The organism is Mesorhizobium sp. WSM4828, from assembly GCF_055811175.1.
This window is the reverse complement of record NZ_JBVVQK010000024.1, coordinates 57,672-104,180: the sequence shown is the minus strand read 5'-3', so window position 1 is coordinate 104,180 and position 46,509 is coordinate 57,672. Positions and strand designations below refer to the sequence as shown.

General features: G+C 62.7%; 37 protein-coding genes, 1 tRNA gene and 2 pseudogenes (1 of these 40 cut by a window edge). 24 read left to right on the top strand and 16 right to left on the bottom strand.

The genetic code is table 11. The annotated features are described in order from the left end of the window. Positions 1-720, top strand: a 720-nt coding sequence (locus AC0L2X_RS24180) for an NAD(P)(+) transhydrogenase (Re/Si-specific) subunit beta (RefSeq protein ID WP_473600414.1), incomplete at its 5' end; no start/stop codon positions are given. A gap of 92 nt (positions 721-812) precedes the next feature. Next, on the top strand, positions 813-2,327 hold the full coding sequence (locus AC0L2X_RS24175; RefSeq protein WP_473557715.1) for a hypothetical protein: 1,515 nt from the start codon (positions 813-815) through the stop codon (positions 2,325-2,327). A 106-nt stretch (positions 2,328-2,433) separates the two neighbouring features. Here AC0L2X_RS24175 and AC0L2X_RS24170 read toward each other — a convergent pair whose 3' ends face one another. From AC0L2X_RS24170 to AC0L2X_RS24155, 4 genes are all read right to left on the bottom strand, one after another. Next, entirely contained in the window at positions 2,434-3,351 is a 918-nt protein-coding gene (locus AC0L2X_RS24170) for a hypothetical protein (protein WP_352492659.1), read from the bottom strand. A 244-nt stretch (positions 3,352-3,595) separates the two neighbouring features. Further along, a complete protein-coding gene (gyrB, locus tag AC0L2X_RS24165; protein WP_473557712.1) occupies positions 3,596-6,067 on the bottom strand; it encodes a DNA topoisomerase (ATP-hydrolyzing) subunit B in 2,472 nt (823 codons plus the stop codon). 146 nt (positions 6,068-6,213) lie between these two features. Then, positions 6,214-8,880: a caspase family protein gene (locus AC0L2X_RS24160; protein ID WP_473557710.1), complete on the bottom strand. Its 2,667-nt coding sequence runs from the start codon at positions 8,878-8,880 to the stop codon at positions 6,214-6,216. A 58-nt stretch (positions 8,881-8,938) separates the two neighbouring features. Continuing rightward, complete coding sequence (locus tag AC0L2X_RS24155) at positions 8,939-9,508, bottom strand: NADPH-dependent FMN reductase (RefSeq protein WP_473557708.1); 570 nt, start codon at positions 9,506-9,508, stop codon at positions 8,939-8,941. 183 nt (positions 9,509-9,691) lie between these two features. Here AC0L2X_RS24155 and AC0L2X_RS24150 point away from each other — a divergent pair, with 183 nt between their 5' ends. Then, positions 9,692-11,065, top strand: a complete 1,374-nt coding sequence (locus tag AC0L2X_RS24150) for a cytochrome P450 (RefSeq protein ID WP_473557705.1) — start codon at positions 9,692-9,694, stop codon at positions 11,063-11,065. A gap of 27 nt (positions 11,066-11,092) precedes the next feature. On the opposite strand, the gene AC0L2X_RS24145 is transcribed toward AC0L2X_RS24150, so the two are convergent. Then, positions 11,093-12,067, bottom strand: coding sequence for a complex I NDUFA9 subunit family protein (locus AC0L2X_RS24145; protein WP_473557703.1), 975 nt, complete (start codon positions 12,065-12,067; stop codon positions 11,093-11,095). Between the two features lie 95 nt (positions 12,068-12,162). Between AC0L2X_RS24145 and AC0L2X_RS24140 the strand changes: the two genes are divergently transcribed. Then, entirely contained in the window at positions 12,163-12,582 is a 420-nt protein-coding gene (locus tag AC0L2X_RS24140) for a hypothetical protein (RefSeq protein WP_473557701.1), read from the top strand. A 57-nt stretch (positions 12,583-12,639) separates the two neighbouring features. On the opposite strand, the gene AC0L2X_RS24135 is transcribed toward AC0L2X_RS24140, so the two are convergent. From AC0L2X_RS24135 to AC0L2X_RS24115, 5 genes are all read right to left on the bottom strand, one after another. After that, the gene (locus tag AC0L2X_RS24135) at positions 12,640-13,641 is read right to left on the bottom strand and encodes an Ldh family oxidoreductase (RefSeq protein ID WP_473600413.1); all 1,002 of its coding nucleotides are present in this window, start codon (positions 13,639-13,641) and stop codon (positions 12,640-12,642) included. Positions 13,642-13,747: 106 nt separating this feature from the next. Next, positions 13,748-14,572, bottom strand: coding sequence for an ABC transporter permease (locus AC0L2X_RS24130; RefSeq protein WP_473557698.1), 825 nt, complete (start codon positions 14,570-14,572; stop codon positions 13,748-13,750). Continuing rightward, positions 14,572-15,237 carry an ABC transporter permease gene (locus tag AC0L2X_RS24125; protein WP_352453687.1) on the bottom strand — a complete coding sequence of 222 codons (666 nt, stop codon included), beginning with the start codon at positions 15,235-15,237 and terminating at the stop codon, positions 14,572-14,574. Before AC0L2X_RS24125 ends, AC0L2X_RS24130 begins: the two co-directional genes overlap by 1 nt. A 212-nt stretch (positions 15,238-15,449) precedes the next feature. Next, entirely contained in the window at positions 15,450-16,244 is a 795-nt protein-coding gene (locus AC0L2X_RS24120) for a transporter substrate-binding domain-containing protein (RefSeq protein WP_352492652.1), read from the bottom strand. A 51-nt stretch (positions 16,245-16,295) separates the two neighbouring features. Beyond that, positions 16,296-17,105, bottom strand: coding sequence for an ABC transporter ATP-binding protein (locus tag AC0L2X_RS24115; protein WP_473557696.1), 810 nt, complete (start codon positions 17,103-17,105; stop codon positions 16,296-16,298). A gap of 217 nt (positions 17,106-17,322) precedes the next feature. On the opposite strand from AC0L2X_RS24115, the gene AC0L2X_RS24110 reads away from it, so the two are divergent. Genes AC0L2X_RS24110 through AC0L2X_RS24100 form a run of 3 tightly spaced genes read left to right on the top strand, consistent with a single transcriptional unit; the run spans position 17,323 to position 20,513 of the window. Then, positions 17,323-18,171 (top strand): dimethylarginine dimethylaminohydrolase family protein, encoded by an 849-nt coding sequence (locus AC0L2X_RS24110; protein WP_473557846.1) that lies wholly within the window; start codon positions 17,323-17,325, stop codon positions 18,169-18,171. After that, entirely contained in the window at positions 18,168-19,748 is a 1,581-nt protein-coding gene (locus AC0L2X_RS24105; protein WP_473557693.1) for a 5-guanidino-2-oxopentanoate decarboxylase, read from the top strand. Before AC0L2X_RS24110 ends, AC0L2X_RS24105 begins: the two co-directional genes overlap by 4 nt. A gap of 57 nt (positions 19,749-19,805) precedes the next feature. Continuing rightward, positions 19,806-20,513 (top strand): SDR family NAD(P)-dependent oxidoreductase, encoded by a 708-nt coding sequence (locus AC0L2X_RS24100; RefSeq protein WP_352464463.1) that lies wholly within the window; start codon positions 19,806-19,808, stop codon positions 20,511-20,513. A 106-nt stretch (positions 20,514-20,619) separates the two neighbouring features. Here the strand turns inward: AC0L2X_RS24100 and rpsA are convergent, their stop codons facing one another. From rpsA to aroA, 4 genes are all read right to left on the bottom strand, one after another. Beyond that, a complete protein-coding gene (gene rpsA / locus AC0L2X_RS24095; protein ID WP_023676278.1) occupies positions 20,620-22,317 on the bottom strand; it encodes a 30S ribosomal protein S1 in 1,698 nt (565 codons plus the stop codon). A gap of 204 nt (positions 22,318-22,521) precedes the next feature. Next, positions 22,522-23,172 (bottom strand): (d)CMP kinase, encoded by a 651-nt coding sequence (gene cmk, locus AC0L2X_RS24090; protein WP_473557690.1) that lies wholly within the window; start codon positions 23,170-23,172, stop codon positions 22,522-22,524. Beyond that, positions 23,169-23,495, bottom strand: a complete 327-nt coding sequence (locus AC0L2X_RS24085; RefSeq protein WP_473557687.1) for a hypothetical protein — start codon at positions 23,493-23,495, stop codon at positions 23,169-23,171. Before AC0L2X_RS24085 ends, cmk begins: the two co-directional genes overlap by 4 nt. Next, positions 23,495-24,853: a 3-phosphoshikimate 1-carboxyvinyltransferase gene (gene aroA, locus AC0L2X_RS24080; RefSeq protein ID WP_473600412.1), complete on the bottom strand. Its 1,359-nt coding sequence runs from the start codon at positions 24,851-24,853 to the stop codon at positions 23,495-23,497. The genes AC0L2X_RS24085 and aroA overlap by 1 nt, the downstream gene beginning before the upstream one ends. A 195-nt stretch (positions 24,854-25,048) precedes the next feature. Here aroA and AC0L2X_RS24075 point away from each other — a divergent pair, with 195 nt between their 5' ends. Together AC0L2X_RS24075 and AC0L2X_RS24070 are read left to right on the top strand one after the other, a co-directional pair. Further along, positions 25,049-25,438 carry a TIGR02300 family protein gene (locus AC0L2X_RS24075; protein ID WP_023676282.1) on the top strand — a complete coding sequence of 130 codons (390 nt, stop codon included), beginning with the start codon at positions 25,049-25,051 and terminating at the stop codon, positions 25,436-25,438. A gap of 163 nt (positions 25,439-25,601) precedes the next feature. Continuing rightward, positions 25,602-25,677, top strand: a tRNA-Ala gene (locus AC0L2X_RS24070). Between the two features lie 235 nt (positions 25,678-25,912). Here AC0L2X_RS24070 and AC0L2X_RS24065 read toward each other — a convergent pair. Further along, positions 25,913-26,458: a hypothetical protein gene (locus AC0L2X_RS24065; RefSeq protein ID WP_473557683.1), complete on the bottom strand. Its 546-nt coding sequence runs from the start codon at positions 26,456-26,458 to the stop codon at positions 25,913-25,915. 44 nt (positions 26,459-26,502) lie between these two features. Between AC0L2X_RS24065 and AC0L2X_RS24060 the strand changes: the two genes are divergently transcribed. The 13 genes and pseudogenes from AC0L2X_RS24060 to AC0L2X_RS24000 all read left to right on the top strand — a co-directional run bounded on the left by AC0L2X_RS24060 (position 26,503) and on the right by AC0L2X_RS24000 (position 44,139). Then, a complete protein-coding gene (locus AC0L2X_RS24060) occupies positions 26,503-32,214 on the top strand; it encodes a HAMP domain-containing protein (RefSeq protein WP_473557844.1) in 5,712 nt (1,903 codons plus the stop codon). 52 nt (positions 32,215-32,266) lie between these two features. Next, positions 32,267-34,303 (top strand): response regulator, encoded by a 2,037-nt coding sequence (locus tag AC0L2X_RS24055; protein ID WP_473557681.1) that lies wholly within the window; start codon positions 32,267-32,269, stop codon positions 34,301-34,303. Between the two features lie 172 nt (positions 34,304-34,475). Continuing rightward, positions 34,476-35,270: an alpha/beta fold hydrolase gene (locus AC0L2X_RS24050; RefSeq protein ID WP_473557679.1), complete on the top strand. Its 795-nt coding sequence runs from the start codon at positions 34,476-34,478 to the stop codon at positions 35,268-35,270. Positions 35,271-35,469: 199 nt separating this feature from the next. Beyond that, positions 35,470-36,969, top strand: a complete 1,500-nt coding sequence (locus AC0L2X_RS24045) for a helicase HerA domain-containing protein (RefSeq protein WP_473557677.1) — start codon at positions 35,470-35,472, stop codon at positions 36,967-36,969. 319 nt (positions 36,970-37,288) lie between these two features. Next, positions 37,289-37,810 carry a hypothetical protein gene (locus AC0L2X_RS24040; protein ID WP_473557674.1) on the top strand — a complete coding sequence of 174 codons (522 nt, stop codon included), beginning with the start codon at positions 37,289-37,291 and terminating at the stop codon, positions 37,808-37,810. A gap of 48 nt (positions 37,811-37,858) precedes the next feature. Further along, positions 37,859-38,278 carry a hypothetical protein gene (locus AC0L2X_RS24035; protein ID WP_473557672.1) on the top strand — a complete coding sequence of 140 codons (420 nt, stop codon included), beginning with the start codon at positions 37,859-37,861 and terminating at the stop codon, positions 38,276-38,278. Between the two features lie 23 nt (positions 38,279-38,301). Further along, positions 38,302-38,973, top strand: a pseudogene (locus AC0L2X_RS24030) (ATP-binding protein); the annotation flags it as partial. Between the two features lie 353 nt (positions 38,974-39,326). Continuing rightward, positions 39,327-40,109, top strand: a complete 783-nt coding sequence (locus tag AC0L2X_RS24025; protein WP_473600411.1) for a hypothetical protein — start codon at positions 39,327-39,329, stop codon at positions 40,107-40,109. Positions 40,110-40,279: 170 nt separating this feature from the next. After that, complete coding sequence (locus AC0L2X_RS24020) at positions 40,280-40,951, top strand: hypothetical protein (protein ID WP_473600410.1); 672 nt, start codon at positions 40,280-40,282, stop codon at positions 40,949-40,951. A 113-nt stretch (positions 40,952-41,064) separates the two neighbouring features. After that, complete coding sequence (locus AC0L2X_RS24015) at positions 41,065-41,841, top strand: DUF5131 family protein (RefSeq protein ID WP_473557665.1); 777 nt, start codon at positions 41,065-41,067, stop codon at positions 41,839-41,841. Positions 41,842-41,868: 27 nt separating this feature from the next. Continuing rightward, positions 41,869-42,237: a three-Cys-motif partner protein TcmP gene (gene tcmP, locus AC0L2X_RS24010; protein ID WP_473557663.1), complete on the top strand. Its 369-nt coding sequence runs from the start codon at positions 41,869-41,871 to the stop codon at positions 42,235-42,237. Then, on the top strand, positions 42,156-43,109 hold the full coding sequence (tcmP, locus tag AC0L2X_RS24005; protein WP_473557661.1) for a three-Cys-motif partner protein TcmP: 954 nt from the start codon (positions 42,156-42,158) through the stop codon (positions 43,107-43,109). The genes tcmP (AC0L2X_RS24010) and tcmP (AC0L2X_RS24005) overlap by 82 nt, the downstream gene beginning before the upstream one ends. A gap of 79 nt (positions 43,110-43,188) precedes the next feature. Then, positions 43,189-44,139, top strand: coding sequence for a hypothetical protein (locus AC0L2X_RS24000; RefSeq protein WP_473557658.1), 951 nt, complete (start codon positions 43,189-43,191; stop codon positions 44,137-44,139). A 120-nt stretch (positions 44,140-44,259) separates the two neighbouring features. On the opposite strand, the pseudogene AC0L2X_RS23995 reads toward AC0L2X_RS24000, so the two are convergent. Next, positions 44,260-44,617, bottom strand: a pseudogene (locus AC0L2X_RS23995) (ABC transporter permease); the annotation flags it as partial. Positions 44,618-44,708: 91 nt separating this feature from the next. Here AC0L2X_RS23995 and AC0L2X_RS23990 point away from each other — a divergent pair. Both AC0L2X_RS23990 and AC0L2X_RS23985 read left to right on the top strand, forming a co-directional pair. Further along, positions 44,709-45,308, top strand: coding sequence for an ANTAR domain-containing response regulator (locus AC0L2X_RS23990; RefSeq protein WP_473557657.1), 600 nt, complete (start codon positions 44,709-44,711; stop codon positions 45,306-45,308). A 2-nt stretch (positions 45,309-45,310) separates the two neighbouring features. Then, a protein-coding gene (locus AC0L2X_RS23985; protein WP_473557654.1) for a CmpA/NrtA family ABC transporter substrate-binding protein crosses the window boundary here: on the top strand, positions 45,311-46,509 show its 5' portion. Its footprint extends 40 nt past the window's final position; 1,199 of the gene's 1,239 nt are visible here — the first part of the coding sequence; the start codon lies at positions 45,311-45,313; its stop codon lies off the right edge, out of view.

Here is a 46,509-nt window from a genome sequence, read left to right as displayed (position 1 = left end):
GGCTGGGCCGCCGCCGCACTCGGTTTCACGCTCGGCAATCTGGCGCTGATCATCACCGGCGCACTGGTCGGCTCGTCCGGTGCCATCCTGTCCTACATCATGTGCAAGGGCATGAACCGGTCGTTCATCTCGGTTATCCTCGGCGGCTTCGGCGGCGAGACATCAGCCATTGCCGACGACGGCATCGAGCGCACGGTCAAGCAGGGCTCCGCCGAGGATGCCGCCTATCTGATGATGAATGCGCAAAAAGTCATCATTGTGCCGGGCTACGGCATGGCCGTCGCCCAGGCGCAGCATGCGCTGCGCGAAATGGCCGATAAGCTCAAGGCCAACGGCGTCGACGTAAAATACGCCATCCATCCGGTGGCCGGCCGCATGCCCGGCCACATGAATGTGCTCCTGGCCGAAGCCAACGTGCCTTATGATGAAGTGTTCGAACTGGAGGACATCAACTCTGAGTTCGCGCAGGCCGACGTCGCCTATGTCATCGGCGCCAACGACGTCACCAATCCCTCGGCTCGTGACGACAAGTCCTCACCTATCTACGGCATGCCGATCCTCGACGTCGACAAGGCCCGCACCTGCCTGTTCGTCAAGCGCTCGCTCGGCTCCGGCTATGCCGGCATCGACAACACCCTGTTCTACAAGGACGGCACCATGATGCTGCTCGGAGACGCCAAGAAGATGACCGAGGAGATCGTCAAGGCGATGGATCACTGAAACGGCATCGTTGCCAAATCACTGCCGATCGTCGAATACAGCCCGGCCCCGCGCCGGGCTTTTTCTTGGCTGTTACCGGTTCTGAAGCTACGATGCCGACCCGTCGTCTTGCTAACGGCGTCATCGTGGAGGTGCTGGTGCCCGACCCTGGTTCTGCTGCATCGCCCGCCGCCGATCTGACCGCAGCAGAGAAGGCGCCACGCAAGCGCAGCCAGGCGGTGGTGGTCGTGCACGGAATGGGCGAACAGCGGCCCATGGACACGTTGAGGGGATTTGTCCAGGCCGTATGGAGCCACGATCCGGCCCGTGCTCCGTTCTATGCCCATGTCGCCGATCCGGCCGACCCGATGGGTGCGAAAATCAACCAGAGCTGGATCACGCCCGACAGCCGGACCAATTCGCACGAGCTTCGCCGGATCACCACGCCCTATGATGTCGATGGCCGCCGCACCGATTTCTACGAGCTTTACTGGGCCGACATCACCCAGGGCACGACCCGGAGCCGCCTTGCTGCCTGGGTGACGACCCTGCTCTGGCGCAAGCCCGCCGATATTCCGCACGATGTGCGCAAACTCTACGCCGTCACGCTTTTGGCAACCATCGTCGTCCTCGGCGCGGCGCTGGCGCTCGCAACGTCGGCCTGGCAAGGCTACATCTCCTGGACGACCGGCGTGCTTGTCACGGTTCTGGCGTCGTTCGTCATCTGGTTGGTGGACCAGTTTGGCTTGCCTTATTTCGGCGATGTCGCCGCTTATGTGCGGGCCGAAGCGGCAACGGTCGAGAAGCGGGCGCTGGTGCGCGAGCGTGGTCTCAAGCTGCTGAAGCGTCTTATGACGGACGACGCCTATGACCGCATCGTGCTGGTCTCGCACAGCCTTGGGTCGATCATCGCCTATGATCTGTTGCAGATATTGTGGGCCGATTTCAGGCCTCGAAAGCTGGAAGCCATTCGTGACAGAGCGCGGCTGAAGGCGATCCACGCCGTCGACAAGGCGACGCTGGCCGCCGATGCCGCCGCCTGGCCCGACAGCCTCGACGACCTCGCCGCATTCCGGCGCAGCCAATGGGAGCTCTACCGGCAGCTTCGCGTCGGCGACGCCGATCATCCGCTGTCGTGGAAGATCAGCGATTTCGTCACGCTCGGCAGTCCGCTGACCCACAGCGAGTTTCTGGTGACCTACAACCTCGCCGAATTCAGGCGCGGCATCGCCGAGCGGCTGTTCTCGGCATGCCCGCCGATCGCCGACAGGGCGGCGGGCGGGACCATGCTCTATCAGGAAGGGCGCAGCCATTCGGGAAAGCCGCAGCGGGCGGTGCATCATGGCGCGGTGTTTGCCGCGACGCGCTGGACCAATATTTTCGACAGGGGCAATGGCTGGCTGACCGGCGACCCGATTTCCGGGCCGATGACGGAAAATTTTGGTCCCGGCGTGGAAAACATCCAGGTCGAGCTGCGCGGCTTGCGCGGCCGCGTCTTCACGCACCGGCTCTACTGGTCGCTGACGGCGAGCGGCGTCGAGATCAACGCGCCGGCCGGTGCACAGCCGCGCTCGCACCTTGCCGTGCTGCGCGATGCGGTCGATCTTGGCCGCAAGCTGGAGGACTGAGCTATCGGCGGCGAGCAGCGCACGACAATGCTGCGCCGGCAGTTCAAAGCAAGGTCCCCTTCGGGCGTAATCTTCCCGAAGCGGACCGAGTTCGCTTAGTCACCGATCAACGATTGGTCAGGAAAATCGCTTCCTCTTCGTCGCGCTGCCTGCCGCCAAGTGCTGCAGCCGCGCTGGCAATGAAGGCCCCGACGACCAGCGACAGCGCGCCGATCAGCGAGAAGGTGGCGCCTGCCTTTCTGGCGGTGTCGGCCGCCTGCTGAGCCTTGACCTTGGCGTCCTGTGCTCTGGCGATTACCGCATCGACGCGAGCGGTGGCATCCGCTTCGGACAGACCTGTGCGGGCGGCCACTAGCCTTGACAGATAGGTCTTGTCCTCGGCCGATATTTCGCCTGCTGCGGCACTCGCGAGCAGAATGCGCGATGCCTGTGCCGTTGCCGCAGCGTCGCTCTCCGGATTGGCGGCAGCGAGCCTTGCCGGATCGGCCGGGCGGAACAGCGTATCGACGAAATACGATGTGGCGTCGTTAGTCGAGGCGCTACCAGCGTTTGCAGCAGCACCTGCCGAAGCGCCCATTGCCGCGCCGGATGCCACAGTCGAAGCGGCCTGGACACCGGTACCTATCGCGGCCGAAAGCGCCGTGCCGAGCACGCCGGCGACGAGCAGCGTCGCCAGCGCCCAGGCCAGGAAGCCGTGAGCGGTATCGCGGAAGAAGACTTCATCGGTGTGGATGCCGACCCATTTGGTGCGCAGGCGTCCGGCGAGGTAGCCGCCCAGGGCCGACGACAGCCACTGCACGACAATCAGCCAGACGGCGGTGGAAACGGCGAATGTGGTGACTGACGCACCCGAGCCGGACCATGGCGACACCATGCTCAGCCCAAGCCCGGAGCCGAGCAGCATCAAAGTGAAGGTAAGCGTCGACGCAGCAAAGGCGCCGGCGACGATTGGCCCCCAGCTGACGGCGGGGGAAGCGGATTCCGTCGGTGCGGAAACGTCGACAGTCGTTAGCGTGGACGGCATGGAAGCCCCCTACCTTGCAAACAGCATAATCAGAATAATGATCGGAATCGGGACTCCGAGAAGCCAGAGCAAAATGCCACGTCCCATGGATGCCTCCTGCGGCGATTGTGATCGACTACAATGCCTTGAAAGCCTTTCCGTTCCGGCGGTCCTGGTGATCTTTGTTGCGTTGCAGCAGTCGTATTGGTGCGCCAAGGCGCACCAATACACTTCATGCCTGCTGGCTGGGTATCTGGATGGCGGCTCAGATGTCCAGATTGGCAACCGACAGCGCGTTTTCCTGGATGAATTCGCGCCTTGGCTCGACCTCGTCGCCCATCAGCCGTGAAAACAATGAGTCCGCATCAGTCGCATCATTGACCTTGACCTGTAAGAGCGAGCGCACATTCGGGTCGAGCGTCGTTTCCCAGAGCTGCTCGGCGTTCATTTCGCCAAGGCCCTTGTAGCGCTGCATGGTCAGGCCCTTGCGGCCGGTGGCAAACACGGCATTAAGCAGTGCCAGCGGCCCCGAGATGGTTTCTGAGACATCCTTGCGGCGCAGCACCGGCGGCTCGCCGTAAACTTCTGCCAGGCGCGGCGCATAGCGGTCGAGCTGGCGTGCGTCGGCGGAATTGATCAGCGCCAGGTCGAGATGTGCGAACTCCTTGACACTGCGCACTGTTCGCTCGAAGACATAGCCGCCAATGCCCTCGTTCGAGGTCGACATGCGGCCGGTCCAGCCGCGCTCGGTATCCTCGGCAATAATATCCAGACGGCGCGCAACACGCTCGGCCGTCTCGTTGGCGCGGCCGAGGTCGGTGAAGATCTCCGGGTTGAGCGCGCCGGCGATTGCTGCCTGCTCGACCACGCCTCTGTTGTAGCGCGTGTGCAACCCGTTGATGAGCTGGCGGACAGCTAGGGCGTCGTCGATGGCGCTGCGCAGGTCCTGCCCGGCCCGCACCTCGCCTGTGCTGAGCGCAAGCGACGCTTCTTCCAGCCCGGAGCCGATCAGGAATTCCTCGAAGGCGGCTTCGTCCTTGATGTATTGCGAACTCTTCCCGCGCGTCACCTTATAGAGCGGCGGCTGCGCGATGTAGAGATGACCGCGTTCGATCAGTTCCGGCATCTGGCGGAAGAAGAAGGTCAGCAGCAAGGTGCGGATGTGGGCGCCGTCGACATCGGCGTCGGTCATCAGGATAATCTTGTGGTAGCGCAGCTTGTCGGCGTTGAACTCGTCCTTGCCGATCGAGGTGCCGAGCGCGGTGATCAGCGTGCCGATCATGTCGGAGCCGAGCATGCGGTCGAAGCGGGCGCGCTCGACATTGAGGATCTTGCCGCGCAGCGGAAGAATTGCCTGGTTCTGGCGCGAACGGCCGCCCTTGGCCGAGCCGCCGGCGCTGTCGCCCTCGACGATGAAGATCTCGGATTTCGCCGGGTCGCGCTCCTGGCAATCGGCCAGCTTGCCGGGCAACGAGGTGACGCCGAGCGAACTCTTGCGGGTGATGTCGCGTGCCTTGCGCGCGGCCTCGCGCGCGGCAGCTGCCTGGATGACCTTCTCGATGACCGCCTTGCCCTCGGTCGGGTGCTCCTCGAGCCAGGTGCCGAGCGCTTCGTTGACAAGCCCTTCGACCACCGGGCGGACCTCGGACGACACCAGCTTGTCCTTGGTCTGCGAGGAGAATTTCGGGTCGGGAACCTTGACCGATAGCACCGCGGTGAGCCCTTCGCGGCAATCGTCGCCGATCAGCGCCACTTTTTCCTTCTTGGTCAGGCCCGAGGAGTCGCCATAGCCGGTTATCTGGCGTGTCAGCGCGCCGCGAAAGCCTGCAAGGTGCGTGCCGCCGTCGCGCTGCGGGATGTTGTTGGTGAAGGCCAGCACGTTTTCATGGTAGCTGTCGTTCCACCACATGGCGACTTCGACGGTGATGCCGTCGCGCTCGGCGCGGATCGAGATCGGCTTATCGAGCAACGGCTTCTTCGTCCGGTCGAGATATCGGACGAATTCTTCGAGGCCGCCATCGTAGTGCAATTCATGGCGCACGATGTCGGCATGGCGGGCATCGGTCAAAACGATGCGCACGCCGGAGTTCAGGAAGGCGAGTTCGCGCAGCCGGTGCTCCAGCGTACCGTAGTCGAACTCGACCATGGTGAAGGTCTCGGACGACGGCAAAAACGTGATTTCGCTGCCGCTGCGGCCTTCATAGGTGCCGGGGACCTTGTCCTGTTCATAACTGCCGGTGATGCGCAGCGGCGCGTCGGCATTGCCATGCGTGAAGCTCATCTCGTAGATATGGCCGTTGCGGCGGATCTTCAGCTTCAGCCAGGCCGACAGGGCGTTGACGACCGACACGCCGACGCCGTGCAGGCCGCCCGACACCTTGTAGGAATTCTGGTCGAACTTGCCGCCGGCATGCAGCTGCGTCATGATCACTTCGGCCGCCGAAATGCCTTCGCCGGTGTGGATATCGGTCGGAATGCCGCGGCCATTGTCGATGACCGTCACCGATCCGTCCGGATTGAGCGTCACCGTCACCAGGTCGGCATGGCCGGCCAGTGCTTCGTCGATGGCGTTGTCGACGACTTCATAGACCATGTGGTGCAGGCCCGAGCCGTCGTCGGTGTCGCCGATATACATGCCCGGCCGCTTGCGGACGGCATCCAAGCCCTTCAAAACCTTGATGGAATCGGCGCCGTATTCGGCTTCAACGCCGTTGGCGATGTCGGTCTGGTCGCTCATGAAAACCTGTCTGATTGATGCCGTGTGCAGAGCGCGAAAAATCGGCTTCGAATCGCGCATTTCTAATGTCGTAGATATAGGCGCAAAAGGCGGTTTTTCCAAGGTTTGCAGGCATTTCCGAACGGAATGATCGTCGCGTCGGCCGGCTACTGGCGCTTGGCTTCGATCCTGGCCAGCCGCTCACGCAGGAACTTGACCATGAACTTGTATCGCGGCGCCAGCCGACCGGTCCGGTCGAGCTCGAGCGTCATGTCGAGCGCCTTGGAAAGCACGGCCTTCGGGTCCTTTGCGACTTGGGCGTAGTCGATATAGGCGACCACCAGGTCGCGCTGCCAGGTGGCGTTGTCCGGATCGGACCGGGCAAGTTTCTCACGAATGGCCAGGCTGTCCTGAAGGGCTTGCCGCGCCCCCCTGACGTCGCGCTGCCTGAGGCGCAGCGTGGCGATCTCGGACAGCGTTATCGACAAGTCCCGCTGCCAGTCGGAATTGGCGGGATCGAGCTTCGCCAGCCGCTGCGCGATCGCGTAGCTGTCCAGATAGGCTTTCAGCGAGCCTTTGTGGTCGCCCTGTATAGCCAGGACGCCGGCGACTTTCTCGATGCATACGGACAGGTCGCGCTGCCATTCGGTGTTGTTCGGGTCGCCGGCGGCGAGCGCGCTGGCCTGCGAAAGTGCCTCACGATAAGCCGAAAGTGCCGCCTGCCAATTCTGCCGGTCGCTCAGCGCGTTGCCGATCTTGGCATTGCCGACCGACAGGTCGCGTTTCAGCTCGGTGTCGTCCGGATCGCGTTTCGCCAGTTGCTTGACGATCGCCAGGCCCTCCTTGTAGGCAGCTAGCGCCCCGGCAGCGTCGCCGCGTTCGCGCAGCAGGTCGCCTATCGTATCGTGGCTGACCGAGACGTCACGCTGCCGGTCGGCGTCCCCCGGTTTGTCCGCGGCCAGCGCCAGCCGCACCTTCAGGCTCTCTTCATAGGCCGCCTGTGCGTTGTCCAGTTGACCTGCGATATGGGCAAGGTGACCGATCTCATCGTAGGTGATGGTCAGGTCGCGCTGCGGTTCGGCACGGTCGGGCTCTCCGGCGGCGAGCTGCTTCTTGATCGACAGGCTTTCCTGGTAGACCTCTGCGGCGCCGGCCAGATCGCCTTGCGTCGCCAATACGTTGCCGATCTTGTCGTCGGCCATGGCGAGGTCGCCGAACCAGTCCAGATTATCCGGTTCTGCCTCGGTCAGGCCCTGCAGAATGGTTTTGGCCGTCTCATAGTTTTGCAGCGCTGTCGGCAGATTGCCTTGGGCCATCCGCACATTGCCGAGCTTGATGTGGCTGACGGCGAAGTCGCGCTTCACGCTGGGATCGGTTTCATGATGCGACCGCCGCTCGAGATCGGCTTGCAGCGCCTCGAAGGCACGGCCAGCCGCATCGATATTGCCGACCGTGGTATAGAGCTTGCCGAGCTCGTCCAGCGTGCGGATCAAGCGGTCGGCGTCGTCGAGCGACAGCACCACCTGTCCGGCTTCGCCATAAAGCGCGAGCACGGACTCATAGTCCTTGATGGCTGTGGCGTAGTCGAGGTCGGCGCGCGCCGCCCCGCCGGACAAATAGCGCGTTGCGGCCTCGGAGAGCGTGCGGCTGACGAAATTGGCCCTCAAAGCGTTGCGAGAGACACTGTCGATCTCGGCTGCCTCGGCGAGCTTTTTGCGCGCCGCATCGAACGCTCCCAGCGAAAGCTGCTCTTCGGCTTGCCGGCGCAACGCCGACACTCTGAGATCGTCGGATCCAAGCGTCTGCATTTCGCTCCGCACCTTGACGAAGGCGTCGGCTGCCTCACGCAGCCTGGCGTTCAGACTGTCCGCAGAGAGGTGGCCGGCATCGGAACTGATCAACGCGCCATAGAGCGGTGCCAACGGCATGTCGGCGTCGCTGGCGATCTTCTCCACCTCGCCGCGCATCAGAGGCGTCACCTCGGCCATGGCCAGCAACAAGCGTTCGCGTTCCGGCAATTTCTCCTTGGCCGAGGCGGCAAAGAACAGCTGCGGCAGGCCGCTCTCGACATAGGGCAATTGCCTGCCGCGCGAGAGGTCGTAGACCTCCTGCTGCACGAGCGTCAGCACGGAGCGGATCTCGAGACCTTCGGTGCCGAGGTATTTCGTCAGCGCCGCGGTAAACGGCGAATTCTGGCCCGTCCCATCCGCGGCGGTCTCGCCGGGCGCCGCCGAGAAGGCAAACAGGATGTTTTCTGCCCGCCCGATGCGGCCAAGACCCGGCCGGACCTTGTCGCTGACCTCTTTTACCAGCGCCGTTGCGCCGCGGCCTTCGCCGCCCGTAGCCGCGAATGGATCGCTGCGGCAGGCATCGAGCACGATCAGTCCGACCTTGCTGGTGGCGGCGACGGCCGCGCGGATCTCCTCCAGCGGCAGGCTGGTCCTTTCCAGCGTAGCGAGCGACGACGCGTCTGCATCGACCGGCAGGAGCCGGTTCTCGCCGGCTATTTCGACGCCGTGGCCGGAGAAGAACACCAGTGCCACGTCGGCGCCTTTGGCATCCTCGCGGAAATCGTCGAGCGCCCGGCGCATGCGCCGCAGGTCGCGGTTGGTTTCGAGGAAGACCTCGAAACCGAGCTTCCTCAGCACCGTTTCCATGATCTCGCCGTCATTGACGGGATTGGCGAGCGGCCGGATCAGCCGGTAGTCGTTCTCGGCGATGACCAGCGCAGCGCGCCGCTCCGCCATTGCAGCGGAGGCCGTCGAGAGGATCAGCAGCAAGGCAAACAGAAAACGCAAATCGAACCGCCCCGGCCCGGTCATTTGCCGGAGCATTCCATCTCTTTATGGCATGAGCAAGTTATGGCATCGGCCAGCTCGGCCGTTCGCGTTGTTAGGTGGCGCGCATCGGCCTCAGCGCTTCGCTCCAGCGGAACAGCTCGTCCAGCATGGTCCTGGCCCCGCCGAGCACCTGCTCGCTGGGCAGGAAGGCGCCGGTCTCGTCGAGCAGCTTCTGGTACGTCGGCAGCGCCACGCCTTCCGGAATCGGCATGACACCGACGGCGGTCAGCAACGGTTTGACCGCCTGCGCCGCTCGCAGGCCGCCGGAGACACCGCCGTAGCTGAGGATGGCGGCCGGCTTGTATCGCCATTCCCTGAGCAGGTAGTCGACCGCGTTGACGATCGCGGGAGCGGTGAAATAATTGTACTCCGGCGCCACGAAGACGAATGCGTCGGCGGCGTCGATTGCTTTCGACCAGGCTTTCGTGTGGCTGTTTTCGTATTTGCCGAGTCTCGGATGATGCGGCTCGTCCAGCACCGGCAGGTTGAATGCGGCGATGTCAGTGAGCACCGGCTCGAATTTGCCATGCTCGCGCGCAAAGCTCTCCAGCCACTTTGCGAAAACTGGTCCGGCGCGGCCCGGCCGCGTGCTGCCGATGATGACGTTCAACTGGTGCTTCAAGACAGGCTCCCGCCGGTTCTGACATCTGTGGTGCTGCCACCTAAGACACGCAGCCGGACACAGCAAGCAGGCACTTTCCGGTGCCCGGGTCACATTCCAGAGAGCGGATGCATCACCTTGTCGTCCGCTCACATGGACGCCTGCCTTGCCCGCCACTACATTGAGGTGTCAGCGGAGCAAGTCATGGACAGTCAGCCCGTCCCCTTCGTCCCGCCGGCGCCGAAGCCGCGCACCGCGCCGCCCTCGACGCTGGAGATGATCCGCATCGTCTATCGCAATCCGCTCGAACTGTGGGGCGAGCCGACCTACAACGAGCCCTGGATTTCGGTGACCGGCATCGGCGGGCCGCTGGTCATCGCCAACGACCCCGGTCTCATCCGCCACGTGCTGGTCGATAACGCCAAGAACTACAAGATGGCGACGGTTCGCCAGCTGATCCTGCGGCCGATCCTGCGCGACGGCTTGCTGACCGCCGAGGGCGAGGTGTGGAGGCGTTCACGCAAGGCGATGGCGCCGGTGTTCACGCCGCGCCATATCTTCGGTTTTGCCGAGCCGATGCTGAGGCGCACGCGGGAGTTCGTCACGCGCTACGAGGGCGGCGGCACGTTCGATATCGCTCACGACATGACGCTGCTTACCTTTGACATCCTGGCCGAGACGCTGTTTTCCGGTGAGATTTCAGGCGAGCCGGGCAGCTTTGCCAAGGAGATCGACCGCCTGTTCGAGACCATGGGTCGGGTCGATCCACTAGACCTTTTGCGGGCACCCGATTGGCTGCCGCGTCTGACCCGCATCCGCGGCCGCAAGACCATGGCCTACTTCCGCAAGATCGTTACCGACACGGTGCAAATGCGCGAGGCGCGGTTGAAGCGTGATCCGGACACGGTGCCGCAGGATTTTCTCACGCTGCTGTTGAAAGCGGAGGGACCGGGCGGGCTGACCCGGGCCGAGGTCGAGGACAACATCATCACCTTTATCGGCGCCGGCCACGAGACTACGGCCAGGGCGCTCGGCTGGACGCTCTACTGCCTTGCCGAAGCGCCGTGGGAGCGCGAAAAGATCGAGCACGAGATCAATGCGGTGCTGGCGCGTGAGTCCGATCCGACGAAGTGGCTCGACGCCATGCCGCTCACCCGCGCCGCCTTCGAAGAGGCGCTCAGGCTCTATCCGCCGGCGCCGTCGATCAACCGCGAACCGATCGAGCCCGAAACCTGGAACGGCCTCTACATACCGCGACGTGCCGCAGTGCTGGTGATGCCGTGGGTCGTCCACCGCCATCGGAAATTGTGGGACCGGCCCGACGCTTTCATGCCGGAACGCTTTCATCCGGGGAATCGCGAAAAGATCGACCGTTTCCAGTATTTGCCGTTCGGCGCCGGGCCTCGTGTCTGCATCGGCGCCAGCTTCGCCATGCAGGAGGCAATCATAGCGTTGGCGATCATGCTGTCGCGCTATCGTTTCGATACCACCGCGCAAACCCGCCCCTGGCCGGTGCAGAAGCTGACGACGCAGCCGCAAGGCGGGCTGCCGATGCAGGTTACCAGGCGCGCGGCGTAGGCAACCGGACGTCCGTTCGCGCCGGTATTATGCGGCGGACTTGCGTTGGAACTGGCCGGCGGCGCGGTAGCGCCAGAGATAGCTGGGCAGGATGGTTCCGATCGACCGCGGCTGGATCCCGAGGCCGGCGAGCGTCCTGTTGTCTTTGACGGCGGCTTCCGACACGACATTGTGCTGGCGCAACAGCAGGACCTGGTCCTTGGTCAACAACGGATTGGGCAGCAGCCCGAGAATTGATGCCTGGAGGTTCGCCAGCCACCATGGCACGGGCAGCAAAAACCGCTTGCGTTCGATGATGACAAGCAGCTCTTGCATGCATTCCTTGAAGGTAAGCACTTGCGGCCCACCGAGTTCATAGATCCGGCCGCCCTGGACCTTGCCGTCGACCGAATGCGCCACCGCCTCGGCGACGTCGCCGACATAGACCGGCTGGAATTTCGTCTGCCCGCCGCCGATCAGCGGCAGCACTGGGGAAAAGCGGGCCATGTTGGCAAAGCGGTTGAAGAAACCGTCCTCCGGCCCGAAATTGATCGATGGCCGCAAGATCACGGCGTCTTGGACCGTCTCCAGAACGGCCTTTTCGCCGAGCGCCTTGGTACGCGCATAGTCCGATTGCGCGTGGAGATCCGCTCCCAGAGCCGAGATATGGGTAAGGCCGGCGCCGACGGCGCGCGCCGCTTCGGCGACAGCGCGCGCGCCGAACTCGTGGACAGCAGTAAATTTCTGCCGGCCGGCCTCATGCGCGATTGCCACCAGATTGACGACATGGTCGGCGCCTTGCACGGCGCGGTCGACCGACCAGCGCACCCGGACATTGGCCTGCACCGGCTGGATCTGCCCGACATTGCCAAGCGGTTGCAAATGACCGGCGAGATCGGGCCGGCGGCAGGCGACCCGGATGCGGTAGCCGCGCTTGGCCAGCGCCCGCACGACATGACGACCGACAAAGCCGGAGCCGCCGAACACGACGACGAGCTTTGGGGTCTGCAGGATTTCGGTCATGGCTGGCTCCGGCGGGCTATCCAGATGGCTTGGTTGAAGCCGTTTCATAGTCGGTTTCGCGCCAAAGGCAAAGGGTGAGCATAGGTCGCCCGGCATTGTTGAAGCATGATTTCCGGTATCCGTTCGAAACGGCAGAAAACCCGCCGACGCCCGGCTTTAGGGTAACGCCATTAGGAACAGGAACCTTTGTTCGGTCGGCGGTTTTAGATGTATGGTTTGATTCCGAATGGAGGATATTGCCGATGACGACAAAACGCGTTGCGCTCTTCGCTCTGGCTTTCGCAACAGGCTGCAGCATTGGTGCCTCGGCATTCGCGGCAAACCGGCATCACCACCAAGCTCAACCCGAGCGCTACGTTCCGGCCAACGGCGACATCATCGACATTCTGTTCGGTGGCCCGCGCTACTATGACAACCACCTGTTCACGACGGCCGCCGAACCCTGCTCCTACAACAGGGTAGGACCGGACGCGAATGCGGCGAATGTCATCAACGATCATTATTGCGGGAAGTAGGCTCGCGCTGCCGGATCGGCCGGCCTCGTCAGCCGCTCATCGGATAAACGAATTTCTTCAGGACGAATAGCGGGCGGCGAATTCGGAAATGCGCTGCACGACGGCTTTCGGCGCGCTTATGCCGCGCGCCGCCGCCTTCTCCGCGGCCTCGGCCCGGGCACGCCCCGGCACATGCACGCCATAGCGCCGCCGCAGCCGGTCGAGCTGATCCTTCATCCGCTTTTCGAAGTCCGGATCGAGCAGCTTGGGCTCGACGGCAAGCACGAACAGGCCGGTCCCCGGACTGTCCGGCCCGCCGCTGAACCACGGCGCATCGAGCGACCAGTTGGCGCCCGACAGGCCCGCAGCCAGCACCTCGACCATCAGCGCGATGTTGGCGCCGCGCTGGCCGCCGAAGGCAAGCATGGCGCCCTTCATTGCAGCTGCCGGGTCCGTGGTCGGATTACCGCTCGCATCCAGTGCCCAGCCTTCGGGTATCTTCTTGTCATCCTCGGCCGCCTTGCGGATGTTGACGAAGGCGGTGGCGCTCGACGATTGGTCGATGACCAGCGCCGCCCCGTCCGCGGCGGGTGCCGCAAAGGACATCGGATTGGTGCAGTAGACCGGCTTGACCGAGCCCGAGCCGGCAAGCACGGCCGGGCCGTTGGTGGCGGCGAACGACACCAATCCCTGCGCGGCCAGCCGTCCGGTGAAATAGCCGAGCGCGCCGCACGTATAGGCATTCTTCTGCGAAAAAATCGCGACGCCGAACAGCCGCGCCGCCTTGGCGAGGTCATCGATCGTGCGGTCGAAACCGGTATGCGCCAGTCCGCCGCGCGCATCGGAGAGATAGACCGCGAGCGCCGGCCTGGTGATCACCGGATCGGCGTTGCCGTCGATGCGGCCGGCTTCCAGCGCTTCGAGATAATCGATGAAGTGCGACAGCCCAACGGTCGACAGTCCTTCCGCCTCGGCCGCGACGATCGAGGCAGCCAGCGACTGCGCCGCCTCTTCATTGGCGCCAGCGCCAAGTGCGGCCATCCGGCACAGCCCGGTTGCCTGGTCGAGACTGAGTTGCATTGTGATTGCCATGGATATCCGAGGGAATGGTGATGGTGAATAGTGATGAATGGGACTTAGCCGGTACCATTACGGGCTACTCACTACTGACTATTCACCATTTCACCTAACCAATCTTGTTCGGAATCCGCGCCTCGATCTTGCCTAGCGTGAAGACGAGGATGCCGGTGATCGCCATATAGATCAACGCGAGGAGCAGCAAGGGTTCATAGGTGAGGTAGGTATCCTGACGCACCTTTGAAGAGACGGCGAATATATCGATCACGCTGATGGTCGCCACCAGCGGCGTCGATTTCAGCTGCAGCACGGTTTCGCCGGTCAGTGTCGGCAGCGCGCGATAGAAGGCCTGCGGTAGCCAGATTCGCTGGAAAATCTTCCAGCGGCTCATGCCGAAGGCGCGGGCGGCTTCCAATTGGCCTTTCGGCACGCCGGCAAAAGCGCCTCGCATCACCTCGCCCTCATAACCGGCGAAGGACAGCGTCAGCCCGAGGACGCCATAGGGCCATGCCTGCCTCAGATAGGGCCACATCCAGGACTCGCGAATCCATGGATATTGTGGAAACAGCGAGCCCAGCCCGTAATAGAGCAACCAGAGTTGCAGCAGCAGCGGCGTCCCTCTGATGACGGTGCAGAAGACCTTGGCGGGTGCTGCGAACCAGAACGAGCCGGCAGCCTGCGCCAGCCCGAGCGGCACGGCGAGCAGGAAGCCCAGCGTGCAGGTGACGGCAAGAATCCACAGCGCGCGCCAGATGCCGAGCAGTCCTAGCCCGTAATATTTAGGCAGCCAGTCCCAGCGCATGAAGACAGCCGCCGCCAAAACCAGTCCCAGCGCGATCAGGATCAGCACGATACGATGCGGCTTCAGCCACAGCGAAGCGCGTGCGGCTATCTCGACGGCCGCTGCTTCGCCAGTCATCGCCGGGTCAGCCATCACCGGGCCTCCTTGAGCGAGGGCATGCCGCGGCGGGCCCAGCTCTCGATGCGGCCGATGATCAGATTCGAAACCAGCGTCAACAGAAGGTAGATCGCGCCGGCGGCGACAAAGAATGTCAGATAGGCTTTGGTTACGCCTGCCGCCTGCCGTGTCGCCAATGTCAGCTCGAAAAAGCCGACGACCGCCAGCAGGGCGGTGTCCTTAGTGGCGATCAGCCAGAGATTGGCAAGGCCGGGTATGGCGAACGGCAGCATCGCCGGCAGTGTGATGCGCCGCAGCAGCAGGCCGGGAGACATGCCATAGGCGCGCGCGGCTTCGATCTGGCCCTGCGGAATGGCGAGGATCGCCCCGCGGATCACCTCGGTCGAATAGGCGCCCTGGACGAAGCCGAGCACGGCAATGCCGGCCGCCAGCCCGCTAATGTCCATGCGCTGATAGCCCATTGCCGTCAGCATCTGATTGATCAGGTCGGTGCCGGCGTAATAGAGCAGAAGGATCAGCACCAGCTCCGGCACGGCGCGCACGACTGTCGTATAGACTGCCAGGAGATCGCGCACCACCGGACCACCATACAGCTTGCCGGAGGCGCCGCCGATGCCGATCAAAAGGCCCAGACAGGTGGCGCCGACCGCGATCTCGATCGTATGGAGCAGCCCGACGATGAGCGTTCCACCCCAGCCCGGCGGCACGGGCGAGAGAAGCGCGATGGCAGAGGCGGCCCAAGCCGGAACAAATGCGTCGATCAGCGTCGCCCTCGAATTGCTGGCGCTAAAACCGCCGGCGATTTCCGCCCGCGGAAGCTCGCGTCGATGGATTTCGACCAACCACGCGGCTCTATCGCGGCCGCGTGGTTAATCGCTCATGGATGAGGCCGTCAGTTCGACTGCGTGTCGGAGCCGTAAATATCAAAGTCGAAGTACTTCTTCGAAATCTCGTCATATTTGCCGTTGGCGCGGATGGCCTTGATGCCGGCGTTGATCTTTTCCTTCAACTCGGTGTCTTCCTTGCGGACGCCGGCGCCGACGCCGGGCCCGAGAATGGCCAGATCCGGCGCGACCATGCCTTTTAGATCGCAGCATTGCTTGCCCTGGTCCGATTTCAGGAAGGCGTCGAGGGCGATGGAATCGGCCTGCACCGCGTCGACCCGGCCGGCGGCGAGATCCTGGTTGGCCTCGTCCTGGGTCTGGTATTCCTTGATTTCCGCCGCGTCGGCGAAGTGCTTCTTGGCGTAGTCGGCGTGTACGGTCGAGACCTGGACACCGATGATCTTGCCCTTGAGGTCCTCCGGTGTAGAGCCGAACTTCTGGTCCTTCGGCCCGATGATCGCGGTCGGGGTGTTGTAATATTTGTCGGAGAAGTCGATCGTCTTCTTGCGTTCGTCGGTGATCGACATCGAGCTGGCGATGACGTCGATCTTCTTGGTCGTCAACGCCGGGATGATGCCGTCCCAGGCGACCGGCGTGATGACGCAGTCGAGCTTCTCCTCGGCGCAGACAGCGTCGATGAATTCGATTTCCCAACCGACCCATTTGCCGGACGCATCCGGCGAGGTGAACGGCGGATAGGGCTCGGCAGCGACACCGATCTTGACCGGATCGGCCTTGGCCACGCCCATGGCGGCAACGCCAAGCAGCAGCGCTGCGGCAACGGTCTTGAGAATAATCTTCATCGTCATGACTCCCAGTTTTGTTGTTGTTCCCGGTTTTCGTCCGCCCACGGTTTAACTGATGTTGCGGATGAACTGCTTCAGCCTTTCGGATTTTGGCGCGCCGAAGATCTGTTCCGGCGGCCCCTCTTCCTCGACCAGCCCGTTATGGAGGTAGACGACATGCGTCGCGACCTCGCGGGCAAACTTCATCTCATGGGTGACCAGCACCATGGTGCGGCCTTCGCGCGCCAGGTCGCCGATCACCTTCAGCACCTCGCCGACCAGCTCCGGGTCGAGCGCCGAGGTCGGCTCATCGAACAGCATGACGCGCGGATTGATGGCCAGCGCCCTGGCAATCGCGGCGCGCTGCTGTTGGCCGCCCGACAGATAGGCGGGATAGACGTCACGTTTTTCGGCCAGGCCGACGCGGGCGAGCAATTTTTCCGCCTCGCCGATCGCCACATCGCGCTTGACGCCGAGCACATGCACGGGAACCTCGATGACGTTCTCGATCAACGTCATGTGGCTCCACAGATTGAAGTTCTGGAAGACCATGCCGAGCTTGGAGCGGATGCGTTCGATCTGCTTGCGGTCGGCGGGCACGGTGTGGCCGTAGCTGTCGGCCTTCAGCTTTATCTCTTCGCCATTGACCCGGATGATGCCGCTGGTCGGGTTCTCCAGGCAGTTGATGCAGCGCAGCAGCGTCGACTTGCCCGAGCCGCTGCCGCCGATGATGGCGATCACCTCGCCATCGCGCGCCGACAGCGAAACGCCCTTCAATACATGCAGCTTGCCGAAATTCTTGTGCAGGTTCTCGACGTGGATGGCTTCGGCAGCGCCGTTCTGCGCCATATGCTTCAGGGCGGTGGCCGGCGCTGTCATCGTCGCGGCGCCCCGCGGAGCAGCCGAGGCAGTCCTTGCTGGAATTTTTTACCCATTACCCGTCACTGGACAGCGTTCCGATTCTCAAGATGGACCGTTCCGCTTGCCTCCGTCAACCGCAGTTTTTGGACCATTGATCACCGCCTGCCGAGTGGCTATTGGCAGGAGAGGCGCGTTTCAGGAGAATTTAGTGGACAAAGCATACGGGTCGCAGTCGATGGCCGGGACGCTGCAGCGCGTGCTGATGCGCTCCGCCGCCAGCGCCATGCGTCGGGCCGAAGCACTGGATTGGCACTATGGCCCCGGCTTCGATCCGCAAAAAGCGGCTGCCCAGCACGAAGCGCTGGCCAGGCTGATTTCTGTCTCAGGCGCCGAAATCGAATGGCTGAGCGACGCCGATGACGGACTTGCCGATTCCGTTTTCACCCACGATCCCTCGCTGATGACAGACCATGGCGCGGTCATCCTCGCCATGGGCAAGGCGCTGCGCCGGCCTGAGCCAGGTCTGCACGAAGCAGCCTACGGGCGCATGGGCATCCCCGTCCTCGGCCGTATCGATGCTCCCGGCCAGGTCGAGGGCGGCGACTGCGTGTGGGTGGATGCAAACACGCTGGCCGTCGGCCGCGGCGTGCGCACCAATCAGCACGGCATCCAGCAGCTCTCCAACCTGCTTTCACCCAAGGGCATCCAGGTCTACGGCTTCGACCTGCCGCTCTGGCAAGGCGAGGAGGCCTGCCTGCACCTGATGTCGGTGATCAGCCCGCTCGCCGACGATCTGGCGCTGGTCTATGCGCCGCTCCTGCCGGTCGCCTTCCATCAGATGCTGCGCGAACGCGGCATTCGGCTGGTCGAGGGCGATGCCGACGAATTCTTCGCCTCGAATGGGCTCAGCCTGAACGTGCTGCCGACCGCGCCGCGCCAGGTTATCGCCGTTGCCGGTTTTCCGAAGACGGCGGCTGCCATGCAGGCCGCTGGCTGTACGGTCTCGACATTCGAGGCCGATGCGCTGTGCATTGCCTGCGAGGGCGGCCCGACCTGCCTCACACGCCCGGTGCTAAGACAATGACGACCATCGGTGAAGCGCTCATCACCTTGCTCGAAGCGCACGGCGTCGACATCGTCTTCGGCATTCCCGGCGTACACACGGTCGAGCTCTATCGCGGGCTTGCGCGATCGAAGATCCGTCACGTCACGCCGCGCCACGAGCAGGGCGCCGGCTTCATGGCTGACGGCTATGCGCGCGCCAGCGGCAGGCCGGGTATCGCCTTCGTCATCACCGGGCCGGGGCTGACCAACACCATCACCGCCATGGGCCAGGCCCGCGCCGATTCGGTGCCGATGCTGGTAATCTCGGGCGTCAACGCCACACCGACGCTGGGCAAAGGCCTTGGCCATCTGCATGAACTACCGGACCAGCGCGGCATGATGGAGAAGGTGGCGCTGTTTTCGCACCGTGTCACCGAGGCCGACGAACTGCCCGGCGTGCTCGCCCGCGCCTTTGCGCTGTTTTCATCCTCGCGTCCGGGTCCGGTGCATATCGAGATCCCGACCGATGTCATGACCATGCCGGCCAACGGCATCGTGCCGCTGCTGCGGAATTCAGCGCCGCCCGGGCCGGATGTGGCGGCGATTGCAGAGGCGGCAAGGCTGTGCGCGTCTGCCAGCCGGCCGCTTATCCTCGCCGGTGGCGGCGCCAAATCCGCCGAAGCGCCGTTGCAGCGGGTGGCCGAGAGGCTGGGAGCGCCGGTGGTCCAGACCGCCAATGCGCGCGGCCTGCTCTATCGTCATCCACTTGGCGTGCCGGCCAGCCCCGGCCTGAAGGCGGTGCGTGCGCTGATCGCCGATGCCGACCTGGTGATCGCAGCCGGCACCGAATTCGGTCCGACCGACTATGACGGCTATGGCGACGGCGGTTTTGTCCTGCCCGTCAATCTGATCCGCATCGACATTGACGCCGACCAGCTTGCCCGCCGGCCTGCGCGGATTTCAATCCAGGCCGATTGCGGTGCAGCGCTCGAAGCGCTGCATGCAGAACTCGGCACGGGCCAGGCGCAATCGGGCGACGGCGCCGCTCGCGCCGCCGCGACGCGGCAAGCGGCCTTTGCCGAGATTGGCCCGGCTATGCAGGCGCAATTGCGCGCCGTCGAGACGATCCGTGATGCACTGCCTGGCGCGATCATCGTCGGCGATTCGACCCAGCCGGTCTACGCCGCCAACCTCTACTACGATCACGACCGGCCGGGCGGCTGGTTCAACGCCGCCACCGGCTTCGGCGCGCTCGGCTACGGCCCGCCGGCAGCGATCGGTGCCGTCCTTGCCAGGCCTGAGGCGCCGGTCGTTTGCCTCACCGGCGACGGCGGCTTCCAGTTCACCCTGCCGGAACTGGGCGCCGCGCTCGACGCGGTGGCGCCGGTGATCTTCACAGTCTGGAACAATCGTGGCTACCGCGAGATCGAAACCTCGATGCTCGATGTCGGCGTCGAGCCGGTCGGCGTCTCGCCGGCACCGCCGGATTTCTGCAAATTGGCCGAAGCCTATGGCATTGCCGCCGAGCGGATTTCCGGCGCCGGCGGCTTGGCGGACGCGCTTGGGCGCGCGCGGGCGACTGGACGACCTTACGTCATCGAGATTTCGGTTGAGTGATCGCGCGAAAGGCGCGACCTTCCGCATCGGCGGCGCGCAATGACGGAGCGGTCGAATATGACGGAAACACTGGACGGCAGACATATCGTGGTGACCGGCGGCACCGGTGCCCTTGGCGGCGCGGTCGTAGGAAAACTGCTGGAGCAGGGCGCCATCTGCCATGTGCCCAATGCCCACGCTGCCGCGCCTGCGCATTTCCCCTTCCCGGCGCATGACCGCGTCAGGCTGGCTCATAATGTCGACCTCGCCGACCCTGCCAAGGTCGACGCCTTCTATGCCAGCGTTCCGGATTTATGGGCATCGGTGCATCTTGCCGGCGGGTTCACCGCCGCGCCGGTCGAGAAGATCGAGCCCGCCTCCTTCGCCGAGATGATGGACACCAACGCCCGCACCACCTTCCTGTGCTGCCGCGCGGCGATACGCTCGATGCTGGAATCTTCCGTGCCGGGCCGCATCGTCAATGTCACCGCGCGAGCCGGGCTCGATCCGCGGCGCGGCTCCGGCAAGGTGGCCTACGCTGCCGCCAAGGCGGCGGTCGCCGCGATGACCGTGGCGATGGCCGAAGAGCTGAAGGGCAACGGCATCCTGGTCAACGCCGTGGCGCCCTCGACGCTCGACACGCCGGCCAACCGGGCTGACATGCCGAACGCAGATTTCAGCAGATGGGTCAGCCTTGAAGCGGCGGCCGAGGCCATTGCCTACCTTGCCTCGCCGGCCAACATGGCCATCAGCGGCACGCTGGTGCCACTCTACGGCCGGGCCTGAGCCTGCGGTTCGTCACCAGCAAAAGGTCACAAGCAAAAGCCCCGCCGGGATCGTTCCGGCGGGGCTTTTTGTTTCGTTTATAACCCGCGCGAGGCGCGGTGTTGGCTTAGCTGCCCTGCTTCTTCAGCGCGGCACCCAAAATATCGCCCAGCGAAGCGCCGGAATCGGTTGAGCCGTACTGGGCGACCGCTTCCTTCTCTTCGGCGATTTCCAGCGCCTTGATCGAGACCTGCAGCTTGCGGGTCTTCTTGTCGAAGGCGATGACGCGGGCGTCGACTTTCTGGCCGACGGTGAAGCGCTCGGGGCGCTGCTCGTCGCGGTCGCGGCTGAGGTCGGAGCGCTTGATGAAGGTCTCGATGCCGCTGTCGACCAGCCGCACTTCCAGACCGCCATCCTTCACGCCGATAACCTCGCAGGTGACGACTGCGTTCTTGCGCAGTTCGCCTGACGTCGCGGCTTCGCCGACCGTGTCCTTGGCCAGCTGCTTGATGCCGAGCGAGATGCGCTCCTTGTCGATGTCGACGTCGAGCACCTGCGCCTTGACCATGTCGCCGCGATTGTACTCTTCGATCACCTGCTCGCCCGGACGGGTCCAGTCGAGGTCGGAAAGGTGGACCATGCCGTCGACGTCGCCTTCGAGGCCGATGAACAGGCCGAACTCGGTCTTGTTCTTGACCTCGCCCTCAACCTGGCTGCCGACCGGATGGCTGCGCGCGAAGGCCTCCCACGGGTTCTCCAGCGTCTGCTTGAGGCCGAGCGAGATACGGCGCTTGGCCGGATCGACTTCGAGCACCACGACGTCGACTTCCTGCGTTGTCGACAGAATCTTGCCAGGATGCACGTTCTTCTTGGTCCACGACATTTCCGAAACGTGGATGAGGCCTTCGATACCCGGCTCCAGCTCGACGAATGCGCCGTAGTCGGTGATGTTGGTGACGGTACCCTTGATCTTCTTGCCGATCGGGAACTTGGTGCCGATCTCGGACCACGGATCGCTCTCGAGCTGCTTCATGCCGAGCGAGATGCGGTGGGTTTCCTGGTTGATGCGGATGATCTGCACCTTGACCGTCTGGCCGATATTGAGGATTTCGGTCGGATGGTTGACGCGGCGCCATGCCATGTCGGTGACGTGCAGCAGGCCGTCGATGCCGCCGAGGTCGACAAACGCACCATAGTCGGTGATGTTCTTGACGACGCCTTCGACCACCTGGCCTTCTTCGAGGTTCTGCACGATTTCCGAACGCTGTTCGGCGCGGCTTTCCTCGAGCACGGTGCGGCGCGACACCACGATGTTGCCGCGGCGGCGATCCATCTTGAGGATCTCGAAAGGCTGCGGGTTGTGCATCAGCGGCGAGACGTCGCGGATCGGGCGGATATCGACTTGGCTGCGCGGCAGGAAAGCCACGGCACCGTCGAGGTCGACGGTGAAGCCGCCCTTGACCTGGTTGAAGATGACGCCTTCGACGCGTTCGCCCTTGGTGAACTTCTCTTCCAGACGGACCCAGCTCTCTTCGCGGCGGGCCTTTTCACGCGACAGCATGGCTTCGCCAAGCGCGTTCTCGATACGCTCGACATAGACCTCGACCGTGTCGCCGACCTTGAGCGTCGTGTCCTTGCCCTTGACGCCGAATTCCTTCAGCGGCACGCGGCCTTCGACCTTGAGGCCGACGTCGATGATGGCCATGTCCTTCTCAATGGCGGTGATGATGCCCTTGACGACCTGGCCTTCGCCGGAATGGCCGGCGGAAAATGATTCTTCGAGCAGGCTCGCGAAATCATCGCGAGTGGGGTTTGCAACTGACATAGTTTCTCCTGGAATGCCCCGCAATCTGTCGCGGGGCGGGCGCCGTGGGTTAGCGTTGCGTTGGCCTGCCGGCGTTCCGGGCAAAAAGCCCTTGGCCGCCCTTGAGCGGCAATTCCGGCGCAGGAAGAATGCTGGCAGGCTGGTTCACGCCCAAGATGGGAATTCTTTTGTCGCCGGCAATCGGCGGCGGCAGGAAAACCCGGCTCAGGCTTCGTTTCTCTTGGCCAGGACGTCGTCGATGATCGCCTGAGCCGCCAGAAACGCGGCCTCTATAGCCATTTCCGACGTGTCGAGCAAGTGCGCATCGGCGGCCGGCTTCAAGGGCGAGTCCATGCGGCCCATGTCGCGCTCGTCGCGGCGCACGATATCGGCAAGGATTTCATCGAAATTGGCAGTGCCGCCGATGCTCTCGATTTCGTCCAGCCGCCGCTTTGCCCGCACCTCGGCAGTGGCCGTGACATAGAGCTTTACGTCGGCATCGGGACAGACGACAGTGCCAATGTCGCGGCCGTCGAGCACCGCACCCGGTGGGGTTTTTGCGAAGGCGCGCTGCTTTTCGACCAGGATGCGCCGCACGGTTGGGAACACAGCGACTTTCGAGGCCGCCTCGCCGACCGCGTGTGCCGAAAGCACGGCGCGGTCGAGCTTTGCCAGATCGACCTGGTGAGCCGCCGTTTCAGCGGCCGAGACATTGTCGAGCGGCAGGCCGAGCCGGAGCAGCGCATGCGCCACCGCGCGATAGGTAAGGCCGGTGTCGAGCAGGTTCAGCCGGTAGTGATCGGCCAGCCGCCGGGCCAGAGTGCCTTTGCCAGCACCGGCAGGTCCGTCAATGGCGATGGTGAAGGTTGAGGTCATCTAGTTTGACTGAACAGACGGGACGTCAGTACCGCCAAGGCGATCAAAACCGATAACGGCAACGCAATGAAAGGTATTACGCCGATTGTCATGAAGGCCATTGCTCCAAACGCGTTGAAAAGACCGGCAAGGAAGACCCAGTCGCTATTTCCGAGAAACCGGGCTGCATAAAATGACAGGTAGATGGTCATAAATTGAAGGGCCAGAAGCCAGAAAAGAAGAGCGAAAATACCAAATCGCTCTTTGAAAACGAGGCGTTCGATCAGATACGGGACCAGCGCAGCTCCTAGATATCCCGCTACAGCCAGCAAGTCTCGCAGCATCAATCGATCTCCGCGCCCAGCCCCTTCATCAGCCCCATGAATTCCGGAAAGCTCGTTGCGATCATCGCCTGATCGTCGATGGTTACCGGCTTTTCCGTCGCCAGCCCCATCACCAGGAAGCTCATGGCGATGCGGTGGTCGAGATGGGTCTGGACGATGGTGCCCTGTCCGTTGGGATGCTGGCCGAGGCCCTTGCCGCCCGGCTTTCCACGCACCACAAGCGAGGCCTCGCCTTCGCTGCAGTCCACGCCGTTGAGCTTCAGCCCTTCGGCCACTACCGACAGCCGGTCGGATTCCTTCACCCGCAGCTCTTCCAGCCCAAGCATCAGCGTCTCGCCCTCGGCGAAGCTGGCCGCCACGGCAAGCACCGGATATTCGTCGATCATGGTCGGCGCCCGTTCGGGCGGTACGGTGACGCCCTTCAGCTCGGAATAACGCACGCGCAGGTCGGCGACGTCCTCGCCGCCTTCATTACGGCGGTCGAGTATCTCGATCCGGGCGCCCATTTCCTGCAGCGTCAACAAGAGGCCGGTGCGGGTAGGATTCATCAGCACGTTTTCGATGGCAATGTCCGAACCCGGCACGATCAGCGCCGCCACCAGCGGGAAGCCGGCCGACGAGGGGTCGCCCGGCACCGCGATCGTCTGTCCCGTGAGCTTGCCCTGGCCCTCGATGAAGATGTGGCGCACGCCGCGTTCGTCGGTCTCGACCGACAGATTGGCGCCGAATCCCTTCAGCATCTTTTCGGTGTGGTCGCGCGTCATGACAGGCTCGATCACGGTGGTGACGCCAGGCGTGTTCAGCCCGGCGAGCAGCACCGCCGACTTCACCTGCGCCGAGGCCATCGGCACGAGGTAGGTGATCGGCGCGGCGTGCTTGGGCCCGTGCAGCGTGATCGGCATGCGGTCGCCGGGCGTCGCCCTCAGCACCTGCACCCCCATCTGGCGCAGTGGTTCGAGCACGCGGCCCATCGGCCGGCCGGACAGCGAGGCGTCGCCGATGAAGGTGGTTTCCATGTCATAGGTACCGACCAGGCCCATGGTGAGGCGTGAGCCCGTGCCGGCATTGCCGAAATCGAGCGGGCCTTCCGGCTGCAGCAGCGCGCCGTTGCCGGTACCGCGGATCACCCACTCAGCGCCATGCTTCTCGATATGAGCGCCCATGGCCTTCATGGCAGCGCCCGTACGCATTACGTCCTCGCCTTCCAGCAGTCCGGTGATGCGGGTTTCGCCGGAGGCCAGGCCACCGAACATGAACGAGCGGTGCGAGATCGACTTGTCGCCCGGCACCCGTGCCGCGCCTGAAAGGCCAGATGATTTGCGGGCGGTGGCCTGCTTCGGGGCGGCAGTGTGCGACATGGTTCTTTCCTGGGAAACGCCGGCGGCCGGCCATTTTCGTCTGGTTTGCGCGGTCTCCTATCATGGCGGACCGAAATGGTCATCCCCTTGGTACGAAGGCCTTCGAATTCAAGCTTTTTGGGACGCCGGCTTTTCGCTTTGACAGCGCCGTAAACTCTGGTTAAGGGGACCAAACTTTCATCGACGAGGCTTGCTGTGGCAAAACCCGAACTTGGCACCAAACGTATCGACCCGGAGACCGGTCGAAAATTCTATGACTTGAACAAGGACCCGATCGTCTCGCCTTATACGGGCAAGAGCTATCCGCGCTCCTATTTCGAGGAAGGCAAGATCGCCGCCCTCGAGGAGGAAGAGGAAGTTGCCGAGAAGGAAGTGGACGCCGAAGAGGAAGAGGGCGTCGAGGTCGTTTCGCTCGAAGAGGCGGACGAGGACGCGAAGGCCGATGAGCTTCCCGATCTCGGCGACGACGAGGACGACGTCGACCTTGGCGATGACGAGGATGACACGTTCCTCGCCGACGAGGAGGAAGAAGACGACGACGTTGCCGACATGATCGGCGTCGGCGAGGACGACGACGAAGTCTGAGCGAACCGCATTCGCCGGCAATCGCCGCTCTGCCTAGAAAAAGCGGTTATTGAAGACTTGATATTGACTGAAGGCGGGGTTAGAAGCCGCCTTCACTAGCGGCGCGGTCTAGAACCCGCGCCGGATCTCTTCGCCGGAAACGGCGCCGGTGAACTGCCGGAGTGGGGCCATAGCTCAGTTGGGAGAGCGCTTGAATGGCATTCAAGAGGTCGTCGGTTCGATTCCGATTGGCTCCACCAGTTCTCGCCGCGAAAATCGCAGAACGGCCGCCCGTCCCGGGCTGGCCGCCGCCTATCGCGGAACCTAGCTGAGACATAAACAAGTATGATTGGCCGCCCGGCTTGGGCTCGCGGCTTCATTCAAAAGTGAGTGAGCCCGCGCCCGGTCAGTGCATTTTTCCGGCTGCAGTTTGAACCGCGAGCACCGGGTCTGGACCAGGCAGCGGGCTGAAAATGACGGCTGAGCAAAACTCCGTTACTTGTTGCAGTTCTGCATGTCCGACGTCATAGCGCCGCTGGGGGTGTTGTTGTCGGTATCGCTGCCCGCCGTATCCTTGCAGCGGTCCTCCATACCGTTTGTCTGCGGCGTGGCGTTCGTTGCGTTCGGATCGATCGTGTTCGGGGTAGTTGCGCTGCCGGTCCCGGTGTTGCCGCCGGAAGTGCCTGTGTTGACGCCGGTATTGCCATCGGTGCCACTGGTCCCGGAGCCCATCGATTGTGCCATGGCAGATGTGGCCAGGCCGATAGCAAGTATGGATGCAGAGAGAATTTTCATCATCTTAGTGTCTCCATCGAGTTGCATCGCTCTATCGCGATCTATACCAACGAGAGTTTTTTCGAGATGTTCCGTTGGGCAGAAATATTGATCGATACAATCACAATGGATCTTTGTTGCTCGTCGTTTCATGAATTCGGCCACGAAATTCCGACCGCATAGCGGCAATTTCGTCTGGAACCAAATCGAGCATGCCGCGTTGTTGCGCTTGCGGGGAGTTGTGTCGGCCGCAGGGGACAGTTTCACCAGGACATTCAGGAAATCCGTGAGCTGGGAGGGGCGCTGTGAGCGTGCTTGCATCCACAAGGCAATTGGATCACCGTCAAATACTGAACGCGCTGAAGGCTTTTCGGAGCGGTGATTTCTCTGTTCGCATCGACAATGTCTACGCCGGCCTCGATTCCGAGATCGCCGATACCTTCAACGAAATCGTAGAACTCAACGATCAGGTCACGCGCGAGTTCGAACGCCTCAGCAAGGTCGTCGGCAAGGATGGCCGGATCGGCGAGCGCGGCCGTGTCCGCAACGCCACCGGCAGCTGGGAATCGAGCGTCCGTTCCGTCAACGATCTGATTGAGGACATGGTTCAGCCGACGGCCGAAGTGGCGCGCGTCATCGGCGCGGTCGCCAAGGGCGACCTGTCGCAGACGATGATGGTCGAAATCGACGGCCGGCAGTTGCGCGGCGAATTCCTGCGCATCGGCAAGATCGTCAACACCATGGTCGGGCAACTGGCCTCCTTCGCCTCGGAAGTGACGCGCGTGGCGCGCGAGGTCGGCACCGAAGGCAAGCTCGGCGGCCAGGCCCGCGTGAAAGGTGTGGCCGGGACCTGGAAGGACCTGACCGACAACGTCAACGCCATGGCGACGAACCTGACCGGGCAGGTGCGCAACATCGCCGAGGTGACGACCGCCGTCGCTTCCGGCGACCTGTCGAAGAAGATCACCGTCGACGTAAAGGGCGAAATCCTCGAGCTCAAGAATACCATCAACACGATGGTCGACCAGCTCAATTCATTTGCCTCGGAAGTGACACGCGTTGCGCGCGAGGTCGGTACAGAAGGCAAGCTCGGCGGTCAGGCGCGCGTCGAAGGTGTCGGCGGCACCTGGAAGGACCTGACCGACAACGTCAACCTGATGGCCGAAAACCTGACCGGCCAGGTGCGCAATATCGCCGAGGTGACCACGGCTGTGGCGCTTGGCGACCTGTCGAAAAAAATCACGGTCGACGTCAAGGGCGAGATCCTCGAGCTGAAATCGACCATCAACACCATGGTCGACCAGCTGAACTCATTTGCCGGCGAAGTGACGCGCGTCGCCCGCGAAGTCGGCACCGAGGGCAAGCTCGGCGGCCAGGCTCAGGTGCGCGGCGTTGCCGGCACCTGGAAGGACTTGACCGACAACGTCAATTCGATGGCCGAGAACCTGACCGGCCAGGTCCGCAACATCGCCGAGGTGACGACCGCCGTCGCTTCGGGCGACTTGTCGAAGAAGATCACTGTCGCGGTGCAAGGCGAAATCCTCGAGCTCAAGGACACCATCAACACGATGGTCGATCAATTGAACTCCTTCGCGTCCGAAGTGACGCGCGTGGCGCGCGAGGTCGGCACCGAGGGCAAGCTCGGCGGCCAAGCCGAGGTGAAGGGGGTCGGCGGCACCTGGAAAGACCTGACCGATAACGTCAATCTGATGGCCGCCAACCTGACCGGCCAGGTCCGCAACATCGCCGAGGTGACGACCGCCGTTGCCCGCGGCGACCTGTCGAAGAAGATCACCGTCGACGTCAAGGGCGAAATCCTTGAGCTCAAGGACACCGTCAACACGATGGTCGACCAGCTCAACTCCTTCGCCTCGGAAGTGACGCGTGTGGCGCGCGAAGTGGGGTCGGAAGGCAAGCTCGGCGGCCAGGCGCATGTCGAGGGCGTCGGCGGCACCTGGAAGGACCTGACCGACAACGTCAACGCCATGGCCGGCAATCTGACCGTGCAATTGCGCGACGTCTCCAAAGTGGCGACGGCAATTGCGACCGGCGACCTGACCCAGAAGATCACGGTCGATGCATTGGGCGAGATCCTGCAGATCAAGGACGTCATCAACACGATGGTCGACCAGCTGAATTCCTTCGCCTCCGAGGTGACGCGCGTGGCGCGCGAGGTCGGTTCGGACGGCAAGCTCGGCGGCCAGGCACAGGTGCGCGGCGTTGCCGGCACCTGGAAGGACCTGACCGACAACGTCAACGCCATGGCTGCCAACCTGACCGGTCAGGTGCGCAACATCGCCGAGGTGACCACGGCGGTGGCGCTGGGCGACCTGTCGAAGAAGATCACCGTCGATGTTCGCGGCGAGATCCTCGAGCTCAAGGACACCATCAACACGATGGTCGACCAGCTGAATTCCTTTGCCTCGGAGGTGACGCGTGTGGCCCGCGAGGTCGGTACCGAAGGCAAGCTCGGCGGCCAGGCGCAGGTGCGCGGCGTTGCCGGCACCTGGAAGGATCTGACCGACAATGTGAATTCGATGGCCGAGAACCTGACTGGCCAGGTCCGCAACATCGCCGAAGTGACGACGGCTGTGGCGCGCGGCGACCTGTCGAAGAAGATCACCGTCGACGTCAAGGGCGAGATCCTGGAGCTGAAATCGACGATCAACACCATGGTCGACCAGCTGAACTCCTTTGCCGGCGAAGTGACGCGTGTCGCCCGCGAGGTCGGCACCGAGGGCAAGCTCGGCGGCCAGGCGCGGGTCGAGGGCGTTGCCGGCACCTGGAAGGACCTGACCGACAACGTCAACCTGATGGCGACGAACCTGACCAACCAGGTGCGCGGCATCGCCGAGGTCGTGACCGCGGTCGCGCAAGGCAATCTCAAGCGCAAGCTGACGGTCGATGCCAAGGGCGAGATCGCCTCGCTCGCCGACACCATCAATGGCATGATCGAGACGCTGGCGACCTTCGCCGACCAGGTGACCAACGTCGCCCGCGAAGTGGGCATCGAAGGCAAGCTCGGCGGCCAGGCCCGGGTGCCCGGCGCTGCCGGCCTTTGGCGCGACCTGACCGACAATGTCAATCAGCTCGCCGCCAACCTGACCACCCAGGTGCGCGCCATCGCCGAAGTGTCGACGGCGGTGACCAAGGGCGATCTGACCCGCTCGATCAGCGTCCAGGCCTCCGGTGAGGTCGCGGCGCTGAAAGACAACATCAACGAGATGATCCGCAATCTGAAGGACCAGACGCTGAAGAATGCCGAGCAGGACTGGCTGAAGACCAATCTCGCCCGCTTCTCGCGCATGCTGCAGGGCGAGCGCGACCTGGCCACGGTTTCGCGTCTGATCATGTCCGAACTCGCCCCGCTGGTGAATGCGCAATATGGCGTGTTCTACGTGACCAACCGCGACGAGGATGAATTCTATCTGGAACTCGCCGCCTCCTATGGCGCCGAAAGCAAGGCGGAGATCAAGCAACGCCTCGATCTGCGCGAAGGCCTTGTCGGGCAGAGTGCCGCCGACAAGCGCGCCATCATGCTGGACAATGTGCCGCCGAATTTCCTGCGCGTCACGTCCGGCCTTGGCAATGCAGCGCCAGCGAACGTGATCATTCTTCCGGCTCTGTTCGAGGACGAGGTGAAGGCCGTCATCGAACTCGCCTCGTTCAGCGAATTCCGCGACACGCACCAGTCGTTCCTCAACCAGCTGATGGAATCCGTCGGTATCGTTCTCAACACCATCGCCGCCACCATGCGCACCGAAGGCCTGCTCAAGCAGTCACAGCTGCTGACCTCGGAGCTGCAGGCGCGTCAGACCGAGTTGACCAAGAAGCAGGAGGAGCTGCACGCCACCAATGAGGAGCTGCAGGAAAAAGCACAGCTGCTCGAGAACGAAAAGAAGCAGGTGGAGAACAAGAACCTCGAAATCGAGATGGCGCGGCGGGCGCTGGAGGAGAAGGCCGAGCAGCTGGCGCTTACCTCGAAATACAAGTCGGAATTCCTCGCCAATATGAGCCACGAGCTGCGCACGCCGCTGAACTCGCTGCTCATCCTTTCAAACCTGCTCGCAACCAACCAGCAGGGCAATCTCAACGACAAGCAGGTCGAGTTCGCCCGCACCATCAATTCGGCCGGCACCGACCTTTTGAGCCTCATCAACGACATCCTCGACCTGTCGAAGATCGAATCGGGCACCGTCTCGATCGATATCAACGACATGCCGGTGGTGCATCTTCGCCAGCATATGGAGCGAACCTTCCGGCAGCTGGCGACCGACAAGGGACTTGGCTTCACCATCAACGTCGATCCAGAGCTTCCGGAGACCGTCCGCACCGACGAGAAGCGGTTGCAGCAGATCGTCCTCAATCTGCTGTCGAACGCGTTCAAATTCACTTCGCAAGGCGAGGTCCGCTTGAATTTCCGGGCCGAAAAGACGGGCCGTCACAACGGTTCGGCGCAACCGATGGAGGCGCTCGCGATCGTGGTCACCGATACCGGCATCGGTATTCCGCAGGACAAGCAGAAGCTGATCTTCGAAGCCTTCCAGCAGGCCGACGGCACCACAAGCCGCAAATATGGCGGCACAGGGCTTGGGCTCTCGATCAGCCGGGAGATCGCCCGGCTGCTCGGCGGCGAATTGCGGGTCGAGAGCACGCCGGGCAAGGGTTCGACGTTCACGCTGGTCATTCCATTCGACGGACCCCGGATGGCCTTGGCCCCGCAAGCGGCGTTGCTGCCGGCGATGGAGGTGGCCGCGACGACAGCGCAGCCGAGCCCGCCATCCTCCGAATTGCTCGATGATCGTGATACGATCTCACCGGAAGATCGGGTCGTGCTGATCGTCGAGGACGACCCGACCTTCGGCGGTTTGCTGCTCGGCCTCGCGCGTTCGGCCGGGCTGAAAGGCGTCCTGTCGACCGCCGGCTCCGGCACGCTGGCTTTGGCCCGCAAGCTGGTTCCCGACGCGATCACGCTCGATCTCGGCCTGTCGGATATCGACGGCTGGGTGTTGTTCGATCTGCTTCGCCATGACCCGAAAACCAAGGACATTCCCGTCCATGTCATCTCGGGCGCCGAAGACATCGAGGTGCTTGCCCGCAAGGGTGCCTCCAGCATTTCAACCAAGCCCGTGTCGTCGGACGAACTGATGAAGGTCTTCCAGGACATTCACTCCAGAAAGCTCCGCGTCCAGAGCCGCGTCCTGATTGCCGATCCCGATCCCGAGCGCCGCCTTTCGCTGATCGACGCGATCCGCGACGGCGTCACCTCGGTCACCGCGATCGGCCGCGTCGCGGCGAATGCGGACGATATCGGCATCGCCAACTATGATGCAATTGTGCTCGGCTTTGGCCGCTCGGCCAAGGACAACGCCCAGATGCTGGACGAGATTGCCGTCCTGTTCGGGCAGTCGGTGTCGCGGCTGCTGTTCTTTGCGCCGCATCCGGAAGCGCTGCAACAGTCGCTCGCCTTGCATCCGCCATTGGCGGATGTTCCGCGGGCGGAGAATTTCGCGCAGCTGGCTCTCCTGCTATCCGCAACGCTCCCCGGGCGAGGCCACGAAAACGATGATGTGGCAGCCGAACAGCCGGACAAATTCGACCTGGCCGGCGCAAAGGTCCTCATCGTCGACGACGACATCCGCAACATCTATTCGCTTACCAGCGTTCTCGAGACCTATGACATCCAGGTGCTGCATGCGGAGCGCGGCCGGGAAGGTATTGCGCTTCTGGAGCAGAGCCCGGACATTGATGCCGCACTGATAGACATCATGATGCCGGAAATGGATGGCTACGAGACGATGCGGCAGATCCGCGGCATGCCGGCGATCGCCCATATCCCGTTGATCTCGGTCACCGCCAAGGCAATGAAGGGCGATCGGCAGAAGTGCCTCGACGCCGGCGCCTCCGACTACATCGCCAAGCCTGTCGACCTCGATCTGCTGCTGGCATTGCTGCGTGTCTGGATCGGCCGTTCGCGATCCCGTGTCCATGGTCCGGAAAAGACGCTCATGGCAGTGAACTGACGGCCGCTCGATGCAGAAACTGTCGAGGCACGGAGCAAGAAAGCTGGAGGTCATGGCGCCGGCAGCGGGGCCGGCAAAGGCGCGCATCCTGGCCGTGGATGACGATGAACGCAATCTGCTGGCGATCGGCGAGGTTCTGGCGCCTATCGGTGATGTCGTCTGCGTGCAGTCGGGCGAAGAGGCGCTGCGCGCTCTGCTGAAGGAGGATTTCGCCGTCATCCTGCTGGACGTGCTGATGCCCCGGCTGGACGGCTACGAGACGGCGGGACTGATCCGCCAGCGCGAGCAATCCAGGCGAACGCCGATAATTTTTCTTACCGCCATCAACAAGGAAGACGCCCACATGCTGCGTGGCTATGACGCCGGCGCGGTGGATTACGTGTTCAAGCCCTTCGACCCGGCCATGCTGCGTTCCAAGGTCGCCGTGTTCGTCGAACTTCATGAGAAGACGCTCGAAATCCAGCGAAAGGCGGCTGCCGAGCAAGGGCTGCTGGCCCAGGCACTGCAGGCGCAGAAGGAAAAGCTCGAGGCCGAGCGGGCGCTGCGCAGCGCCCAGGAGCGGCAGCATGCCATTTTGAGCTCCCTTCCGGTCTGCTTCCACGCAAGGGCGGCGGAGCCGCCGTTCGGCGCCAGCTTTGTCACCGAAGGGGTCGAACGCCTGACCGGCTTTCCTCCCGAACGGCTGACCGCCGATCCAGACTTCGGCCTGAGCCGGGTTCATCCCGACGATCTGTCGAGAGTGAGGGAGGTCCTGCTCGCAGCCAAGGCCACCGGCTCCTACACCTGCGAATTCCGCTGGCAATGCGCCGACGGCAACTACCGGATTTTCCTCGACCAGGGCGTCCTGTCGAACGGCTCCGACGGCCAAAAGCCCGAGATCCTCGGCACGTTGCTGGACGTTACCGAGCGGCGCGAGCTTGAGAACCAGTTGCTGCAGTCGCAGCGCCTCGACGCGATCGGCAAGCTTACCGGCGGCCTGGCGCATGATTTCAACAATCTGCTTGCAGCAATTCTCAGCGGATTGGGATTGCTCGAGCGCCACGCCGAGTTCGATGGACAGGCCAGGCAGGTTCTGGAACTGACGCGCCGGTCGGCAAAACAAGGCGCCGAGCTCGTCAACCGCATGCTTGCCTTCTCGCGCCGCCAGACACTGAGGCCGCAGGCCGTGCGCCTCGCCGCGCTCGGCGATACAATGAACGGATTGGTGGCCCCGGTCCTGGGCGGCCTGATCCGCTTCGATTGGCTTGTCGACGACACTGTGTGGCCGGCGCATGTCGATGCCAGCCAGCTGGAGCTGGCGCTGATGAACCTGGTCTTCAACGCGCGCGATGCCATGCCGTCCGGCGGCACGATAATCGTGGAGGCGCAAAATCGAACGCTAGGCAGTGCAGCTGAGGATATTTCGGCGGGCGACTATGTCGTGGTCACCGTCAAGGACACGGGGTCGGGCATACCGGCCGGCATTCTCGCCAAGGTCGTCGAACCGTTCTTCACGACAAAACCGGTCGGCAAAGGCACTGGCCTCGGTCTGAGCACGGTGCATGGCTTCGTCAAGCAATCGGGCGGCACGCTCCGCATCGAGAGCACCGTCGGCAGTGGAACATCCGTCCAGCTCTGGCTGCCGCGTTCAATCGAGCGGCCGGTGGAAATCGCCGAGAAATCCGATGCCGACGACACCGTCGGGAATGCCGGCGAGGACTATCCGTCGGTCCTGCTGATCGACGACAGCAGCGTATTGCGGGAACTGACGGCGCAATCGCTTCGCCAACATGGCTTTGCGGTGACCTGTGCGGGGGGCGGTGCGGAAGCGCTGGCGATGATCGAGCGGGCGCCGTACGATTTCGACGTCATCGTCACCGATTTTGCCATGCCGCTCGTCTCGGGCCTGGAGGTCATTCGGTTCGCCCGCAATCTGCGAGCCGATTGGCCGGCGGTGATGATAACCGGATATGCCGACGCCGACGCGATCGCCGACCGGCCCCCCGACGTGCCGCTGCTCGGCAAACCACTGCGCGAAAAGGACCTGATGGAGAGCATTCTTGCAGCGGCCGCACCGGCTCGCAGAGGGCCAAGCAGGCCCAGCCGGTGAAGAAGCGGACCATTGGAACCTGACGTACAGGTTGTCGTTGGATAGGTCGTTAGCTGCGTTAGGATCGGAGGAAAGACTGATGGCGACAGCGGACTGGCCTCTTCCTGAACGCTTCACCTTTCAAGGGAACTCGATCGCCTGGGGCGCGATGGGCGAGGGCTGACCCGCGGTATTGCTGCATGGCACGCCTTTCTCATCGTCGGCATGGCGTAGAATTGCGCCTTTGCTCGGCCAACAGAGGCGAATCTATTGCTTTGACATGCTCGGCTATGGTCGATCCGACAAACCCGACAGCGACGTGTCCCGTGGCATGCAGAACGAGCTTTTCGCGGCCCTTTACGATCATTGGGGCCTGCGTGACCCCGATATCGTTGCGCATGATCTCGGCGGCTCAACAGCGTTGCGCGGTCATTTGCTCAACGGGCTCGACTACCGGTCGCTGGTGCTGATCGATCCGGTCGCAATCAGCCCGCAAGGCTCACCACTTGTTCAGGCCGCCAAGAAACACGAGACGGTCTTTTCCGGCCTCCCGCACTACATTCACGAAGCGATCCTGCGCGCCTACATCGGCGGCGCCGTAGCGAATGCGCTACGCGAGGAAGAGATGGCGCTTTACCTCGCGCCGTGGCTGGGAGCCGAAGGCCAAAAAGCCTTCTGGCGCCAGGTCGCTCAGATGGATGACAAATACTCGCAAGAGGTCGAGTGGCGATACGGTGAGATTCGTTGCCCCGTTGCCATCCTGTGGGGCGAGGACGACCAGTGGATTCCCATCGCCGACGGTCGCGAGCTCGCGCGCCGCATTTCGAGCGCTTCCTTCCACGTCGTGCCGAACGCGAAGCATCTTATGCAGGAGGACGCGCCGGAAGCGATCGTGGCGACAGTGCTTGGCTTCTGGCGAGACCTGGAGGAGCGGGCAAATGCCCGCAAAAAATCGGGGTTGGCCGCTCGATCTCCACCGCGTCAATGACCGCGTCGGGCGCCTCTATCCGGTAGCCGATGCGAAGGACAGGAATCCACTCCTTAGTGGCAGTCTTGAATCGAAACGGTACGTTTCGTATCGTTGACCTGGCAGCATCCAGCCTGTGCGCAACAAGGAGCGTCGGCCATGGCGCGCTCGACGGGCTGTGATGCGGTTGATAAGCCCTCTCCGCAAGGAGAGTCGAGACATGACCGTTGCGATCGAGATGGGCCAGACGAGCGCAGGCGCCCCGGCGGCGCTGGATCTTGAGGAACTGCTGGCGACGCGGCTTCTGGTGCAGGGCAATTCGGGTTCCGGCAAATCCCATCTGCTGCGCCGGCTCCTGGAGCAGAGCGCGCCCTGGGTGCAGCAGACGATCATCGACCCCGAGGGCGACTTCGTGACGCTCGGCGACCGTTTCGGCCATCTGGTGATCGATGCCGAGGAGCATACCGAACGCGGCCTGCAGAGCGCCGGCGAGCGGGCGCGCATCCACCGCGTCTCCACGGTGCTCAATCTCGAGGGGCTCGACGCCGAGAACCAGATGCGCCGCGCCGCCGCCTTCCTCGGCGGGCTTTTCGAGGTCGCCCGCGACCACTGGTACCCGATGCTGGTGGTGGTGGACGAGGCGCAGCTGTTCGCGCCGGCTGTGGCCGGCGAGGTTTCGGACGAGGCGCGCAAGCTCTCGCTCGGCGCCATGACCAATCTGATGTGCCGTGGCCGCAAACGCGGGCTGGCCGGCATCATCGCCACCCAGCGGTTGGCCAAGCTCGCCAAGAACGTCGCCGCCGAGGCTTCCAATTTTCTCATGGGCCGGACCTTTCTCGATATCGACATGGCGCGCGCCGCCGACCTTCTCGGCATGGAGCGGCGCCAGGCCGAGGCTTTTCGCGACCTCGAGCGCGGGCAATTCATGGCGCTCGGCCCGGCGCTGTCGCGCCGTCCGCTCGGCCTGCGCATCGGCCCGACCGATACAAGTCCGCGCAATGCGACCCCGCGCCTGATGCCGCTGCCGGAATCGGCACTGGAGGATGCACGCGCCATCATCCTGGCGGCCCCGCCGCCGGAAACCATCCGGCCGCAGCGCCGGTCGTCGCCAGACCTGCTCGATCAGCTGATGGCGGCAAAATCGGCGGCGTTGGAAATCCGCCCCGAACCGGCGGAGCCGCCGGTCAGCGCCGAGGATCTGGCGGAGCGGCGCGAGCGCGTCGACCGGGTGCTGCGCGCCGTGCTGGCGCAGCCCGATGCCGGCTTCCGTGTCATCGGCGTGCTCTATCAGGAGTTCGTGGTCCGCTGCCGCATCGAGGGCCTCGCCTCGGTCGTGCCCGACCTGCCCGAGTTCCGCCGCATGCTGACCCGCGCCCGCGCCGGCCTCGGTTCCGACATGGCCGGCGACGACGCCTGGCAGGACGTCTCGGCGCGCGCCTCGCTGCTGCCCGAGGATATGCAGGGCGTGTTCATGATGATCGCCCGCGCCGCCAAGGAGGGCTGGCCCTGCCCGAGCGACGCGGCGATCGCCCGCGCCTACGGCTCGCACTCGCTACGCCGCGCCCGCCGCCTGCTGAGCTATATCGAGGAACAGGGGCTGATCGTGTGCCAGCTCGACGGGGTTGGACGGCGGACGGTAACGCTGGTGGAGCTGGCCTGGGCGACGGCGCCGGGGGATCCTAATGGGGTGGAAGTGGAGCAGGGGAGGTTGGTCGTGTGAGATTGGCGCCACGCTGCTCGACGCACTGATTGGGATCGAGGTACGGCGGCGGGCTGATCGGCAGAAAGCCGCTACGGCTCTACATTGCCGGCGCGGTCACGGTGATGATCGGGTACATGCGCCCTGAGAGCATCCATGCCGTCTCCCAGCGGAGAAAATCCTGATGCTGGCTATTCTGCAGCTTGCCGCCGCCTCGGTGGGACCGTCTGCTGGCTGGTGGCGGTCAAATTGCGCGCTATCCTGATACTCTTGCTCAAGTGTCTACTCTGTGGCGGCAAGTCGCGAGCGGTTTCATGCGCATTTTCGAAGGAGGTTTGCGATGAAAATGTCCCGTTTTTTGAACACCGGCGCTGCGGCATGGCTGGTTGGAGCCCTGCTCAGCCTTGCCGCGCTCGGCGTCACGAAAGCGGAGGCTGCCGACATGCGCCAATTGTGCCACCAGGTGCGCAACAACGACACGATCCAGGACTATTCGCCCGCGCTTCGTGACGAAACGGTCCAGGCTTTCAAGGCGCTGGCTCCGGACGCTCAAATTGCGCCGGACGATTCCGAACTGCGGGCACAGGCCCAATATCGCTGCATGGACGGCAAGGTCATGGTCTGCTTCATCGGCGCCAACCTGCCCTGCACCAAGATGAACGCAGCACGCGACAATCCTGGTGCGGATGAGTTCTGCCGGCAGAATCCAAACGCGCAAGACGTTCCGGCCGTCGCGACGGGTCACGATACCGTTTATTCCTATCGATGCCGCAACGGCCAAGCTGAGATAGCAGACGACCTGTGGGAACTCGACGAACGGGGCTTCGCGAAGAAGCTTTGGGCCGAGCTACCCGATCGCTAAGTCCGCTCACGCTGCTGCGCGCCTGTTTTGGCTAGCCGGAGGATCGGAATGGGTCTCGACGTGGCAGTTTTCAAAAGCGCTTCGACCATGGAGCGGGAATTCCCCGGCTATCGCTTTCAGCGGGAACCGACAACGGGCGAATGCGAGGTGGTTCATCCCGAGGGCGCAAATCTCACCTGGGACGCTGTGACGGTGTGCGACTGGCGTGTCGGAAACATCGCCCACGTCGCCGCGCTTGGGGAGGTGATTGCCGGCCTTCTCGGCGAAGGCTCGGCCTTGGAACGGATTGTCCTTTTTTCAGCCTGCAGTGTCGGAGACGTCATCGGGGAGCCGAGCTTTGTCGAGCTTGAGCGCGAATTGCGGCTGCTCGAATCCAGCACCGACGCATGGGTTCGGGAATTTGCCGATGGACTATCGGAATTGATCCGCATGGCACGGCGCGAGAAAAACCCTATCGTGTTTGTGTGACCGGCAAGCCAAGCAGAGCCCCCCGCGCCATCATCCTGGCGGCCCCGCCGCCGGAAACCGTCCGGCCGCAGCGCCGCTCGTCGCCGGACCTGCTCGATCAGCTGATGGCGGCAAAATCGGCGGCGCTGGAAATCCGCCCCGAACCGGCGGAGCCGCCGGTCAGCGCCGAGGATCTGGCGGAGCGGCGCGAGCGCGTCGACCGGGTGCTGCGCGCCGTGCTGGCGCAGCCCGACGCCGGCTTCCGCGTCATTGGCGTGCTCTACCAGGAGTTCGTCGTCCGCTGCCGCATAGAGGGCTTCGCCGCGGTCGTGCCGGACTTGGCCGAATTCCGCCGCATGCTGACCCGCGCCCGCGCCGGCCTTGGCTCCGACATGGCCGGCGACGACGCATGGCAGGATGTCTCGGCGCGCGCCTCGCTGCTGCCCGAGGATATGCAGGGCGTCTTCATGATGATCGCCCGCGCCGCCAAGGAAGGCTGGCCCTGCCCGAGCGACGCAGCGATCGCCCGCGCCTACGGCTCGCACTCGCTACGCCGCGCCCGGCGCCTGCTGACCTATATCGAGGAGCAGGGGCTGATCGTCTGCCAGCTTGACGGGGTTGGACGGCGGACGGTGATGCTGGTGGAGCTCGCCTGGGCGACCGCACCGGGGGATCCGAATGCAGCGGAGATGGAGCAGGGGAGGTTGGCGCGCTAACGCCGAGAGCAACTGATGGGCAGACTCCCCCCGTCATCGAATGGCAAAGGAACAGAGACTGTGACGACTATCACAAAAGTCTATTTTGATGAGAGTGGACAGACGGGAACGCAGTTGCTTGACTTGGATCAGCCGTACTTTTCAATTGGTAGCACTGATATCCCTGAGCGAGAGGCACAAGGGATACTCGATCGCTGCTTCCATCGAAGCCAGGGGCGCGAACTCAAGGCCAGCAAGCTGCTTAGGCGGCCACAGGTTCGCGAGGCTTCATCAATTTCGCAAGAGAGGTTGGCCGACAGCCTCATCGATTCTGCGCGGCAAAGATCAGCAAGCGTTTCACCGTGGTCTGCAAAATGGTCGATCATCTCATCGAGCCAATGCTGCATTCGCAAGGCTACGATTTCTATCGTGACAACTATGCCGCTCGCTTCGCGAACATGATGGCATTCGCATTCGAACACCTTTTAGAAAGGCCTGCTTCGGACGCGCTTCTCTTGGCATACAATGACTTCGCCCGTGCTCCTGACGTGGCAACTGCACATGCGCTTCGTCGTAAGCTTGAGGAGGGTATCGAAAATTGCCCAGATGGTGTCGAAAATTTCCTCCAACTAATGCTCGAGGGGACTGGGAGGCTTGATCAGGAAGATTTCGAATCGTTGGACGACTCAAATGATATCCATGTCACGGCGATTGTTGCCTGCATGGGGCACTGGCAGAATCAGCATTCTGGATCTTTCGAAGTAGTTCACGACGAGAGCATTCATTTCTTTGGTCGCAGCGACCGATGGACGATGATCACCATTCCTGCTTTGCCCGCGGAAGTTATCCACGTTGGAGAAAAGACACTTCGGCTACCAATCCCTGTGATCTCCACCAGGAGCGAGAGGAGTCACGAAAGCGCATCCTTGCAGCTTTGCGATCTGATTGCGGGATTTGTTTCTCGAGCTTCTGCGCCAATGGAAGACGATCTCCAATCTTTCGTAAAAGAGGTCATAGAGTCAGGATTGGGCGAGATGTCCGTTTTCCCGGTCGAGGCGGGACACGAATTCATTGATGGTCTGCCGGCAATTGCTACTGGACCCGACGCAATCGATCTAATTAGAGCAAATATTATCAAAGGAAGTCGTCAGAGGTAATATCGAATTCGGTACCCATCCGGGCGGAGCATGCTGTAGGCTCGCCTCTCTGGGCGTCTGCCCCTACCTGTCTTCGACAATCCTCAGGATAAAGTAACTGCTCAATGACGATCGGCCTTTGCGACCGGAAACAGGCAAGCCGGTCGCTATCTGATCTTGAAGGGGAATACGTGAACGACGATCTGCGATCATATTGCCTACGGCTGTTCGAGGCCTGCATTGCGCAGATCAGAAGCGGCAAACCCGGGCCTAGCCTGCTAATGTCCCGAGAATTCGAGGCGACTCTTGTGCATTTGTGCGAGCGCTTGAGGGCGGAACCAGCTAGCCTTGCGGCAGTCCCTGACAAGCAACATGTCAGGCTGGAAATGATCGTCAGGGCGAACCTGACGGACGCTTCTGATGGGATGGATCGGCTGCGCCATTGGCTGAGGGGCGCCACAGAAGTGACAGTGTGCGATCCCTATCTTCTCCAGTTCAACGCGACGGAAATGTATCCAGATATCGAAAGTTACGCGGAGGCATTGGTCGGGCTGTTTCCGTCATCGGCCAAGCGGATCGATCTCTATACCAACAGCTATAATAGCAAGGTCCGGCCGGCAGTCTTCCGGCTATTAAAGGAAGGTCGCAATGTTCGCCATTTCAGTTCGGGCGGTTTGCATGACCGGTTCATCATCAAGGATTGGTTGGAAGGCAAGGTTCTTGGCACGTCGTTCGGCGGATTCGGACGCAAGTTCTTCGCGATGATCGATCTGGAACCCGGCGATGTAGCTGCGGTAAGGTCAGAGCTTCACGAGCTTTGCCCCGATCCTATCCGATCGGGGCCTCGCCGAAGCCAAAAATAACGCTGTCAATCGACGCCAAGGTAAATCCGGCATGGTAAAGGAAAATTTCTGTTTGGAGTTGATTATCCGATGCACGTCAAGTCACTGGAACAGTAATGGAAGAGTAAAGATCGATGGCCGAGACCCAGATCGAGTGGACTGATGCCACATGGAACCCAGTCGCAGGGTGCTCCATCGTCACGGCTGGTTGCACCAATTGCTACGCCATGCAAATGGCACGCCGTCTGGAAGCCATGGGCGCCCCGAAGTATGAGGGCTTAACCCGTAACAGCGGCAAGCGCACCATCTGGAATGGAGTAGTACGGGAAGATCGCGCGTCGCTGACCATTCCTTACGCGTGGAGAAAGCCGCGCAAGATCTTCGTCAACTCAATGAGTGACCTTTTCCATGACTCCGTCAGCGAAGAGTTTATCGTCGATGTTTGGCGGGTCATGCGAGAGACACCACAGCACAGCTACCAGATACTCACCAAACGCCCTGAGCGAATGGCGGAGGTCGTCGCTCACGCCATTCCCGACATCCTCCCCAACGTTTGGCTCGGGACGAGCGTCGAGAGCACCGATGTCATTTCTCGAATTGATAGTCTGCGGACTGTGCCAGCCGCAATTCGCTTTATTTCGTTTGAGCCGCTCATAGGGCCCGTGGGCGCCGTAGACCTGACTGGCGTTCATTGGGCGATCGTCGGCGGAGAGAGCGGACGCAACGCGCGACCGATCCGCGAGAACTGGATCGATGAGATATACATGCAATGCTATATCTACAGCACCGCGTTTTTCTTTAAGCAGTGGGGCACTTGGGGCAAGGACAATAAGAAGCGTTCCAAGAAGGCAAACGGTCGTGAGTATCGGGGACGGACCTGGAACGAGATGCCTGCCGCCTTGGGGGCATAGCCAGGGAAGCGTCAATCTGGAGCGGGAATGGTCAAGAAGGCGTACGCTTGGGAGAATGGGGCTATACTGGACGAGCATAGTCGTCGGAAACATAAGATCCTCCGTGAATACTTTTATCAGTACATCACCGTGCGCTGTCAGAATCCACAGCAGAGCAAATTTCGCCTCGCTGTGGTTGACGGCTTTTCCGGCGGAGGTCGCTATGCTTGCGGTGCCGCCGGTTCGCCGATCATCTTCATCGAAGAGCTTCAGAGGGCGCTGGACGCGGTGAACATCCGCCGAGTCGGCCAAGGTCTCGGCACGGTGGAGATCGAGTGCCTCTTGATTCTCAACGATGCCACGCCGGGCGTTACGGAATCCTGCGAGGATACTGTGAGCCGCTGGTCGGCGCTCTAAAGTCGACCTGCCCAAAACTGCTCCTCAGCGTCACCTACCTAAGCAGTGAGTTTGAAGAGGCTTATCCGTTCGTCAAGAACCTCATTGCCGGGCGCTTTCGAAACGTCCTCTGGAACCTCGACCAATGCGGTCACGTCCAGGTTGACGTTGCCACAATTGGTGAGATTATGCGATCCACCCCGTCGGTGGAAATCTTCTACACCTTCGCCATCGATAGCCTTTTGACGTTCCTGAGCCGAACCAATCCGGAGTTGATGGCAAAACAAATTCGACATCTCGATATCAATCCGACGGACCTGCGGGCGATAGACGGGATCGCGAGCAATGAGGCCTGGCTCGGCGCGGCCGAGCGCATTGTGTTTGAGGCGTTTCATAACTGCGCCCCATACGTCAGTCCGTTCTCGATCACCAATCCGAAAGGTTGGCGATATTGGCTGATCCACTTCGCCAACAACTATCGGGCTCGTCAGGTCTATAACGACGTTCTGCACGACAATGGCACCCAAGCGCACTTCGGGCTACCGGGGCTTCACATGCTGCACTATGACCCTGCCAAGGAGGGCGGCCTTTATCTTTTCGAAGCCGAGGATCGCGCGGAAGCTAAGCTCAAGCTGCTTTCCGACATTCCACGTTTTGTAGCAGAGTCGGGGGACGCCATGCTAGTTGGGGACTTTTATGCAACTGCTTACAGCGCGACGCCAGCCCACAAGGACGACATCCACAGTGCGATGCTGGAGAACGAAGACCTAGAAGTAGTCACGCCTGCTGGTGGCGTCAGGCGCAAGATTCACCAAGTCTCCGTCGGCGATACGCTTCGGCTGAAGAATCAAAGGTCGTTCTTCATGCTGTTCGGCAACAAGCCGAAGTCCTAATCGTGCCAGTTCGGCTGTCTAGACCGCCGTCTGGTCGTCCGGCAAATGATCATCCTTTGCTGACCAGGGAGCGACCGGCATGAGTGTCTGGCAAGCCTTCGACGTTCCGCCGGCGGGTTATGCCAACTTGCTAAGCAAGGCTATCGAAATCACCGAAGGCAACGTTGGCGATCTACTGTGGCCTGTCGATGAGGGCTTGCAAGTAATTTTTAGCGATTATTCCGGTCAGCACAGCCAGGCGACCCATGAAGTCTACTCGTTCCTAATCACAACCTGGGATAGTCTACAAGACTGGCTGCCTCTACGCGAGGCGTTTCGCGACAGATGGCTTCCCGACAAACGTCGAATATCTTTCAAGCAATTACGTGAACCCATGCGTCGGCGCGCCTATCCGCATTTCCTGGAAATTGCCGGAGCTCTCCCAGCTAATCTCGTGACAGTCATGATTGACAACCGGGTCGGAAGCTTTATCGATGGTGGACCCCAGGCGCTTGCGGCGGTGCTCGATGACTGCTTTGTCCCAGGCTCCTCGCCAAACAGTATTGAGAAGATCTACCGGCTGGCCCTGTTCATCGCGATGATTCAGGCGGGCCTACGCCGTGAAGACCAGCGCTCGCTTTGGGTCAGCGATCACGATGAAACCCTCGACACTTTCGACAAACGCGACCGTTTTAGCCGCCTTGCGACCTATCTAACCGTGGGGCTAACCGGCCGCCGCAATTCCGCTGATCAGAACTTTATGACCACGGACGCCAATAACTTGCCCGATTGGATTGAGGACTTAGCGAGCATTCCCGACATTGCCGCCGGAGCCTGCGCAAGTCTTAGTGGCAAGCTACCGCTCTTTATGGAACAAAGAACCTGGACGGTCGGCATGGTCTATGGCGACAATGTGGATTGGCGGGCCAGGACGTTTGGCGACTGGCTTTCGTCGCCTCAGGGGGTGCTTCGACACGTGCTTCTAAGGCTTGCACCGGACACCCAAGGGCAGATCCGCGCCTCAGCTCAGAAGTTCGTGCGGCGGCCCTAGTTTTCCGATCCAACGTGCCGCCAGTAAGCGGCCGTTCCCAACGTCCGCTGGAAAGTTGGCTATCCAAAGTGCATTCAATCGGGAGATATTAAGGTCAAAGTAGCCCCGCGTCAGCCCTCCCTACCGGTCCTCAATTATCCGCAATAAGCCGCTGTCACAAACCGCACGATCAGCCCGAACAATACCCTTCTCGCCCCTCGATCATCTGCAAGATCGTCAGCAGGGTGCGTCAGCACTGTGAGGATCAGCGCCTCGATATGGTGCCGGTGTAGCCGCCGCGGCCGCCGAAAATCGCGGTTCCCCGACGACGGCGGCGGTCACCTAAGGCAGCACCAGCGGTTCGGCGAGCGACAGCGCCTTGATTAGGCTGATGTAGAGCAGTGCCGGCGAGCACGCTCGAGATGATGTAGGGCACGGTGATCGCCTGCCAGGAGCAGACGCCGGACAGGCGAGTTGCCCGTTCGTTGTCGCCAGTCGCCGCATCCAACTCCTCAGGCGGCGCACCGCCTTGTTTCCGTGAATCTCGCCATGCCGCATTGCACAATCGTCTCGCCTGCGCAAAATGCGGCATGATCCGCAAATCCCTCACTGTCCTGGTGATCGATGAAAACCACATCCGCGCTTCGATAATCGAAGCGGGACTGCGGGAGGCCGGGCATCAGCAGGTCACGGTCATCCACGACGTCGCCGGCATAGCGCGGCGGATCGCCGAGATCGAACCCGATGTGATCGTCATCGACCTCGAAAATCCCAACCGCGACATGCTCGAAAACATGTTCCAGCTTTCACGCGTGGTGAAGCGGCCGATCGCCATGTTCGTCGACCGCTCGGACCAGGCGTCGATCGAAGCCGCGGTGGAAGCCGGGGTCTCGGCCTATGTCGTCGACGGGCTGCGCCAGGAGCGCGTCAAGCCGATCCTCGACATGGCGATCAGCCGCTTCAATGCGTTTTCGCGCATGGCGCGCGAACTGGAAGAGGCCCGCAGCGAATTGGAAAGCCGCAAGGTGATCGATCGCGCCAAGGGCATACTGATGAAGTCGCGCGGCCTGTCGGAGGACGCGGCCTATACGCTGCTGCGCAAGACCGCCATGAACCAGAACCGCAAGATCGCCGAAATCGCCCATAGCCTGGTGACGGCGGCAGGCCTTCTGGATCCCGAGGAGAGTTGACGATGGCGGCCGAGCACCGGATCAATGCTGGCTTCATGCCGCTCTTCGACAGCGCTGTCCTTGTCGCGGCGAAGGAAATCGGCTTCGCCCTGCGTGAAGGCGTCGACCTGATGCTCAACCGGGAAACGTCGTGGGCCAACATCCGCGACCGCATCGCCATCGGCCATTTCGATCTGGCGCACATGCTGGGGCCGATGCCGATCGCCTGCAATCTGGGGCTGACGCCGCTCGCCTCCGACACGGTCGTGCCGTTCTCGCTCGGCCTCGGCGGCAATTGCGTCACCGTTTCGAACGCGGTCTGGGCAGGCATGGCCGCGCACGGCGCCCGGCCCGACCTCGATCCGGCGCGGGCCGGCAGGGCGTTGGGTGCGCTGATCCGCGAACGGGCGAATGCCGGCGGCGATCCGCTGCGCTTCGCCGTCGTCCATCCGCACTCCGGGCACAATTACGAACTGCGCTACTGGCTCGCCGCCTGCGGCATCGACCCGTCGCGTGAGATCGAAATCGTCATCGTGCCGCCCCCCTTCATGGCCGACGCGCTCGCCGCCGGCAGGATCGACGGCTACTGCGTCGGCGAACCGTGGAACAGTGCTGCAGTCGTCGCCGGCACCGGCCATATCGCCACGGTCAAGGCAGCCATCTGGAAGACCAGCCCGGAGAAAGTCGTCGGCGTGCGCAAGGCATGGGCGGAAAAACAGCCGGACGCGCTTTCGGCCCTGCTGCGCGCGCTGCATCATGCGGCGCGCTGGTGCCAGGATCCGGCAAACCGCGGCGAACTCGCGGCCCTGATGGCGCAGCCGGCCTTCCTCGGCCTTGCGCCGGCGCTGCAGATGCCGATCCTCAGCGGCCATCTTGCGCTCGGCGGCGGCGCCGAACTCAGCGTCGGCGACTTCTTTCTGCCCTTCGACAAGGCGGCGAACTTCCCGTGGAAGAGCCATGCGCTGTGGTTCTACACGCAGATGGTGCGCTGGGGGCAGGTCAAGCACAGCGCCGCCAATATGGCGCTGGCACGCGAGACCTATCGGCCCGACCTCTATCGCGCGGCGCTGAAGCCGCTCGGCGTCGCTCTGCCGGGCGCCAATTCCAAGGTCGAGGGGGCGCTTACGGTTGCCACGCCGGTCGGCTCGGCCGGCGCCAGCCTGGTACTCGGTCCCGATGGTTTCTTCGATGGCCAGATCTTCGATCCCGACGAGATCGACGC

Excerpts from the sequence above, each read along its gene's own strand:
- AC0L2X_RS24015 (WP_473557665.1), top strand. The coding sequence starts at position 41,065 with ATGGCCGAGACCCAGATCGAGTGGACTGATGCCACATGGAACCCAGTC.
- tcmP (WP_473557663.1), top strand. The coding sequence starts at position 41,869 with ATGGTCAAGAAGGCGTACGCTTGGGAGAATGGGGCTATACTGGACGAG.
- AC0L2X_RS24055 (WP_473557681.1), top strand. The coding sequence starts at position 32,267 with ATGGCGCCGGCAGCGGGGCCGGCAAAGGCGCGCATCCTGGCCGTGGAT.
- AC0L2X_RS24085 (WP_473557687.1), bottom strand. The coding sequence starts at position 23,495 with ATGCTGCGAGACTTGCTGGCTGTAGCGGGATATCTAGGAGCTGCGCTG.
- AC0L2X_RS24105 (WP_473557693.1), top strand. The coding sequence starts at position 18,168 with ATGACGACCATCGGTGAAGCGCTCATCACCTTGCTCGAAGCGCACGGC.
- gyrB (WP_473557712.1), bottom strand. The coding sequence starts at position 6,067 with ATGAGCGACCAGACCGACATCGCCAACGGCGTTGAAGCCGAATACGGC.
- AC0L2X_RS24120 (WP_352492652.1), bottom strand. The coding sequence starts at position 16,244 with ATGAAGATTATTCTCAAGACCGTTGCCGCAGCGCTGCTGCTTGGCGTT.
- AC0L2X_RS24100 (WP_352464463.1), top strand. The coding sequence starts at position 19,806 with ATGACGGAAACACTGGACGGCAGACATATCGTGGTGACCGGCGGCACC.
- AC0L2X_RS23990 (WP_473557657.1), top strand. The coding sequence starts at position 44,709 with ATGATCCGCAAATCCCTCACTGTCCTGGTGATCGATGAAAACCACATC.
- AC0L2X_RS24045 (WP_473557677.1), top strand. The coding sequence starts at position 35,470 with ATGACCGTTGCGATCGAGATGGGCCAGACGAGCGCAGGCGCCCCGGCG.
- rpsA (WP_023676278.1), bottom strand. The coding sequence starts at position 22,317 with ATGTCAGTTGCAAACCCCACTCGCGATGATTTCGCGAGCCTGCTCGAA.
- AC0L2X_RS24040 (WP_473557674.1), top strand. The coding sequence starts at position 37,289 with ATGAAAATGTCCCGTTTTTTGAACACCGGCGCTGCGGCATGGCTGGTT.
- aroA (WP_473600412.1), bottom strand. The coding sequence starts at position 24,853 with ATGTCGCACACTGCCGCCCCGAAGCAGGCCACCGCCCGCAAATCATCT.
- AC0L2X_RS24035 (WP_473557672.1), top strand. The coding sequence starts at position 37,859 with ATGGGTCTCGACGTGGCAGTTTTCAAAAGCGCTTCGACCATGGAGCGG.
- AC0L2X_RS24145 (WP_473557703.1), bottom strand. The coding sequence starts at position 12,067 with ATGACCGAAATCCTGCAGACCCCAAAGCTCGTCGTCGTGTTCGGCGGC.
- AC0L2X_RS24130 (WP_473557698.1), bottom strand. The coding sequence starts at position 14,572 with ATGGCTGACCCGGCGATGACTGGCGAAGCAGCGGCCGTCGAGATAGCC.
- AC0L2X_RS24170 (WP_352492659.1), bottom strand. The coding sequence starts at position 3,351 with ATGCCGTCCACGCTAACGACTGTCGACGTTTCCGCACCGACGGAATCC.
- AC0L2X_RS24110 (WP_473557846.1), top strand. The coding sequence starts at position 17,323 with ATGGCCGGGACGCTGCAGCGCGTGCTGATGCGCTCCGCCGCCAGCGCC.
- cmk (WP_473557690.1), bottom strand. The coding sequence starts at position 23,172 with ATGACCTCAACCTTCACCATCGCCATTGACGGACCTGCCGGTGCTGGC.
- AC0L2X_RS24000 (WP_473557658.1), top strand. The coding sequence starts at position 43,189 with ATGAGTGTCTGGCAAGCCTTCGACGTTCCGCCGGCGGGTTATGCCAAC.
- AC0L2X_RS24150 (WP_473557705.1), top strand. The coding sequence starts at position 9,692 with ATGGACAGTCAGCCCGTCCCCTTCGTCCCGCCGGCGCCGAAGCCGCGC.
- AC0L2X_RS24135 (WP_473600413.1), bottom strand. The coding sequence starts at position 13,641 with ATGCAACTCAGTCTCGACCAGGCAACCGGGCTGTGCCGGATGGCCGCA.
- AC0L2X_RS24025 (WP_473600411.1), top strand. The coding sequence starts at position 39,327 with ATGGTCGATCATCTCATCGAGCCAATGCTGCATTCGCAAGGCTACGAT.
- AC0L2X_RS24160 (WP_473557710.1), bottom strand. The coding sequence starts at position 8,880 with ATGCTCCGGCAAATGACCGGGCCGGGGCGGTTCGATTTGCGTTTTCTG.
- AC0L2X_RS24175 (WP_473557715.1), top strand. The coding sequence starts at position 813 with ATGCCGACCCGTCGTCTTGCTAACGGCGTCATCGTGGAGGTGCTGGTG.
- AC0L2X_RS24115 (WP_473557696.1), bottom strand. The coding sequence starts at position 17,105 with ATGACAGCGCCGGCCACCGCCCTGAAGCATATGGCGCAGAACGGCGCT.